This window comes from Solihabitans fulvus (assembly GCF_008386585.1).
Lineage (GTDB): Bacteria > Actinomycetota > Actinomycetes > Mycobacteriales > Pseudonocardiaceae > Solihabitans > Solihabitans fulvus.
Genome location: NZ_VUOB01000065.1, coordinates 57672 through 112679, shown reverse-complemented (window position 1 = coordinate 112679; position 55008 = coordinate 57672). Strand labels below are relative to the sequence as shown.

Genomic DNA, 55008 nt, shown 5'->3' with positions numbered 1-55008 from the left:
GCGAGCATCGTGACGAACTGCGGGCCGGTGGTCGGCAGCGTGCCGGCCGACTCGGGCACCCGCTTCTGCGAGGCCAGCGAGCCGGCGAGGCAGAGCACGGCGATGATCGGGATGAACCGACCGAGCAGCATGCAGACACCGAGGGTGGACTGGAAGAAGTTGCTGGTGACGGTGATGCCGCCGAACGCGCTGCCGTTGTTGTTCGAGGTCGACGCGAAGGCGTAGAGGACCTCGGACAGCCCGTGCGCCCCGGAGTTGCCAAGGGCGCCTGCGGTGTCCTTCATCATCAGCGCGACGCCGCTGCCGATCAGCACGAGCGTCGGCATGGCCAGGATGGCGATGGACGCGGTGGTGATCTCCCTGCGGCCCAGCTTCTTGCCGAGGTACTCGGGCGTGCGGCCGACCATGAGGCCGGCGAGGAACACCGCGATGATGGCGAACACCAGAATGCTGTAGAGCCCGGTGCCGACACCGCCCGGCGTTATCTCGCTGAACAGCATGTTGAGCAAGGCGCCGCCGCCGCCGAGGCCGCTGAGGCTGTCGTGCGCGCCGTTGACCGCGCCGGTGGACGTGCCCGTCGTGGAGTTGGCGAACAGGGCCGTGCTCGGGATGCCGAACCGGGTCTCCTTGCCCTCCATGCCGGCGCCGGCCAGCAGGGCCGCCGGGCCGTTCGGGTGCGCCTCGGCCCACCAGATGAGGGTGAGCATGCCGGCCCACAGGATGCCCATGACGGCCAGCAGGGCGGTGCCCTGGCGCTTGTTGCCGACCATGGTGCCGAAGGTGCGGGTCAGCGAGACCGGGATGACCAGGATCAGGAAGATCTCGATCAGGTTGGTCCAGGAGTTGGGGTTCTCGAAGGGGTGCGCCGAGTTGGCGTTCAGGATGCCGCCACCGTTTGTGCCGAGCTCCTTGATGGACTCCTGGCTGGCGACCGGGGCGAGCGCGATGGTGTGCTGCACGCCGTCCGGGCCGGTGACGTCGACGCCCTTGGTCAGGCTCATCACGGTGCCGAACGCGATCAGCACGATGGCGAACAGGAACGCGATCGGCAGCAGGATGCGCACCGCGCCGCGGACGATGTCGACCCACACGTTGCCGAGCCGGTCGGTCTTGGCCCGGACGAACCCGCGCACCAGCGCGACGGCGACGGCGAGGCCGACGGCCGCGGAGACGAAGTTCTGCACGGTGAGGCCGGCCATCTGGACCGTGTGGCCCATGACCGTCTCGGGCACGTAGGACTGCCAGTTCGTGTTGGTCACGAAGCTGACGGCCGTGTTGAACGAGGTGGCGGGGTCCAGCGTGCCTCGGCCGAAGTTGAACGGCAGCACGGACTGGAGGCGCTGCAACAGGTACAGCACCACGACCGACACGAAGGAGAACCCGAGCACGCCGGCGGCGTAGGTCGTCCACCGCTGTTCGGAGTCCGGGTTCACCCGGACGACGCGGTAGAGGACCCGCTCGACCTTCAGGTGCTTCTTGCTGGTGAACACCCTGGCCATGTAGTCGCCGAGCGGTCGGTAGACGACCGCGAGTGCCACCAGGAGGATGCCGAGCTGGACGAAGCCAGCACCGGTGTCGCTCATCTTTGCGCCTCCAGGACAGAAGAGGCGCGTACGTCGACGCGCATCAGAACTTCTCCGGTCGGATCAGTGCGTAGAACAAGTAGATGATCAGCAGGAGTGCGATCACTCCGCCGACAACGTTCGCGAGGACGCCAGCGCCGTTCACAGCCGCTCCATTCCGCGCAACACGAGCGCGAGCAGCAGGAACACGCCGATCAGCAGCACGGCGTAGGCCAGGTCGGCCATCTGCGGTGCTCCCTTCACCTAAGAGGATCGGACACAGCCCGGATGGGCCCTGGCCACCCCACTGGCGGCCGTGCGACGCGAGCGTGCCCCTACCTCTGGGCCATCCGGTATCACCTGATGGCTCCTTTACGCGGCTAACCTCGGCATTTACGGGATCCTGACAACGTCGGTGACGGCGGTCTCCCGTGTCACCCATCCGCGCTATGTGACCCGGAGCACATGGTCTACGCAGAGCGACTTTTCGCAGATCAGGACACCCGGGCGTCAACTACGCGAAGTAGTCATCCGATCGCGGGTAGACAGCATGCGCTACCGATAGTTTCATAGCCTATGAATGTTTTACCTGGCTGAAACCTGGAGGACGCGATGTGCGGCATCACCGGCTGGGTCTCCTTCGATCGTGACCTCGCCACCGAGCGACCCATGCTCGACGCGATGACGGAGACCATGAGCTGCCGAGGCCCGGACGCCGAGGGCGTCTGGATCGAGCGGCACGCGGCGCTGGGCCACCGCCGGCTCGCGGTCATCGACATCGAGGGCGGCAAGCAGCCGATGACGGTGACGACACCGGACGGCAACCTCGCCATGACCTACAGCGGCGAGGCGTACAACTTCACCGAACTGCGCGACGAGCTGCGCCGCAGGGGCCACCAGTTCCGCACCGACAGCGACACCGAGGTCGTGCTGCACGGCTACCTCGAATGGGGCGCGGCCGTCGCCGAGCACCTCAACGGCATGTACGCCTTCGCGGTCTGGGACGGCCGCGTCGAGAAGCTGGTCATGATCCGCGACCGGATGGGCGTCAAGCCGTTCTACTACTACCCCACCGCCGACGGCGTGCTGTTCGGGTCGGAGCCCAAGGCCATCCTGGCCAACCCGCTCGCCGAGCGCGTCGTCGACCTCACCGGGCTGCGCGAGCTGATCGCCTTCACCAAGGCGCCGGGCAACGCGGTCTGGTCCGGGATGCGCGAGGTCGTGCCGGGCACCGTGGTGACCGTGGACCGCAACGGCGTGCGCGAGCACACCTACTGGCGGCTGGAGACCACCAGGCACACCGACGACACGGACACCACCGTCGGGCACGTCCGCGAGCTGCTCGACGACATCGTGCGCCGGCAGCTCATCGCCGACGTGCCGCGCTGCGTGCTGCTGTCCGGCGGCCTTGACTCCAGCGCCATCACCGGCCTCGCCTCGGGGCAGCTCGCCGCGCAGGGCGAGAAGGTGCGCAGCTTCGCGGTCGACTTCACCGGCCAGACCGAGAACTTCGTGCCGGACGACCTGCGGCCCACCCCGGACGGCCCGTACGTGCACGACGTCGCCGCGCACGCGAGCACCGAGCACACCGACATCGTGCTCGACCACACCACGCTGTCCGACCCCGACATCCGGCGCAAGGTGATCGCGGCGCGGGACCTGCCGGCCGGGCTCGGCGACATGGACGCCTCGCTGTACCTGCTGTTCAAGGCGATCAGGGAGCGTTCGACGGTCGCCCTGTCCGGCGAGTCCGCCGACGAGATCTTCGGCGGCTACAAGTGGTTCCACGAGCCGCACGTGCAGCAGGCCGACATGTTCCCGTGGATCGCGGCCTTCGCCGCGGCGAGGGCGCCCGGCCAGCAGCCTGGCGAGATGTTCACCACCGACCTGATGGCCGGGCTGGACCTCGGCGACTACCTCAACGACGGCTACCGAACCGCGGTCGCCGAGGTCGAGCCGCTGGACGGGGACACCGAGCACGAGCGGCGGATGCGGGTGATCAGCTACCTGCACCTGACCCGGTTCGTCCGCGTGCTGCTCGACCGCAAGGACCGGATGAGCATGGCGGTCGGCCTCGAGGTCAGGGTGCCGTTCTGCGACCACCGGCTGGTCGAGTACGTCTACAACACGCCGTGGTCGATGAAGACCTTCGACGGCAGGGAGAAGAGCCTGCTGCGGGCGGCGACCAGGAACGTGCTGCCGCAGTCGGTGGCCGAGCGGGTGAAGAGCCCGTACCCGTCGACGCAGGAGCCGCAGTACGCCGCCGACCTCCAGCTCCAGGCCAAGGAACTGCTCACGGACCGTGACCACGCGGTCTTCGGCCTGGTGGACCGAACCTGGTTGACCGAAATGGTCCAGCGGGATCCGGGCACTCTCGACGTAGGGATCCGCAACGGCCTCGAACGCACCCTCGACCTGGGTGTCTGGCTGGACATGTACCGCCCCGAAGTGCGAATGTCCTGATCAGGCGGCGGGGAACGGCCCCGTCAGCTGGTCGTTGACCGGACGGCCACAACGGGCACACGGCCTGCGACCCGGGAGGCCACGATGACGGCGAGCGTGACCAGTCAGGAAGCGTTGCAGTTGGTGGTGTCGCTGCACCGGCTGATCCGCAGCCTCCGTTACGCCGTGTCGGCACCGAGCCTCCAGCCGACCCAGCTGATCGTGCTGTCCCAGCTGCTCGAACAGGGGCCGCTGCGGATCGGCACGATCGCCAACCGGGTGCGCTGCTCGCAGCCGACCGCGACGACCGTGGTCACCGGGCTGGAGGAGGGTGGGCTGGTGCGCCGCGAGCCCGACCCCGCCGACGGCAGGGCGACCAGGGTCGTGCTCACCGAGCTCGGCAAGGAGACGATCATCTCGATGGCCAACGTCGAGGCCGAGCTGCTCTCGGCGCGGATGGCCAAGCTGCCGGCGGCCGAGCGCGAGCAACTGCTCGCGCTCGGCCCGGTGCTGCGCCAGCTCGCCGAGACGACCGACGACTGACGACCGACGACTGGCCCGAGGTCGAACGGCCGGTCAGCCGGTCGGCGGCGCGCTGCTCGGCGCGGCACCGGTCGGCGCGGGGCTGGACGGCACACCGCTGCTCGGCACACCGCTGGACGGCGCGGTGCCGGACGGCGCCGTGCTGGAGGGCACGGCGCTCGGCGGCGGCGTGGGGCTGCCCGACCCGAAGGGGGTGGCCGACTCGGTCGGCAACCCGGACTTCGGGATCGCCACGGTGAAGGGCACCCCGTTGGTCGACTGACACATGCCGCCGCGATCTCGGCTGATCTTCGGCCTCGGGAACAGGTTGTCCTCGTTGTCGCCCCTGGGATACACGCAGTACTCCCTCGGCGCGTTGATCGGCTGGCCGTGGTCGTCGTAGACGTAGACGTTCTCCAGCGGCTTTCCGTTGGCGTCGAAGAAGTACATGTTCTCCAGCGGCTGGCCGTTGTTGCGCAGCCCGGTCTGCACCGAGTAGTCCAGCTGCGTCGGACCGCTGTGGTAGTAGCCGAGGAAGTAGCCGTTGGACAGGAACATCAGGCCGACCCCGAGCAGGAAGGCGTTCAGCGGCAGCACAAGGCCGAGCAGCCGCCGGTCGGCCGCACTGCGCCTGCCAAGCCAGATCGAGGCGAGCACCAGGGGCACGACCAGCACGAGCAGCAACGGCGAGCGGCCGAGCCGGTAGCCGAAGACCAGCACCAGCGGGGCGGCCAGCAGCAGGCCGCGCACCAGCCACCAGCCCGTGCGCAGGCTCCGCACGTACGCGAGCACCTGGCCGGTCCTGCTCGACGGGGTCGGGTTCAGCGCGCCGAACAGCCGCCGCAGCTCGGGCTGGCGCATCATGTCGGCCCAGCCGGTGCCGCCGTTCCAGAGCTGCCGCAGCGGCAGGATCGCCAGCACGGCGAGCACCATGGCACTGCCGACGAAGCCGGCCGCGCCCGTCTGCCGGAAGGCGAGCCCGAGCAGGAACGAGCCGCCCGTCACGATGGCGAGCGACCAGATCGCGAGGCGCGCGATCATCGACGAGCGATCCGGCGCGGCCGTGGCCAGGGTCGCCGTCGGGTAGCCGGCCGCCGTGCGCAGCTCGGCGGCGTAGGTCTCCGGCGTACCGAGCCGGTCGGCGAGGGACTGCGCTGAGGAGTCCTCGCCGAGTTCGGCGCTCACCTCGGCGACGTGCGCGCCGACGTCCTCAAGGATGTCGGCGACCTCCGTGGAAGGCAGGTCCGCCAGTGCCTGCCGCATCCTGGCCAGGTAGTCGACCACCTCGACGCGGGTCTCGGTCGACCCGCCAATGCTCTCGCTCATGCGACCTCTCCCAACAGGTCGTTCATCGTGTCCGCGAACGACCGCCACGTCTTGCTCGACTCCGTCAGCTTGTCCCTGCCGGGCTCGTTGAGGCTGTAGTACTTGCGGTGCGGGCCTTCCTCGCTCGGCACGACGTACGAGGTGAGCAGCCCGGCGTTGTACAGGCGGCGGAGCGTGCCGTAGACGGACGCGTCCCCGACGTCCTCGAGGCCGCCCTGCCGGAGGCGACGCAGCACGTCGTAGCCGTAGCCGTCCTCCCGGCGAAGTACCGCGAGCACGGCCAGGTCGAGGACGCCCTTCAACAGTTGGCTTGTGTCCACATGGTCCTCCCCGGTGATGTGCGAGCGAGACTACTACGGAATGCGCGGTAGCTTCCATAGCGGGGTTCCGGCGAGTCGGTAACGACCGGGACACGCGTCGGGGCCCCGACCCGAACGCGGCCACCCCCTGAGGGTCGCGTTCGGGCCGGGGCCCCGAGCTGGCGCAGGCCGTCAGCTCCTGGTGAGGTCGCGGTTGTAGAGCTTCTTGGACCAGAAGTAGCCGATCACGAGGAGGACCACGCACCAGGACACGGCCAGGATCCCGTTGTGGCCGATCGGACCGCCGGTCAGCAGGCCCCGCAGCGTCTCGATGAGCGGGGTGAACGGCTGGTACTCGGCGAACCACCGGATGCCGGCCGGCATCGAGTCCGTCGGCACGATCGCGCTGCCGAGGAACGGCAGGAACTGCACCAGCAGCGGCTTGTTGCTCGCGGCCTCCGGGGTCTTGCTGACCAGGCCGAGCGCCACGCCGAACCAGGTGAGGGCCAGGGTGAGCAGCACCATCAGCCCGGCGGCGGCCAGCCACTCGACCGGGCCAGCGGTCGGCCGGAAACCCATCAGCATCGCCACGGCGATCACCAGGGCGGTGCTGATCAGCGTCTGGATCATGTTCCCGACGACGTGCCCGGTCAGCACCGAGGCCCGGGAGATCGCCATGGTCTTGAAGCGGGCGACGATGCCCTCGGTCATGTCGGTGCAGACGGCCACCGCGATGCCGACGCACCCCGACCCCACGCCCATCAGGATGATGCCGGGCGCGATGTAGTTGATGTAGGAGCCGCCGTGCGCCGCGCCGCCGAGGCCGGCGCCGAGCGTGTCGCCGAAGAGGCCGGCGAACAGCAGCATGATCAGGACGGGCATCGCCAGCGACGAGATGGTCATGCCGGGGTAGCGCAGCGCGTGCCGGAGGCTGCGCCGCAGCATCGTCGCGGAGTCGCGCACGGCGTAGGTCGAGGTGCTCATCGGGTCGCAACCTTGTCGTTGTCGGGGTGGCCGGTGAGGGAGAGGAAGACGTCGTCGAGGTCGGGGGTGTGCACCGAGAGGTGGCTCGGCACGATCGACTCCCGCTCGAGGCGGGCCAGCAGCGCGCGCAGCGACGCGACATCGTCGCCGCCGGGCACCTGGAGGGTGAGCGCCTCCTCGTCGCGGCTGGCCACGCCGAGGGCGACGGCGGCGTGCGCGAGCTGCCTGCTGTCGTCGAACTGGAGGCTGATGTGCCCGCCGGGAACCAGCCGCTTGAGCTCGCCCGCGGTGCCCTGCGCGACCAGTTTTCCCTTGTCCAGCAAGGCGATCCGGTCGGCCAGCTGGTCGGCCTCCTCCAGGTACTGGGTGGTCAGGAAGATGGTGGCGCCGTTCGCGACGAGGTCGCGGATGATCTGCCACAGGTCGCGCCTGCTGCGCGGGTCGAGGCCGGTGGTCGGCTCGTCGAGGAACAGGATGCCCGGGGAGCCGACCAGGCCCATGGCGAGATCGAGCCTGCGCCGCATGCCGCCGGAGAAGGTCGCTGTCGTCTTCTTGGCCACGTCCGAAAGCTCGAACTGGGCGAGCAGGTCCTTCGCGCGCCGCCTGCCCTCGCGGCGGCCGAGGTGGTGCAGGTCCGCCATCAGGATCAGGTTCTCCTCGGCGGTGAGCAGCTTGTCCACCGCGGAGAACTGGCCGGTCACGCCGATCGCGGCGCGGACCGCGTCCGGCTCGCTGGCGACGTCGTGCCCGGCGACCCGCGCCGTGCCGCCGTCGGCGGTGATCAGTGTCGAGAGGATCTGCACCATGGTGGTCTTGCCGGCGCCGTTGGGGCCGAGCAGCGAGAAGACCGTGCCCTTGGGGACGGTCAGGTCGATGCCGTCGAGCACGACCTTGTCGCCGTAGGACCGGCGAAGTCCGGTCACCGAGATCGCTGACGGGGGCGTGGTCATGCCCCCTCCTTTCCTCGTGTGGTGGTTTTCGGGGCGTGCGAAGGACATGCGTGTTCGCGATAGCGAATCCGGCGGTTGGCGTCGGACGCTGCCGCCGTGCGGGGCCGCGTCGGCCCGAGGGAGTTACTGCTGCGGGATCAGGCGGCCCGGGGACGGGCCGAGCGGGCCCGTCGGCCGAACTGGCCGATCAGGAGCGGCGGATCAGCTCAGGAGCGGCGGATCACGATGTCGCCGAAGGAGGTGCGGGCGCGGACCTCGACGGTCTCGTCGGAGGACGACGGCCCGTCCGACGGCGTCAGGGCGTTGTGCACCCGGCCGGCCGCGGTGCTGACGTCGAGCTTGGCCGCGGTGCCCGCCCTGATGCCGATCTCCAGGGTGCCGAGCGCGGTCCGCAGCTCGGTCGAGCCCCGGATCACCTCGCCCACTCGGACGGAACCGTTGGCGGACTTGAGGTCGACGTCCGCCTGCGCGCTGCCGACGGCGATGTCGCCGTTGGCCGCGTTCACCGTGACGTTGCCGGTGACCAGGCCGATCTCGGTGGTCCCGTTGGAGTTCTTGATCACCGCGGAGCCGTCGATCTCGGTGACCCGGATGCCGCCGGTGCTCGTGGTGATCTGGGTGGTGCCGACCGCGCGGTGCATGGTGATGTCGCCGCCCGCCGTCTTCAGGTGCGGTTCGGTGGCACTGTCGATGAGGATGTGGCCCATCGCGGTGGTGATCCTGGTGTCGCCGAGGTCGCCGGTGCTCCGGAACTCCCCCACGGCGATCCTGCCCTGGATCCCGGAGCCCGCCGGCAGTTCGATCGTCACGTCGACCGAGCCGTGCTTGGTGAACAGGCCGATCGGGTTCGGCGTCTTCACCAGCAGCGCGCCGTTCGAGTACTCGATGCGGGTCTGCTTGGCGAACTTCACATCGCGGTCATTGGTCTCGTCGGTCGGGCGCACCTCGACAACGGTGTCGGCGCGGTCGCCTGCGGTGACGGTGGTGTGGCCGACGGAGAGCTCGAGGGTGGCAAAGATCGGCTTTGGCGTGTCGAAAACTGGCATGGCTGTCCCCAATGAGTGAGTCAGATGGGCGTCTCCGCAGGTGGGAGGCGTGGTGAGTGGTCCGGTGAGGCGGGGTCAGCTGACCCAGCCGGTGAGGCGCTGCCGGCTGGCGCCGGTGGCGGTGGCGGTGCGTCGTTCGCGTGGGGAGCGGGCGCCGGGATCAAGCGAGGCAGCGGCCGCGCGGACGAACCACGCGTTGATCGAGAGCCCGTCCCGGCCTGCGGCCTCCTCGACGCGGGCCTTGAGGGCCTCGGAGAGGCGGACGTTGATCCGCGCCATGGCACCGTCGTCGGTGTCCGCCTGCACGGCGGGCGTCGACCCGGCCCCCTGGTCCGCGTCGGCCGCATCGGCCGCGTCGTCGAAGGAGTGGTCGGGCGCGGGCGGCGTCACCACGAAGCTGGGGTCGAGGCCGCGCAGTCGCAGATCGACCGAGCCGGGCGCGAGGTCGCGGGTGATCTCGTCGGCGGCGGACGACAGGGCGTCGAGGAGGGTGAGCCGGATGGCCGATTCGAGCGGAGCGGTGAGGCGCTCCGCGAGTTCGCGGGCGTCCTCGCCGCCGGCGTCGGCGGCGACCGCGAGCTCCCGTCGCAGATTGTCCACGTAGGGCTTCAGGTCCATGGCACAAATATGGCACCTCAGTGGTGCCATCGCAAGTGCCAAACCGATCCCGGTGATGCCAGAAGCGTCACCAAGTGATGCCAAGCCACTCAAAGAAGGATGCTGACCTGGGCAAACAGACGAACGGGTGAACCTAGGGTCGCGCGTCTCGCGGGCGGGGTTGGCAGCGCGGGCAGGAGTACGCCGACCTGTTCATGAACGGGTCGCGGCGGATCGCGGTGCCGCAGCGCTGGCACGGCTCGCCCTCCTGGCCGTAGGCCGCGAGGGAACGGTCGAAGTAGCCGGACTGGCCGTTGACGTTGACGTAGAGGGCGTCGAAGGAGGTGCCGCCCGCGAGCAGCGCCTCCCGCATCACCTCGGTCGCCGCGGCGACCACCGCGAGCCCCTGCGCCCGCGACAGCCGGTCCGTCGGCCTGGCCCAGTGCAGCCTGCTGCGCCACAGCGCCTCGTCCGCGTAGATGTTGCCGACGCCGGAGATCAGGTTCTGGTCCAGCAGCGCCCGCTTGATCCCGGTGTGCCGGAGGCGGAGCGCGCGGACGACCGCCTCGGCGTCGAACCTGGGGTCCATCGGGTCCCGCGCGATGTGCGCGATCGACAGCGGCAGCAGCGTGCCGTCCACCTCGGCCAGGTCGCTCAGCGCGAGCCCGCCGAACGTCCGCTGGTCCACGAACCGCAGCTCGGGACCGCCGTCGGCGAACCGGACGCGCACGCGCAGGTGTTTCTCGTCAACGGCCGTCGAAGGCTGGACGAGCAGCTGGCCGCTCATGCCGAGGTGCGCAAGCAGGGCCTCGCCGCCGCCGTCCGCGCCGGCCAGCTCGACCCAGAGGTACTTGCCGCGTCGACGCGCGGCGATCATGGTGCGCCCGGCAAGCCGGGCGGCGAAGTCGAGCGGACCTGGGATGTGCCGGCGGATGGCCCTCGGGTGCAGCACCTCGACGGCCTCGATCACCCGGCCCGCGACGTGGTTCTCCAGCCCAAGCCGGACGACCTCGACCTCGGGAAGCTCGGGCACGCCGAACCGCTAGGCCTGCTGCTCGCCGACGGCCTCAGCGGCCGCCGCCTTGTCCTTCTCCAGCTGGACCTGCTGCTCGTAGAGCACGCGGTAGGCGGCCTCGGCCGCCTTCTGCTCGGCTTCCTTCTTGGTCCGACCGTCGCCCGAGCCGTAACCGCGACCGGCGACGAGCACCGTCGCGGTGAACTCCTTGCGGTGGTCCGGCCCCTGGTCCTCGACGCGGTACTCGGGCACGCCGAGCCCCGCGGTGGCGGTCAGCTCCTGGAGGCTGGTCTTCCAGTCCAGGCCAGCGCCGCGCAACGGCGCCTCGGCCAGCAGCGGGTCGAACAGCCGGTGGATCACCTGACGCGCCGTGTCTATCCCGTGCGCCAGGTACACCGCGCCGAGCATGGCCTCGAGGCCGTCGGCGAGGATGCTGTCCTTGTCCCGGCCGCCAGTCAGCTCCTCGCCGCGCCCGAGCAACAGGTGCGCGCCGAGACCGCCGGCACCGAGCACCCTGGCCACGCCGGCGAGCGCGTGCATGTTGACCACGCTGGCTCGCAGCTTGGCGAGCTGGCCCTCCGGCAGGTCGGGATGGGTGGTGTACAGATGGTCGGTCACCACGAGCCCGAGCACGGCGTCGCCGAGGAACTCCAGCCGCTCGTTCGGCGGCAGGCCGCCGTTCTCGTACGCGTAGGACCGGTGGGTCAGAGCGAGCACGAGCAGCTCGGCGTCCATCTGGACGCCGAGCGCTTCGAGCAGCGAGTCACGATTGGCCGACGGGCCCCGTGGTGACTTACCTCCCACTGTGCGTGACTACCTTCGCTCCGTTATCTGGCTCTGTCAGGCGGGCTGAACGACCTGGCGACCGTCGTACTGGCCGCAGGAGGGGCAGGCCACGTGCTGCGGCTTGGGCTTGCGGCACGCCTTGTTCGAGCATTCCTGCAAGTTCACCGCAGAGGTCTTCCACTGGGCGCGGCGCGCGCGGGTGTTCGAGCGCGACATCTTCCGCTTGGGAACGGCCACGACTAGTTCTCCTCGGAGTTATCAGTGTTGTCCTGATCCTCGCCGAACCGCTCTTGCAACGCGGCCCAGCGAGGGTCAATCGTCTCATGCCCGTGGTCTGGCCCGAGCTCGGCCCGCTTGCCGCCGCACCCGGGGCACAGCCCCTGGCAGTCCTCCGAACACAGCGGCACCTGCGGCAGCGCGAGCACGATGGCGTCACGCACCACAGGTTCGAGGTCGATCAGGTCGTCAACGACCCGGCTGACCTCGTCCTCGTCCGTGGTGGAGTCGGTGGTGCTGTGCGGATAGGCGTACAGCTCCGTGATCTCCACCTCAACCTGCTCGGACAGCGCCTCGAGGCAGCGGGAACACTCCCCCTCGGTCGCCGCCGTCGCCGTCCCGGAGACAAGAACGCCCTCCATGACCGCTTCGAGCAGCAGGTCCAGCTCGACGTCGCCGCCCTCCGGCACCGAGATCACGTCGACGAGCCCGAAACCGGCCGGGGCCGGAACCGTCTTGCGGAAACCGCGGCTGGATCCCGGCCTACGCCCGAGGTCCCTGGTGTCGATAACCCAGGGCCCGGTCGTGTGGGGACGCGCGGTGGCGTGACGATGCTCAGACATAATTTTGGTGGTGCCGACGGGTGATCTACCACGTCCAGCCCGCCAAGGGTACGGGACGAGGGGGCTTTGACGGAAATCGGCAGGTCAGTCGCGGTAGTCGTAGGGCACGCTTGCGGCGCTGACCGCCGGGCCGCGCAGGTGCGAGCGGCCCTTGCCGACGCTGCGCAGCGTGTGCGTGAGCAGCTCCTCGAAGTCGGCGAGCTTGCCGTCGACGTAGGCGTCGCACTCGCCGCGCAGGCGCTGCGCCTCGATCTGCGCGTCCTCCACGATCCGCACGGACTCGTTGCGCGCGGCCATGACGATCTCGGTCTCGGCGACCAGCCGGGACTGCTCGGACTGGCCCTCCTCGATGGCGCGCTCGTAGTTGGCCCTGCCGGCCTGCACCATCCGCTCGGACTCGGCGTGCGCCCTGCCGACCAGCTCCTCGTACTCCTGCCGGCCAGCGTTGATGGTGCGCTCCGCCTGGTCCTGCGCCTCTGCGACCAGCTGCTCGGCGTGTGCCCTCGCCTCGGCGCGCACCCGGTCGGACTCGGCCCGCGCCTCGGTCAGCGCGCGCTCGGCCTCCGACCGCGCCTTGCTGACGCCGAGCTCGGCCTCGTGTTGGGCCTTGCCGACGACCTCGTCGCGGTGGTCGAGGACGTCCTGCGCGTCGTCCAGCTCGGTGGGAATGGCGTCCCGGACGTCATCGAGTAGTTCCAGCACGTCGCCCCGAGGGACCACGCAGCCCGAGGTCATCGGCACCCCGCGCGCTTCCTCGACGATCGTGACGAGCTCGTCGAGGGCCTCGAACACCCGGTACACGTCGCACTCCTCGCCCCTGAAGTTCAGTACCTGCCGGTCAAGTCTGCCCTGCCGTGGCCGCCCGGCACGGGAGGACGCCGGATTTCGCACCCGGCGTGTCCGCGGCCGGACGGCACTGAATGGGCAGCTGTCGGCAGTGTCAGCTGGCGATGTCGACCAGCACGAAGCTCGCGTAGTGGTCGTCGGTGTAGAAGTACTCGCCGGCGTCGCCGGTGATGATGCGGCGCGCGCCCCTGGTGGAGCTGCCCGGCGTGATCACCGTGTACTCATGGTAGTAGCCGCGAGCGCAGGCGGGCAGGACGCCCTCGCGGTTCTGGAACACGACGCCGTCGTTGCGCGGGTACGGGAACGGGCCGCCCTGCTGGATCAGGTTGACCGTGTCGGTGGCCTCCGGCGGCAGGCTGGACAGCGCCGAGGTGCTGAAGCCGGAGGTGTCGCCGCAGGACGCCTGGAAGGCGCTGAGGGCGGATGCTGTCGCCGTGGTCGCTGTGGTCGCGGGAGCCGCCGTTGCAGGGGCGCTGGCCAGCCCGAAGGTCCCGACGATGGCGAGCAGGGCGCCGAGGACCACCTTAGCTGCGCGTGATGTGAGGTAGCTCATAACGGTGAACGGTAACGCTTTCGCATGATCTCCAGGAGACCTTGACATTAACTAACAGTGACGGGATGACCGCGTGCAGTTCACCAACGACACCACCATCCGGCGGGCCGACCGCGCCGACGTCGACGCGATCGTGGGGCTGCTCGCCGCCGACCCGATCGGCGAACAGCGCGAACGGCCCGGCGACCCGGCCTACCTCGCGGCCTTCGACGAGCTGGACGCCGATCCCCGGCAGCTGCTCGTCGTGGCCGACCGGAACGGCGAGGTGGTCGGCACCATGCAGCTGACCTTCACCCCCGGGCTGTCCCGGCTCGGCATGACCAGGACGACCGTCGAGGCCGTCCGGGTGCGGTCCGACCAGCGCGGCAACGGGCTCGGGCAGCGGCTGCTGGAATGGGCGATCGAGGAGTCGCGGGCGCGCGGCTGCGGTCTGGTGCAGCTCACCACGGACGGGCGGCGGGCGGACGCCCACCGGTTCTACGAGCGGCTCGGCTTCACGCCCAGCCACGTCGGCATGAAGCTCGCCCTGTAGTCGCCGGGGACGCGAAGGGTCCTGCGCCGCTGGTCGGCCCCCCGGAGGGCGCGCGGGGCGGTCGGCTCAGGCGCGCTCGGCCAGGCGCTGCACGACGCGGCGCTCGACCAGCGGCGGCAGCAGGCTGGACACGTCGCCGCCGTAGGTCGCGACCTCCTTGACCAGCGAGCTGGCCAGGAAGCTGTAGAGCGGGTTGGCCGCCATGAACAGCGTCTCGACGCCGGACAGCTGCTGGTTCATCTGCGCCATCTGGAGCTCGTAGTCGAAGTCGCTGACCGCACGCAGGCCCTTCACGATCGACGCGATGTCGTTGGCCTTGCAGTAGTCCACCAGCAGGCCGTGCCAGGAGTCGATGCGCACGTTGGGCCACTGCTCGGTGACCTCGCGCAGCATGTCCATGCGCTCCTCGACGGTGAACAGCGTCTGCTTGTTCTTGTTGACCATCACCGCGACGATCACCTCGTCGAACAGCTTCGAGGCCCGCGCGACAACGTCCAGATGGCCGTTGGTGACCGGGTCGTAGGAGCCGGGATACACGGCACGCCTCATGAGTCGGGACCGTAGCACCCGGACCGCGAGGTGCCCTGGCTCGCGTGGCCTGCATCACCCATCGGTGCCGAACTCCTCGTCGCGGTGCCTGGCCCAGTGCAGCGCGGTGTCGCCGTATCGCTTGGTGCGCAAGGGTTCCAGCGGGTCGGGCCAGGCCGGTTCCGCGCTGCGCGAATCGCGTTCGACGATCACCACGCAGCCCGGCGCGGTCCACGAGTTCGCCACCAGCGCGTCCAGCACCCTGCCGAGGTCGGCGTCGGTGACGGCGTAGGGCGGGTCGAGCAGCACCACGTCGCAGGGTTGCTCAGGGGCGGTGGCCAGCGCGGACTCCGCGGCGCGGGCCAGCACGCGGACGCCGGGCAGGGCGAGGTCGGCCGCGTTGCGGCGGAGCACGTCGGCGGCGCGGCGGTCGGACTCGACGAACGTCGCCGACGCCGCGCCGCGCGACAGCGCCTCGAAGCCGAGCGCGCCGGAGCCCGCGTAGACGTCGAGCACGACGGCGCCGTCCAGGTCCAGCAGGTTCTCCAGGGCGTTGAACAGCGCCTCCCGCACGCGCTCCGACGTCGGCCTGGTGCCGCGCGGAGGCACCTGGAGCCGACGTCCGCCGGCCACCCCGGCCACGATCCTCGTCACCCCGACATCCTCCCCTGGCGTGTCGTGCCGGCGCCCTTCGGGACGCTCGGTGTCCCGATGGACGCCCGCGCGACCTACCTGGCCAGGTGGGCGCCGCCGTTGACCGGGAGCACCTGGCCGGTGATGTGGCCCGCTGCTGGCGAGGCGAGGAAGCCGACCAGGGCGGCGACGTCCTCGGGGCGGCCGGCCCGGCCGGTGGCGGTCTGGGCGATCAGCCTGCGTCGGCGTTCTTCGGCGAGCGCGCCGCCGAAGAACTCGGTGTCCACGATCAGGCCGGGCGACACCACGTTCGCCGTGATGCCCCTCGGGCCGAGAGCGAAGGCGAGATCGGCGGTCCACGCCTCCACGCTCGCCTTGGCCGCCCCATAGGAGCCGCCGTCCCGGTGTCCCGCGATCGAGCCGATCGTGATCACCCGGCCGTCGTCGGCGAGCCGGGGCTCCAGCGCCGTGGTGACCAGCACCGCGCTCACCACGTTGGACTCGAAGTCGGCCAGCCATTGTTCGCGCAGCGCGGCCAGATCGTCCGACCGGCCCTTCGCGAGGCCGCCGGCGTTGTTCACCAGCACGTCGACCCTGTCGGGCAGGTCGGCGAGGGCGGCGGACACCTGGGCAGGGTCGGTCGCGTCGAAGGCGACCGCGCTGACCCGCTCGCCGAGGGCGCGTGCGGTGTCGGCGAGCACCTCGCGGCGGCGGCCGGTGATCACCACGTCGAGGCCCTGGTCGGCCAGCGTCCGCGCGATGGCGCGACCGATCCCGGTGCCGCCGCCGGTCAGCACAGCAGTGCGTGTCATGACTTTTCCCCATGTTTAGACCTAAACTTTGTGCGGCGAGACGTTAGCATGCTGTTTAGACCTAAAGAAGAGGCTGTGATGGTCGTTATGGCGGAGGAGCACTCGGTCGCCTGGATCCAGGAGGGCTGGCGGCGGGAGCTACCGGACGTGCCGGTCGAGTCGATCGCGGTCATCACCCAGGTGTGGCGGATCGCGAAGGTGCTCGCCGACGACCGCAGGCGCACCCTCGCCGCCCTCGACATGGACGGCGCGACGCTGGACCTGCTGTCCACGCTCCGCCGGTCAGGCCCTCCCTACGAACTGTCGCCGGGCGAACTCGCCCGTCGGTGCCTGCTCAGCGCAGGCGCGATCACCCAGCGCGTGGCGCGCGCCGAGGCCGAGGGCCTGGTCAGCACCGACCGGGGCCGCTCCGGTCGGCGGACGGTCGTCGTGCGGCTCAGCGAGCTCGGCAGGACACGCAATGAGGAGGTCGTGCGGCAGCTGCTGGCGCACGAGCAGGAGCTGGTCGAACTGCTGCCGGCGGGCCAGCGCGGTCAGCTCGCGGAGCTGCTTGGCGGGCTACAGGTCGCGCTTGTGGCGCGGCTCGGGGATGGGTGAGTTCGGCGCGGGCGGCACCGGAGGTCAGACGACGCCGAGAGCGCTGCCCACCGCTTCGATGATCGGCACCAGCGTGCGCAGCTCGTCGGGGTCGTCCGTGGCGCATTCGGTGATGCCGACGCCGACCACGAGCAGCGCGTCGGCCACGGCGCGGATCCCGGCGACCACCTCGGCCACCAGGAGGCCGTCGGGTTCGGGGTAGCAGGCGCCGGCGAACTCCTTGGGGTCCAACACATCCAGGTCGATGTGCAGGTAGACGCTGCCGGCCCCGGTGGCCAGCACGGCGTCGGCGACGGCAGCGCCGTCTCGCGCCGTGGCCACCGGTAGGTGGGTGGCGAGGCCGGCCCGCACCTCGGCGAGTTCGCCGTCGTCCAGCGAGCGGGCGCCGGCCAGGACGGCTCGGCCGCGTTCGAGGGCGGGAGCGGCGGCGAACTGGGGGTCGCCCTCGCCGAAGGCCGCCCGCAGCACCATCCCGTGGAACGCGCCGGACGGCGAGGACTGCGGGGTGTTCAGGTCGGCGTGCGCGTCGTACCAGAGCGCGCAGAGCCCCTCGCGGTGCCGCCAGCGCGCCACCCCGAGCGGAACCAGCTCGGTCGCGCAGTCGCCGCCGACGGTGAGCAGCGGGCCGGAGTGCACCTCGATGGCGGCCAGCTGCGCCTTTCGGTTGGCCAGCAGCGCATCCCGGTTCGCGATGCCGTCGACGGCCGGCGAACCCTCCTCGGGCAGCGGCACGGAACGGACGGGCGCGCCGAGCACCTCGCCGGCCAGCCTGGCCAGCGCGCCGCAGCCGGCGGGTAACAGGGCGGATCGGGCGACTACCGCGCCCTGGGACTGAGGAACGGCAAGAATCTCCACCCGCCCAGCTTGCTCGGTAAGGCAAGCCCATTCACCTGCCGTTGGGGCGGACTTATCGCCCCAACGGCACGGTGGCAGACATACAGACCTAGTCCAGCACGAGCAAGAGATCGCCGCCCTCGACCTGCTGGACGCCGCGGACCGCGAGCCGCTGCACGACGCCCGCCTTCGGCGCGGTGATCGCGGCCTCCATCTTCATCGCCTCGATGGTGGCCACCGTCTGGCCGGCGTCCACGCTCGCGCCCTCCTCCACCGTCGGCGTCACCACACCGGCGAACGGCGCGGCGACGTGGTTCGGGTTGGCGCGGTCGGCCTTCTCCGCTGCCGGCAGGTCCGCGGCGACCGAACGGTCCCGCACCTGGATCGGGCGGAGCTGGCCGTTGAGAGTGGCCAGCACCGTGCGCATGCCGCGCTCGTCGGCCTCGCCGATCGCCTCAAGCCCGATGAGCAGCCGGACGCCGGGTTCGAGGTCGACGGAGTACTCCTCCCCCGGCCGCAGGCCGTAGAAGAAGTCCTTGCTGCGCAACACACTCGTGTCGCCGTAGGCCTCGCGGTGGGTGAGGAACTCCTTGGTCGGCGCGGGGAACAGCAGCCGGTTCAGCGTCGCCCTCCGGTCCTTGGCGAGGCCGTCCCGGTCCTCGTCGGTCAGGTCGGCGACGCCCTTGGGCGCGCTGCGACCCTGCAACGCCTTGGTGCGGAACGGTTCCGGCCAGCCGCCGGGCGGGTCGCCAAGCTCGCCGCCGAGGAACCCGATCACCGAGGCAGGGATGTCGAACCTGCCGGGGTCGGCCTCGAACTCGGCAGGCGCGACACCCGCGCCGACCAGGTGCAGCGCGAGGTCGCCGACGACCTTGGAGGACGGCGTGACCTTGACCAGCCTGCCGAGCATCCGGTCGGCCGCCGCGTACATCGCCTCGATGTCCTCGAACTTCTGGCCGAGGCCGAGCGCGATGGCCTGCTGGCGCAGGTTGGACAGCTGGCCGCCGGGGATCTCGTGGTGGTAGACGCGCCCGGTCGGCGACGGCAGGCCCGACTCGAACGGCGCGTACACCCGCCGCACGGCCTCCCAGTACGGCTCGAGGTCGGACACCGTCTGAAGGCTCAGGCCGGTGGCGTACTCGGTGTGGTCGGTCGCCGCGACGATCGCGGACAGCGGCGGCTGCGAGGTGGTGCCGGCCATCGACGCGGCCGCGCCGTCCACCGCGTCCACCCCGGACTGGATGGCCGCGAGATAGGTGGCCAGCTGCCCGCCCGCGGTGTCGTGGGTGTGCAGGTGCACGGGCAGGCCGAACTCGCTGCGCAGCGCGCTGACCAGCCGGGCCGCGGCCGGCGGCCGGAGCAGCCCGGCCATGTCCTTGATCGCCAACACGTGCGCGCCGGCGCCGACGATCTGCTCGGCCAGCTTGAGGTAGTAGTCCAGGGTGTAGAGCTGCTCGGCCGGGTCGGACAGGTCGGCGGTGTAGCAGAGCGCCACCTCGGCGACGGCCGTGCCGGTCTCGCGGACCGCCTCGATGGCCGGCCGCATCTGCTCGACGTCGTTGAGCGCGTCGAAGATCCGGAAGATGTCGATGCCGGTCGCGGTCGCCTCCTCGACGAACGCCTTGGTCACCGCCTCCGGGTAGGGCGTGTAGCCGACGGTGTTGCGCCCGCGCAGCAACATCTGGAGGCAGATGTTGGGCACGGCCTCGCGCAGCGCGGCCAGCCGCTCCCACGGGTCCTCGGCGAGGAAGCGCAGCGCGACGTCGTAGGTCGCGCCGCCCCAGCACTCCAGCGACAGCAGCTCCGGGGTGAGCCTGGCGACCTGCGGCGCGACCGCGAGCAGGTCCGTGGTGCGCACCCTGGTGGCCAGCAGCGACTGGTGCGCGTCGCGGAAGGTGGTGTCGGTGACGCCGACGGCCCGGCTGTCCCGCAGCCACCTGGCGAAGCCCTCTGGACCGAGTTCAAGCAGCCGCTGCCGCGAGCCAGGCGGCGGGGGCACACTCAGGTCGACGGCCGGCAGCTTGTCCTTGGGGTCGACCGTGGCGGGCCGCGCGCCGTTGGGGCGGTTGACGGTCACGTCGGCGAGGTAGGTCAGCATCCTGGTGCCGCGGTCGGCGGAGTGCCGCGCGGTGAGCAGGTGCGGGCGCTTCTCGATGAACGAGGTGGTGACGCGGCCCTCGTAGAAGTCGACGTCGTCGAGCACGGCCTGGAGGAACGGGATGTTCGTCGAGACGCCACGGATGCGGAACTCGGCGATGGCGCGGCGGGCCCTGGCCACGGCGGCGGCGAACGTGCGGCCCCGGCAGGTGAGCTTCACCAGCATGGAGTCGAAGTGCGCGCCGATCACGGTGCCGGCGAAGGTGGTGCCGCCGTCCAGCCGGATGCCGGAGCCGCCGGGCGAACGGTAGGCGCTGATCATGCCGACGTCGGGGCGGAAGCCGTTGGCCGGGTCCTCGGTGGTGATCCGGCACTGGAGCGCGGCGCCGCGCAGCTGCACGGTGTCCTGGGTGAGGCCGAGGTCGGCCAGCGTCTCGCCGCCCGCGATGCGCAGCTGGGACTGGACGAGGTCGACGTCGGTGACCTCCTCGGTCACCGTGTGCTCGACCTGGATCCTCGGGTTCATCTCGATGAAGACGTAGTTGCCCCGGGGGTCGAGCAGGAACTCGACGGTGCCGGCGTTGCGGTAGCCGATGTGCCTGGCGAACGCGACGGCGTGCGCGCACATCCGGTCCCGCAGCTCGGGGTCGAGGTTCGGGGCGGGCGCGATCTCGATGACCTTCTGGTGCCGGCGCTGCACCGAGCAGTCCCGCTCGTAGAGGTGGATCACGTTGCCCTCGCCGTCGGCGAGGATCTGCACCTCGATGTGCCGGGGCTCGATCACGGCCTGCTCGAGGAACACGGTGGCGTCGCCGAAGGCCGACTCGGCCTCGCGCATCGCGGCTTCGAGGGACTCGCGCAGCGCGGCCGGGTCCTCCACCCTGCGCATGCCTCGGCCGCCGCCGCCAGCGACGGCCTTGACGAAGACCGGGAAGTTGACCTGCTCCGCAGCCGCGAGCAGCTCGTCGATGTCGGCGGAGGGCGCGGAGGACTCCAGCACGGGCAGGCCGGCCTCGCGGGCCGCGGCGATCGCGCGGGCCTTGTTGCCGGTGAGCTGGAGGACGTCGGCGGGAGGCCCGACGAAGGTGATGCCCGCGTCGGCGCACGCCTTGGCCAGCTCGGGGTTCTCGGAGAGGAAGCCGTAGCCGGGGTAGACGGCGTCCGCGCCGGCCTTGCGCGCGGCCTTGATGATCTCCTGGACGGAGAGGTAGGCGCGGACGGGGTGGCCGGGCTCGCCGATCTCGTAGGACTCGTCCGCCTTCAGGCGGTGCAGAGAGTTGCGGTCCTCGTGCGGGAACACGGCGACCGTGCCGGCGCCCAGTTCGTAGGCCGCCCGGAACGCCCGGATCGCGATCTCGCCGCGGTTGGCGACAAGCACCTTGCGGAACATGCCGGCTCCTCCCGTGTTCACCACAGACGTCGGTCACGGCACGTTACCGTGACTGTCCCGCCAGCCGGGAGAACTGTCCCAGGTGACGGAAGTCATCCTGATCGATCCCTCGTCGCGCTGCGCGGCGAGTGTCACGACGGCGTCCTTCATGACGTTGGGTGTCCGAACGGTGTCCTTTTGATACGAGACCTCATCGTTGCGCGGATGGCGGTGATGGCGATCACGCGTTGAGTACCCTCCGCGAACTGTGGACGAAACAACGACGCCGGAGCCTGGGCAGCCCGGTGTGCATGACCGACCGACGGACAGTGACGTCACCGCGCGGCCGGCGGCAGGACACCTCCCGGACACCGGCCGTACCCCGGCAGGAAGCCCATCGCACGCAGACTCCGGCCCCGTGAGCACACTCGCTGTGACCAGCGCAAAGCCCCCGGACAAGGCACCGGTGACGCCGCCGTCGGCCACGCGGGGCGGCGGCCGGGTGCGGGAGAACCTGCTCGGGCTGCTGTTCGTGCTGCCCGGCCTCGTCGGCCTCGGCGTCTTCGTGATCTTCCCGCTCGTGCAGGCGGTCTACCTGTCCATGATGGGCAGCGACATCCTTGGCAACCCGACGCGGTTCGTCGGGTTCCAGCACTTCGCCGAGCTGTTCACGCCCGAGTTCGGGAACATCCTGCTGCACACGCTGATCTTCACGCTGATCGTGGTGGTCGGCGGGGTGGTGCTGCCGATGTCGCTCGCCGTGCCGCTGTCCCAGAAGCTGCCGGGGATGCGGGTGTTCCGCACGCTGTTCACGCTGCCGTTCGCGTACTCGGCCTCGGCGGCCGGCGTGGTGTGGCTGCTGATGCTCGACCCGTCGATGTCGCCGGTGAACTGGCTGCTGCGGCTGCTCGGCGTCGTCGCGCCGCACTGGACCACCGACTCGGGCTGGGCGCTGGTGACGGTGTCCGGCGTGACGATGTGGATGGTCTCGGGCTTCAACCTGCTGGTGTTGGCCGCCGGCCTGGCCGGGATCGACGAGGAGGTGCTTGAGGCGGCGCGGATCGACGGCGCGACCGGCATCAGGCAGTTCGTCAGCGTGGTGCTGCCGATGATCTCGCCGAGCCTGTTCTTCGTCATCGTGACGACGACCCTGACCGCGTTGCAGAGCCTCGGCCAGCCGCAGGTGATGACCGACGGCGGCCCGAACGGCGACACCTCGACGCTCGTCTACTCCATCTACAACCAGGCGTTCCACAACAACAACAGCAACTACGGGCTGGCCAGCGCGCAGGGCCTGGTGCTGTTGCTCGTCGGCGTGCTGCTCGCCGTGGTCCAGTTCGGCGTCATCGAGAGGCGGGTGCACTACAGGTGAGCGAGCGTAGCGAGCGAACAGTTCAACACAGTGCCCCTCGTGCCTCATCGGCGCCCGCAGCGAAGCGAGGACGTCGATGAGCCGTGTTACCCGTCCTGGCAAGGTCACGACTACGGCCACCTATGTGTGGCTGACCGTCGCCGCCCTCGTCCTGCTGTTCCCGGTGCTGCTGACCATTCTCGGCGGCTTCCTGCCGGCGCCCGCGCTGGTGAAGCAGCCGCCCGGCCTGCTCGACGGCCACTACACGCTGGAGAACTACCTGGCCGCCTGGCAGCAGAAGGTGGTGCCGCTGCTGCCCGCGTTCGGCAACTCGCTGTTCGTCGGCCTGGCGATCATGCTCGGGCACGTGGTGACCTCGGCGCTGGCCGCCTACGCGCTGGTGTTCGTGCGCTCGCCGCTGCGCACGCCGGTGTTCTGGCTGTTCATGGCCACGATCATGGTCCCGTACGAGTCGATCGTGGTGCCCAACGCGCTGTTCGTCCGCAGCCTCGGCATCGGCGACAACCGGCTGGCGCTGGTGTTGCCGTTCCTGGCCAACGGGTTCGGCGTGTTCCTGATGCGGCAGGCGTTCCGGCAGTTCCCCGCTGAGCTGCGGCAGGCCGCGCAGATCGACGGCTGCGGGCACCTGCGGTTCCTGTTCACCATCCTGTTGCCCGGCTGCCGGCCGGCGATCACCGCGCTGGCGGTGTGGTCGTTCCTCCAGGGCTGGAACATGTACTTCTGGCCGTTGATCATCTCTTCCAGCAACAACTCGCTGAACACGTTGCAGACGGCGGTGTTCGCGCTGCGCAGCAACGAGAGTTCGCAGCCGGGCCTGTTGCTGGCCGGCATCACCATCACGCTGATACCAACGCTGCTGCTGGTCGTGTTCGGCCAGCGCTGGCTGGTGCGGGGCTTCACGGCAGGAGCCGTGAAGTGACCACGAAAAGCAAGGAAGGGGCAAGGGTGCGCACATCACTGCGTCGGGGGGCCAGCTGGCTGGCCCTCACGCTCGTGGCGGCGACCGCCGTCACGGCATGCAGCTCCGCCGCGACCTCCGGCGGATCCGGCCAGCAGGGCGCCGACAGCGCGTCCGCTCCTGGGCCAGAGGCGCTGAACGGCAAGGGCGAGGTCCCGATCACCTTCTGGCACGCGATGACCGGCGCCAACGGCGACGCGCTACAGAAGCTGACGGACAAGTTCAACCAGGCGAACCAGGGCAAGGTCAAGGTCACCCTGGCGTTCAAGAACAACTACGACGACACGCTGTCGGCGTACAAGAACGCCATCAAGGGCGGGCAGATGCCCGACGTCGTGCAGGTCTATGACATCGGCACCCGCTTCATGATCGACTCCAAGTCGACCCTGCCGGTGCAGGCGTTCATCGACAAGGACAAGTACGACACCTCGGACATCCAGCCGAACATCGCCGGGTACTACAGCATCAACGGCAAGCTGAACTCGATGCCGTTCAACACGTCGATGCCGTTGCTGTACATCAACAAGACGGCGTTCACCAAGGCCGGGCTCGACCCGAGCAAGCCGCCGACGACGCTGGACGAGATCGCCGAGGCGGCCAAGAAGCTGACCGTCAAGGACGCGTCGGGCAACGTGACGCAGTACGGCTTCGGCGCCACCGCGTACGGCTGGTTCGTCGAGCAGTGGGCCGCGGTCGCCAACCAGGAGTCCTGCGACCAGGGCAACGGCAGGGACAACCGGGCCACCAAGATCAACCTGGCCGACGACAAGCACATCAAGCTGTTCCAGTGGTGGCAGGACCTGGTCAAGCAGGGCGTCGCCATGCCGCTGGACAGTGACACCAAGAACGGCGACACCGCGTTCAGCTCGGGCAAGGTCGCGATCAGCCTGGAGTCCACCGGTTCCCTCGGCGGCTTCCTCAAGGCCAGCGCGGGCGCGTTCGAGATCGGCACCGGCTACTACCCGAAGATCGACAGCTCGGACACCGGCGGCCCGATCATCGGCGGCGCCTCGCTGTGGGTCGTCGGCAAGGACAAGGACGACGCGCACAAGCGCGCCTCGTGGGAGTTCCTGAAGTTCCTGTCCGACAAGGACTCCCAGGCCACCTGGCACACCTCGACCGGCTACTTCCCGATCAGCAAGAGCGCGCTGGAGACCGACGTCGACAAGCAGTGGGTCGCGCAGAAGCCGCAGTTCGCCACGGCGATCAAGCAGCTCGGCGACACCAAGCTGACCAAGGCGACGCAGGGCTGCCTGCTCGGCGTCATGCCGCAGGCGCGCAAGGCGGTGGACACCGCGTTGCAGGCGACCGTGTTGCAGGGCAAGGACGTCAAGGAAACCCTTCAGGGCGCGGAGAAGAACGTCGAGGCCCTGATCAAGGAATACAACCAGTCCGTCGGCGGCTGACCGATTCCGCTCGACCTATAACACGAACGGGGTGGACGGGGCGACCGTCCACCCCGTTCGTTCGTGGTGTATCACTGGTTCGGGTAACACCAACACAGCGAGCGACAGTAGGGTTGAACGATGGCCGGTGCCGACGGGAACGACCAGGTCGCCCGTAGTCCACACTTCGATGTTGTCCTCCGTGGCTACAACCAGCGACAGGTGAACGAGCGCGTCACCCGGCTGGAGTTCGAGCTGAGAAACGCGGTCAGGACCAGGGACGGCGCCGTCGCGCAGGCGACAGAGCTGACCAGACTGCTCAACATCACCCGGCACGAGCTGGAGCAGGCCAAGCAGCAACTCGGCAGGCTCGCCAACGGCCCGGTCAACGCCACCAACGTGACCGAGCGGGTGCGGGTGATGATGCAGCTGGCCGACGAGGAGATCGGCGAGCTGAAGCAGAACGCCAAGAACCACGCGGCGAGCACGATGGCCGCCGCCGACCAGCAGGCCGCCGACCTGGTGAGCAGGCACCAGCGCCAGCTCGCCGAGCTGGAGGAGCGCCGCACCCAGCTCGACGCGAAGTACAAGAAGTACCAGGACGATCTGGACAAGGAGTACGACGGGCTCCGCAGCACGCTGACCCAGGAGCACCGGCAGCTCATGGCGGAGACCACCGCCGAGGCCGAGCGCGGCAGGGCGGACGTGGCGACGCGGACCGCCGAGCTGGCCGCCACCAGGGAGCGGGTGCTCGCCGAGCACGAGGAGCGCAAGGCCCAGCTCGAGGCGCAGTACGAGCAGCGCAAGGCCGAGCTGGAGAAGAAGTACGAGGACCTCCTCGCCCAGCACGCCAGCGAGCACGAGACGCTGATGACCGGCGCGAAGAGCGAGGCCGAGCGGATCACTCGCGAGGCACGGGAGCACGTCGCCACCCTCGACCTCGAGGCGGCCGCGACCCGCAAGACCGCACAGGAGACGCTCGAGAAGTCGTTGGCGGACAAGCGAAGCGAGGCCGAGAAGGCACTGGCCGAGCTGACCGACAAGGCCGCCAGGGAGGCCGAGGAGGCCGTCAGCACCGCCAAGGCCACGGCGGAGGAGACGCTCAGCACGGCCAACACCACCGCGGCGGAGACGCTCAGCGCCGCCAAGGCGACCGCCGAGCAGACCGTCACGACGGCCAACACCGCCGCGCAGGAGACGCTCAGCACGGCCAAGGCGACCGCCGAGGAGACCGTCAGCACCGCCAACGCGGCCGCCGAGCAGACCGTGACCTCCGCGAAGGCGACGGCTGAGGAGACCGTGACCTCGGCGAAGGCGACGGCCGAGCGGACTCTTGCCGAGGCCACCGAGGAGGCCGAGCGGAAGTTGGCCGAGGCCACCGAGCGGCTCGCGAAGTCCCGGACGCTGCACCAGACCGTGAGCGCCCAGTTCGCCGCCACCCAGGCCGCCATGCTGGACGCCGCCAAGCACCTCGCGGCGCTGCCCGAGCCGGCCGACCTGGCAGACCCGGCAGACCCGGCCGCGCAGGAGCAGCCGGCGGCCACCGGCTGACCGACCGCCGACACCCGGACCGACACCCACGCCGGCCGGCCCGTGACCACCGTGTCGCGGGCCGGCCGGCTGCGTTGCGCCCATCGTTCGTCCGATATTGATTGGTTGTTCGGCGGCGCGTTTCGGCGGAGTTGCCCGGTCGTGCCAACCAATCATTCAGGTGCACGATCATCCAACTGACGTCGCCCGAAGAATGATCACCGCGTACCACCGAACGGCCGACAACATCGCGTCACCTAATGACACGTTGACGGCGCACAGGGTCATTGCTAGCCTCGGGATCCGTACTGGGCTGGGGGACCAACTGGGGTGATGTGCCGAGATGGTGCGCCAATGACCAGCGAGGCAACGCGGCCGCGACGGTCGCGCTGACCACGCTTTTGTCTATTTTCCCACCATAAACCGGGTCATCATCGCCGATTCCCCGGCGTTCTTCCGTGCTTGAACGGATTTACGCCAACCGTAACACCGCGGCAACGTGGCCGTCCGGTCGCCATTCCCGTCAACCCATTATATGGAGCACAGGATGACGTTGCAGGTCGCGTCCCGCGAGTTGACGATGGCCAGGATCTACGACGACGAGTATGTGGCAGACCCGTATCCGCTCTACCGCCAGATCCGCGAGATCTCCCCCGTGTACTGGGACCAGCACATGGGCGAGGACGGCGCGTGGATGGTGACCGGGTACGACGCCGCGCTGGTCGCGCTGCGCGACCCGAGGCTGTCCGCGAAGCGACCGCAGTGGGACGCCGCCAACGCGCCAGAGGACCAGCGGCCCGCCGCGGACGCGCCGCTGAACGCCCTGGCGACCCAGGTGTTCGTCAGCGATCCGCCGGAGCACTCGCGGCTGCGCAAGCTGATGGCCAAGCCGTTCCTGCCGCGCGCGGTCGAGGCGATGCGGGAGCAGATCGTCCAGGTCGGCAACGAGCTGCTGGACCGGGTGCTCGACCGGGGCGAGATGGACTTCATGGGCGAGTTCGCCATGGCCCTGCCGTCCGCGATGGTCTGCCAGGTCATCGGCATCCCGCCGGAGGACAGGCCCAAGGTGTGGAAGCGGATCCTGAGCTGGGGAGTGCTGGTCGACGGCGGCCCGCTCGCGCACGACAACCCCCAGTTCCACCTGGCCAGCCTCGCGAAGTACATGGACTACTTCCGCGAGCAGATCCAGGCGCGCAGGGACAACCCGAGCGACGACCTGCTCGGCCAGCTCACGGTCAGCTTCGACGAGGGCGGGTTCGACAGCGAGGAGGAGCTGCTCGGCAACCTGATCTTCCTGCTCACCGCGGGCCAGACCACCACGGCGCACCAGATCGGCAACACCGCCCTGTCGCTGCTGGCCAACCCCGAGGTGTTCGAGCGGATCGCCGCCGAGCCGTCCCTGGTGCCGTACGCCACCCCGGAGTTCATGCGCTACGACAGCTCGGTGCAGCTGACCAAGCGCCGCGCGTCCGAGCCGGTCGCGCTGGCCGGCCAGCAGATCGAGACGGGACAGGAGATCTTCGTGTGGATGGGCGCGGCCCACCGCGACCCGGACCGCTTCCCCGACCCCGACCGGCTCGACCCCGACCGCGAGCGGATCCAGAACCTCTCGCTCGGCCACGGCATCCACTACTGCCTCGGCGGCCAGCTCGGCCAGCTGGTCAACGAGGTCGCGATAACCCTGTTCGCGCAACGCGTGCCGAACCCGCGCGCCGACCTCGCCGGCGTGCACCGCACGGCCACGCCGACGTTCCGCGGCCCGCACGTCCTCCCCCTGACCTTCGGCTGAGCCGCGCGCCGGCACCGCTTTCCGGCGCAGCTTTCCGGCGCAGCCCAACCAGACCCGCAAAGAACAGGAGTCCCGATGAGCACCGTCGAGTCGCACGCGGACGCCGGCTCCGGGCAGGTCCCCCGCCCCGAGCCGCTGCCCGACTTCCCCGGCTTCACCACGCTGGACAGCGAGGTCACCGTCGACCGGCTCCCGGTCACCGGCCAGCTCCCCGAGTGGCTGTCCGGGACGCTGATCCGCAACGGCCCGGCGAAGTTCGAGGTCGGCGACTACCGGCTGACCCACTGGTTCAACGGTCTCGCGATGCTGCATGCGTTCTCGTTCAACAACGGTCAGGTGGCGTACGCGAACAAGTACCTTGGGTCGACGGCCTACGACCTGGCCGTCAACAAGGGGCAGCTGTACGGCAAGCAGTTCGGCATGGACCCGTGCCGAGCACTGTTCGGCCGGCACTTCTCGGAGTTCTCGCCGAACGACACCGACAACGTCAACGTCAACATCGCCCGCGTCGCCGGCCAGTACCTGGCGCTCGCCGAGCAGACGGTGCAGGTGGAGTTCGACCCGCACACGCTGGCCGCGAAGGGCACATTCGCCTGGGACACCGCAATCCCTGGCGAGGCGTCCTCCCCGCACCCGCACTTCGACTTCGGCAGCCGGTCGCTGATCAGCTACGTGACCACCATGGGCGAGCAGAACGCGTACCAGGTCTTCCACGTTCCCGACGGCACCAGGGACCAGCGGCTGCTGGCCACCGTGCCGACCGACGAACCCTCCTACATCCACAGCTTCGCCAACACCGAGAACTACGTGGTGCTGGTCGAGTTCCCGGTGGTGTTCGACACGGAACTGTTCGCGGACAAGGAGAACTCGTTCCTGGACTGCGCCAGGTGGGCACCGGAGCGGGGTGCGCGGTTCCGCGTGGTCGACAAGCGTGCGGGCCGTCTGGTGCGCACCTTCGAGAGCGAGGCGTTCTTCGCGTTCCACCACATCAACGCGGCGGAGATCGGCAACGACATCCTGGTCGATATCGCGGCGACGCACACCCCCTACGAAAGCGTGCTCGGCCTGCCGCCGACCGAGGACCAGTTCGACCTGGAACGGTACGGCTACGCACTGCGCCGCTACCGGCTGCCGATCTCGGGCGGCTCGGACACGGTTGGCTTCGAGTCCCTCGCGGACACCGGCATCGAGATGCCCAGGATCAACTACCGGGGCTACAGCACGAGGGACTACCGCTACGCCTACGGACTCGGCCACTCGCCGACCGGCATGCGCGCGATGAACCAGCTCGCCAAGGTCGACATCAAGTCCGGCACCCACAAGGCCTGGTACGAGAAGGGATCGTTCCCCGGCGAGCCGGTGTTCGTGCCGGCGCCGGGAGCAACCCGCGAGGACCAGGGCGTGGTGCTGTCCGGTGTGCTGAACACCAGGACCGGGCGCTCGTTCATGCTCGTGCTGGACGGGGAGTCCTTCGGCGAGTTGGGCAGGGCCGAAGTGCCACACCACATCCCCAACGACTTCCACGGCCAGTTCTTCCACGACCTGCACCGCTGAACCGGCGCATCCGGTCGGGACGGATTCCGTCATGTGGACAGAATCCGTCCCGACCGCAATCGGCCAACCACGCCTAGCCGGCCCAGATGCCCTGGGCCTGGTGCAGGTAGCGGATCGTGCCGTCGCCGAGGCCGCCGTCCACGTACAGGATCTGCCCGGTCATGTACCGGGCATCGGGAGAGACCAGGAAGGAGATCGCGCCGGTGATGTCGTCCGGCACGCCCAGCCGGCCGAGCGGGAGGTAGCTGCCGCGACGCTCCCGTTCCTCGGCGCTGGGCCCGTACAGACTGTCCGCGCCTTCGGTGTGAATCATGCCGGGCCCGACCGCATTCACCCGAATACCCAGCGGCGCATATTCCAGCGCAGCCTGCCTGGTCAGTGCCACGATCGCGGCCTTGGCCGCCGGATAGATGCCGGACCGGACCCTGGGGACCTTTGCCAGAATGGAGGAGATATTAACGACGGAGCCGCCGCCGGACTCAGCGATCAGAGGCACCAACGCCTGGGTGCACAACAGGTTTCCCAACACGTTGACATTCATCACCCGGTGAAAGTCCGCCGGCGTCGTGTCGTCGAGCGCGGCGAAGTGCCAGACGCCGGCGTTGTTCACCAGCACGTCCACCCGATCGAGCTGCCCGGCCAGCGCCCTGACCGACTCCACGTCGCTGACGTCGCACTTCACCGCCCGTCCACCGATCTCGTCGGCGACCCGCCCTGCCTCATCGTCGATGTCCGCGATGACCACGGAATAACCGTCCTTGGTCAGCCGAACGGCCGCCGCCCGACCGAGACCACTGGCCGCTCCGGTGATCACCGCAACGCGCTTCGAATCCATTCGTCTACCTTCCCCAGAGTTTCTGCGACACTGCCGGCCGCATGATGTCGACGACACTAGATGAAGTGATGACGGTCGCGGAAGTACCTATTCCAAAATCCCACTCAGCGACCCACTGTTAACCAGAAGCAACCGACAGATCAATCGAAGGGTGCGCAATCATGACCGCGGTTGACGAATCGAGGACCCTGGAAACGACGGCGACCCCGGGGTTCGACCCCGCGCCGAGAAAGATGCTGATCGGCGGCGAGTGGGTCGACGCGGTGGACGGTGACTCGTTCGACACCGTCGACCCGGCCACCGAGCGGGTGCTGACCACAGTGCCGCGCGGCCGGGCGGCCGACGTGGACCGGGCGGTGCGGGCCGCGCGCGCGGCGTTCGCGCCGGACTCGCCGTGGCGCCGGATGTCACCGGCCGAGCGCGGCCGGATCATCCACCGCATCGGCGACCTGATCCTGGAGCACGCCGACGAGCTAGCCCTGATCGAGTCGCTGGACAACGGCAAGCCGATGTTCTACGCGCGGCACGCGGACCTGCCGCTGACCGCCGACCTGTTCCACTACATGTCGGGATGGGCGACCAAGATCGAGGGCAACACGATCCCGTTCTCCTCGGCCGCGCCCGGCCAGTTCCTGTCCTTCACGACCAAGGAGCCGGTCGGCGTTGTCGGCCAGATCATCCCGTGGAACTACCCGGTGATGATGGCGTCCTGGAAGCTCGCGCCGGTGCTGGCCGCCGGCTGCACGGTGGTGCTCAAGCCGGCCGAGCAGACCCCGCTGTCGGTGCTGCGCCTCGCCGAGCTGATCCAGGAGGCCGGGGTCCCCGACGGCGTGGTGAACATCGTGACCGGCGACGGTGAGGCCGGGGCGGCGCTGGCCGCGCACCCCGACGTCGACAAGATCGCCTTCACCGGGTCCACGGAGGTCGGCCGGCTCATCGTGCAGGCCGCGGCGGGGAACATGAAGAAGGTGACGCTGGAGCTGGGCGGCAAGTCGCCGAACATCGTCTACGCGGACGCCGACCTCGACAAGGCCATCGCCACCTCGGCGAACGCGATCTTCTTCAACCAGGGCGAGTCCTGCATCGCCGGCTCCCGGCTCTACGTGCAGCGCAGCGTGTTCGATCAGGTTCTGGAGGGAATTCGGGAGGAGGCCAAGAAGATCCGCGTCGGCCGGGGCATCGACGAGGGCACCCAGATGGGTCCGCTGGTGTCGGCGGAGCAACTGGACCGCGTGCTCGGCTACGTCGGGACCGGCCGCGAGGAGGGCGCCACGGTGTACTCGGGTGGCAGCCGGATCGGCGACCAGGGCTTCTTCATGGAGCCGACCATCCTCACCGACACCGAGCCGCAGATGCGGGTGGTGGCCGAGGAGATCTTCGGCCCGGTGCTCGTGGCGAGCCCGTTCGACGACCTCGACGACATCGCGGTGGCCGCCAACGACACCCCGTACGGGCTGGCCGCCGGCGTGTTCACCAAGGACGTCGCCAAGGCGTTCACCACCGCGTCGGCGATCCGCGCCGGCACGGTGTGGATCAACACCTGGAACGTCATCGACGCGGCGCTGCCCTTCGGCGGCTACAAGCAGTCCGGGTGGGGCAGGGAGATGGGGCGCGAGGTGTTGGAGAACTACCTGGAGACCAAGACGGTGATCGCCGAACTCTCCTGACGCGACGCGAGAACCCCCGCCCGCGCGTGACTCGCGGGCGGGGGTTCTCGGCGTTCGGTCAGCGCGCCGCGGCGGCGGCGACCGGCAGGTTGGTGAGCACGGTGTCGAGCAGGCCGGGGAACCGGTCGGCGAGGTCGTCGCGACGGAGCCGGACGTGGTGGTTGCGGCCGTCCAGCTGGGTCACGGTGACGCCGGCCTCGCGCAGCACGCGGAAGTGGTGGGACAGCGTGGATCTGCGCACGCCGACGTCGAACGCCTCCGGCCGGCACGGGTGGTACTCGCCGTCGGAGAGCACGGCGACCAGCCGCAGCCGCACCGGATCCGCGAGGGCCCGCAGCACCTCGCTCAGCTCGAGGTCCTCCACCGGAGGCTGGACCAGGTATCGAGACATACCCACCTCTCCCCGTGCGTCCCGTCAGGTGAACTGTTCGATGAACGCCAACCTGTTGTATTGACTCCAATTCCTACACGACCATAGTATGACGTCAGCCAAACTTACGTAACCCAGCTGGGGAGGAAACGCATGTATCGCCGCTTGCTCGCACTTGCACTCGGCACATTTGCGATCGGCACTGACAGCTTCGTGGTCGCGGGTATCCTTCCCCAGGTCTCCAGCTCCATGAGCGTCAGCGTCGAGTCGGCTGGACAGCTGGTCACGGTCTACGCGCTGTCCTACGCCCTGCTCTCGCCGGTGATGGCCGCCGCCACCGCGCACTGGGCCCGCAAGCAACTCCTGCTCACCGGCCTCGCCGTGTTCGTCGTCGGCAACGTCGCGACCGCGCTGCTGCCCGTCTTCGGGCTCGTCCTGGCCAGCCGCGTGATCGCCGGCCTCGGCGCGGCCATCTACACGCCGACCGCGTCCGGCGTCGCCGCGATGCTCGCCCCGCCGGAGAAGCGCGGCAAGGCGCTGGCCATCGTGATGGCCGGGCTCAGCGGCGCGACCGCGCTCGGCGCGCCCATCGGCACCGTGATCGGCAGCCTGTCCGACTGGCGGGGCACCATGTGGTTCGTCGCCGCGCTCGGCCTGGCCGCGTTGATCGGCGTCGCGATCCTGCTGCCCGCCGTGCCGTCGCTTCCCCCGATCGGCCTGCGCAAGCGGCTCGCGCCCATCGGTGACGCCAGGGTCGCCTTCACCTTGCTCACCACCGTGTTCGTGCTCGGCGGCCTCTACACCGTCTACACCTACATCAGCCTGTCCTACGACCGGGCGACCGGCGGGGCCGGCACGAAGCTCGCCGTCCTGCTGTTCGCGTTCGGCGTGGCGGCGACGGCGGGCAACCTCAGCGCCGGCAGCCTGGTCGACAAGCTCGGCGCGCGGCGCGTCATCAACGTCGCCGTGATCATCGCGCTGATCGACTTCGCCCTGATGCCCATCACCAGCGCGTACTTCCCGACCGCGATCCTCGCGGTGATCGTCTGGGGCCTCTGCGGCTGGGGCGTGCTGGTGCCGCAGCAGCACCGGCTCATCTCGATCTCGCCGGCCAGCGCGCCGCTCGTGATCGCCCTGAACGCGGCCGGCATCTACATCGCGGTGTCCGCGTCCGGCCTGCTCGGCGCGGCCGGCATCAACCTGGTCGGCGCGCACAACCTCGGCTTCATCAGCGCGGTGCTGATCCTGCTCGGCCTCGTCTCGGCCGAGATCGCCAACTCCATCATCCAGCGTCGCAAGGCCGCCGCGGCCGCCGCGACCCCGGCCGACGCCCCAGCGCCGGCCGCCAACCCCGCGAGCAACTGACACGCGGGGACCCGATGGACCCCGTGGGACAGGCCTCCCCCCTCCTGTCCCACGGGGTCCATTCACGTCTGTGTCGCACAGATGTGTGCCACGCAGGTCTGTGTGGCACACATCTGTGCGACACAGACCTGCGCAGCACACCTCTGTGTCACACACATGTGCACAGCACATATCTGCACAGCACATATCTGCGTCGCACCGCCTCGGCCACACTCTCGACCGCGACCAGCACACCAATGACCCGTGAGGAGATCCCTCGGTGAAGTTCGCCATCGTGACCTTCCCCGTCTACGACGCAATCCCGCCCGCCGACCTCGGCAGGGCGGTCGAGGACCACGGCTTCGAGTCGCTGTTCTTCACCGAGCACAGCCACATCCCGGCGTCCAGGGAGACGCCGACGCCGTGGGGCGGCGAGCTCGCCGACCGGTACTACCGCAGCTACGACCCGTTCGTCGCGCTGAGCGTGATCGCCGCGCGCACCTCGACGCTGCGGCTGGGCACCGGGATCTGCCTTGTGCCGCAACGAGATCCGATCAGCCTGGCCAAGGAGGTCGCCAGCCTCGACCACATCTCCGGCGGGCGGTTCCTGTTCGGCGTCGGCGCTGGCTGGAACCTGGAGGAGATGCGCAACCACGGCACGGACCCGCGCACCAGGTTCGCGTTGCTGGAGGACCGAATCGAGGCGATGCGGGCGATCTGGACCCAGGACGAGGCAACGCACCACGGCCCGTTCACCGACTTCGACCGGATCTGGGCGTGGCCGAAGCCGGCGCAGCGGCCGCACCCGCCGGTGCTGATCGGCGGCAACGGCGGCGGCGTGATCGACCGGGTGGTGGCGCACGGCGACGAGTGGTTCCCGCTGCTCGGCGACTTCGGCAGGCTCCGCGAGCAGGCCGCCGAGCTGCGCGAGAAGGCCGCGGCGGCGGGCCGGGGCGAAATCCCGATCACCGTGTTCGGCGGCCCGTACCACGCGGCGGCCATCGAGCAGTTCGCCGAGCTCGACGTGCACCGGCTGCTGGTCAACACGCCGGCGGCCGACGCGGAGACCGTGCTGCCGCACCTGGCGCGGGTCGCGGCCCAGGTGGCGGACCTGACGGGCTGATCCGGCTAAGGAGTTGACAACTCCAGCTAACTGCATTAGCTTTCTAGCTACCAGAACGAGCTAGGGAGTTCCGATGAGCACTCAGTTCCTGACCATCTCCGGCGGCCGCATCGCCTACGACGTCACCGGGCCCGCCGACGCGCCGCTGGTGGTGTGCACGCCCGGCATGGGCGACGTGCGGGCCGCCTACCGGTTCGTCACCCCGGCGCTGCTGCAAGCCGGCTACCGGGTGGCCACCATGGACCTGCGCGGGCACGGCGAGTCGAGCGTCGGCTGGGACGACGTGTCCTCGGCCGCCATCGGCTCGGACCTGGTTGCGCTGGTCGAGCACCTCGGCGGCCCCGCCGTGCTGGTCGGCAACTCCTACGCCGCCGCGGCGACCGTCTGGGCCGCGGCGCAGGCGCCGGACGCGGTCGTCGGCATCGCGCTGACCGGTCCGTTCGTCCGCGACGGCAAGCAGAACGCGTTCGCTCGGCTGGCCACCAAACTCGTCGGCCGCAGCGCCACCCTGTGGACGGCCTTCCACAAGACGCTCTACAAGGGCGACAAGCCCGCCGACTTCGCCGAGTACACCAAGGCACTCAAGGCGACCATGTCCGAGCCGGGCAGGATGCCCGCGCTGGCCGGCATGTTCGCGTCCTCGCACGCGGCCTGCGAGGCCCGGCTGCCCGAGGTGCGGTGCGCGACGCAGATCGTGATGGGCACCAAGGACCCCGACTTCCCCGACCCCACCGCCGAGGCGGCGTGGATCGAGCAGCAGCTCGCGCCGCGCGTCCCCTCGGTGTCGGTCAGGATGGTCGAGGGCTGCGGGCACTACCCGCACGCCGAGTACCCCGAGATCACGACGGACACGCTGCTGACGTTCCTGAAGGAGGTGCATGGTGTCTAGGGCCGGACTGTCCCAGGAGGCGGTGGTCGACGCGGCGCTGGAGCTGGTCGACCAGGACGGGCTCGACGCGCTCACGCTGGCCGCCGTGGCGAACCGCACCGGCGTGGCGACCCCGTCGCTGTACAAGCACGTGCGCAACCTGGCCGCGCTGCGCCAACTCATCGCGCTGCGGGTGTTGGACGAGCTGACCGAGCGGCTCGGCGCGGCGGCGATGGGCCGCAGCGAGGAGGACGCGATCCGCGCGCTGATGCTCGCCTACCGGCAGTACGCGGCGGAGCGGCCGCACCGGTACGCGGCCCTCCCGCAGAAGCCGCAGCCCGACGCAGCGCTGGCCGCGGCCGGCGGCCGCCTCGTCGAGGTGTTCCTGGCCGTGCTGCGCGGTTACGGGCTGACGGACTCGGCGGCGATCCACGCGACGAGGTGCGTCAGGGCCGCCGTGCACGGGTTCGTCGCGCTGGAGGTCGCCGGCGGCTTCGGGTTGCCCGAGAAGCTGGACGTCACCTACGAGAACCTGATCGACATGGTCTCCGGCGGCCTGCGCACCGGCACGTTCACCTAGCGCGGCGCGCCGTAGACGAACGCGAAAGCCTTGTCCACCAAGGCGTTCAGGTCCTCCCGGCCGGCGCAGCGGACCCACTCGTCGCGGGCCACCTCGAAGGCCGTGAGCGCGACGCCGACGAGCAAGGACGACCGCAGGTCGGTGTCGTCGTCGAGGCCGGTGCGGCGGGCGAGTTCGGCGGCCAGCTCGATCCGCCACTCGTACTGGCGGTCCAGGTAGCGGGCGCGCAGGGCCGGGGTGGTGAGGAGCAGGTTGGCCAGCGCGAGCGACTTCTCCGGATACTCGGTGAAGGTGTCGATGAGGAGCCCGAAGGCTCGCCGCAGCGCGACGGCGGGCGGCTCGCCCTCGGGCCGGCCGGCAAGCTCGGCGGTGATGTGCTGGTTCACGTCGCTGAGGGAATCGATGATCACGTCTTCCTTGGACCGGAAGTAGCGGAAGAACGTGCGCCGCGAGACGCCGGCGGCTGCGGCGATCTGGTCGATGGTGGTCTCGTCGAAGCCCTGGAAGGCAAAGGCGTGCAGGGCCGCGACGGACAGCGCGTCCCGAACGAGCTGCCGTTTCCGCTCGGCCAGCGTCGCTGGTTCCATCCGCTCAACCATCCGGACATTCTACCTTGGGTGCACTCTCCGGCGCGTCATGCAGTGTTTGACACTCAGTGCCATACTGGCCATGATGTGCCGTACACCGAGCCCCGAGGAGTAGTCATGGCCGACTGGACAGCCGACCGCATCCCAGACCAGTCCGGCAGGACGTTCGTCGTCACGGGGGCCAACAGCGGCCTCGGCTACGAGACCGCCCGCCAGCTGGCCGGGCACGGCGGCCGCGTGATCATGACGGCGCGGAACGAGACGAAGGGCCGCGAGGCCGTGGCGAAGCTGCGCGCCGACCAGCCCGACGCGGACGTCGAGCTGCGCACGCTCGACCTGGCCGACCTGGATTCCGTCAGGGCGTTCGCCGCCGACGTCGCCGAGGTGGACGTGCTGGTCAACAACGCCGGTATCATGATGCCGCCGCGATCCCTGACCAAGCAGGGCTTCGAGTCGCAGTTCGGCACCAACCACCTCGGCCACTTCGCCCTCACCGGCCTGCTGCTGCCGCGCGTGCGGGCGCGGGTGGTGACCGTGAGCTCCGGCCTGCACCGGGGCGGTTCGATCCACTTCGACGACCTCACCGGCGAGCGGAAGTACTCGCCGAGGGTGTTCTACTCGCAGTCCAAGTTCGCCAACGTGCTGTTCGCCCTCGAACTGGACCGCAGGCTGCGCGCCGAGGGTTCGGCGGTCCTGAGTGTGTTGGCGCACCCCGGATACTCGGCCACGAACCTCCAGTCGACCGGGCCGACCGGGTTGCTGAGCCTGGCCATGAAGGTGTCCAACCGGCTCATCGCGCAGGACGTGTCGATGGGCGCGCTGAACCAGCTGTACGCGGCCACGGATCCGGCGGCGAAGAGCGGTCAGTTCATCGGACCGGACGGGCGCGGGGAGATGCGCGGATACCCGCACGTCGTGCAGCCCGACCCGGCCGCGACGAGCGCCGAGACCGCGCGGCGGCTGTGGGACGTGTCAGAGAAGCTGACCGGGGTGCGCTACGCGTTTGATGCGTAGCTTATATGTTACACTTCAACCATGGATCGCAGCCTGTTCTGGGACGACCTGGCCAACAACCTGAAGGATCCCGAGTTTCTTCGCGAGTACGTCAAGGAGTCGGTGCGAATCGCCACAATTGACGCCATCATCAATACCCTCGACGAGGCCCGCGAAGCCGCGGGACTCTCGAAGGCAGAACTGGCACGAGCGATCAGTGCCCAGCCCGCCACCGTTCGCCGGCTACTGACGGCCGGAGCGGTGAACCCCACGCTGGCCACGGTCGCGGAAGTGGCTGCCGCGCTTGGCATGCGGGTCACCCTTGAGCCGTTGCCCGCCGAGGAGCGTTCCGAACTCACAGCACCTCTACTGGAAGGCCATAGCGCCAACCCTCTCGCGCTTGCTGAGCACCTTGACACCATGCGAACCCGTCACCGCACCGAGGCAAGTGTCTGAGTGAACTACGCCAACGGGCGTGGGTTGCGCTTCAGGTACTCCCTGCCCAACTCGCGCACGCCTGCGTATTCAGCCGAACTCAGCGTCGTGCGAAACGGCTTGTCCAGACCGCACACGACGACGAGCAACGGCCTCTCCACGCCTTCGGCCGCGTTGTCGAGCAGGCAGAACAGTCGGTAGTGGTGCCTGCCGGGACCATCGACGCGCACCTCGAACCAGCCGGCCATGTCACCCTTCATGGCCTCCCAGTACCCGCCTCCGGCGAACTTGTGCGGCGGTGCGGTCGCGACAGCCACGAGTCTGGCCCAGAACTTCGCCTGCACGGTGATCGGACATCCACTCAGGATGTCGCGGCCTGGGACGCTCGCTGCCGAGTCATCGTCCGGATGGCGGCGGAAATAGACGACCTGATGCGCGTCTTCACGGCTGGGTCGCGCGTGCACGACCGGAGAAGGATTCTTTCCCTTGGCACCTAGACGTTTCCTGTCCGGGCTCACGGCGTACGTCGTAGCAGCTGAGGGTTGAACGAAAACAGTCAAACATGATGAAATCACCCAAACGAGACCGCTAGCTCATGTCGAAATGGCCACCCTTGGTGGCGGTGAGGAAGCCGTCGAGGGCAGTTTGCCCGAAGGCCAGGACGGGACCGGTGGCGTTCTTGGAGTCGCGGATACCGACCACAGTGGACAGCCGCGCCAACTCGACGCACTGACCAGCGTTGGAGCCGCTGCGGCTGCTCTTGCGCCAGTCCGTGTCCGGAACGAACGCCAGCTCGACACACGCCCCACCGTTTGAGCCACTGCGGCTACTCTTGCGCCACCCCACCTCGGGTAAATAGCCCAATTCGACGCATGCTCCGCCGTTGGAGCTACTACGGCTGCTCTTGCGCCACAGCGCACGGGAGAAGTCTGGGGCAGTCATCTCGGCACCCCTTCCGGCAGTCGCCTACTTGTATGCCGACGCCAGCTTATCCATCAACTCCCGAGTGGCATCGGGATCCAGAGTTGACGTACGTAGCCGGGCGAAGACCGAGCCGTACGCGGTGAACTCCTCGGGCTCCTTGAGATAGGTCGCACCGAGCGCATCCTCCAGGTACACCATCGACAGCTTCTGCTGGGACAGCCGAAACAACATGAAGCCAGCCGGCACTGTGACCCGGTCAACTGCATCGAACGGCAACACTCGAAGCGTGATGTTGGGCCGCTTGGACATCTTGATCAGGTGCTGAAGCTGCGCGCGCATGATCTTCGGGCTGCCCTGCACTCGGTGCAACGCCGCTTCGCTCAGCACAACCTCCAACCGCAGCGACGGCCTACCCGTGCGTTTGAGTACTGCTTGGCGGTTCATCCGGGTCGCGACCTGCTTGTCGATCAGCCGCTCGTCTGCCTCCGGTTCCCAGGTCAACATCATCGACCGCGCGTACTCCTCGGTCTGGAGCAGGCCGGTCACGCTCTCCACCTCGTAGATCCGCGCCTCCGACGCATCCCACTCCACGGCAAGGAATCGTCGGAACCAGTCCGGCACGGCATCCCCCGTCGAGGCCCGTCGCCGACGCTTCGGGCGCTGCAAGGTCAGCTCGACCAGGTAGTCGATCTGCTCCGGCGAAGCCTCGTACAGCTCGCCGAGCGCCCGGATCTCGTCGGGCGTGATCCCCTGGTGCCCGTTCTCGATCTTGCTCATCTTGGGCTGCTTGCAACCGACCCGGTCGGCTGCGTCGCCAGAGGTGATACCGGCCTCCTCGCGGAGGCGGCGCAACTCGATGCCGAGCTGCGTGTTGATCAGTGCTGGATCGGGCTGGACCGACATGCGACCAGTCTGCCGAGCCAACCGAGGAACATCACCGGCATTCACGCTATCGAGCGACTTATTAGATGGAATGTTTCGCCCTAGATTCATCGGCATGAGCAGCGAAGAACTCACCACTGCCGAACACCTCAAGCTGCTGGACGCGGTCGCCGTCGACCACGCACCGCGCCTGTTCGCCATCTACGGCGTGTTCCGCAGCGACAACACCCCGACCATCGGCTGGGGCATGGACTTCGGCGAGGGCCTCGGCGCCCTCACCTACTTCCCGGACGAATCCGCGACCTGGCGCAGCAGCTCGGCCGAACGCACCCTCGAATCCAACCAGATCATCGGCGAGATGCGGCTCCGCTGGCTTCCGTCGCCTACCTAGGCGACACACCAACTGCCGGCTCCTCGACGTTCCAGCTGGAGCGTGACCTCCGGTACGGGATCCCCGGGGCTCTGCGTGAAGCCGACCACCGCAGACCCCTTCACCTCGGTCAGCAGCTTCACGTCGCGGACCTCGGCGCGCGGGTGCGTGCGGTCGACCGCCATGGACAGGTACACCCAGCCTGCCGAGTTCCCGGTGCAGTTGAAGCTCTTCACCCGGTCGGCCTTCTCGTTGGCGGCGTCCTCGTTGGCCGCCTGGACGTACTCCTGCACGAACCGCCGAAGGCCGCTGTAGGTCAGCTCCGGGTTCGCGGAGGTCGGTGGAGCGGACGTCGGCGAAGCGGAACTCGACGACGAACCCTGGGTGGGGTTGCTTGACGCACTGCCGGCGACGGCGTCCCGGCCGTTCCACCTGGTGGCCACGAGGAACACGCCGAGCAGTATCACGACTCCCACGCTCGCCACGGCGATCGCCCTGACGCGTCCGCGCTTCCCGCGCTGGCCGGTCGGCGGCAACACGTGCGAGTAGACGTTGGTGTTCGGCCGCTGGTGCACAGTGGCGTCGGCCGCCGGCACGGCCGTCAGCTGGTCGGTCTGCTCGGCGGGCGCGTGGTGGAACCTCGCGGCCTCGGCCTGCTGTGCGTCGATCATCCCGTGCACCGCCGCAGGCCACGCCCGCGCCAGGGCGGGCAGTTCCCCTGCCAGGTCAAGGAGTTCGGCCGGGCTCGGCCGCACGGTGGGTTCCTTGGCCAGGCAGGACATGACGATGCGGATCAGCCCGGTCGGGAGTCCGGTGACGACGGGCTGGCCGTGCACGATGTTGTACAGGGTCCGCGTCGCCGAACCGCCAGCGAAGGGGCTTCGACCCGTCGCCGCGAGGATCAGCACACAGCCCAGGCTGAACATGTCGCTGGACGGGGTCAGCGCGTGTCCCTCGATCTGTTCCGGGGACATGTACTCCGGGGTGCCGATGAGAAAACCGGTCTGCGTCAGGTCGCTGCCGTCCATCCCGTCGGCGGCCCGCGCGATGCCGAAGTCGATCACCCTGGGACCGTCGGCCGCGAGCAACACGTTGGAGGGCTTCAGATCGCGGTGCACCAGGCCGGCCCGGTGGATGTCGAGCAGGGCTGCGGCCAAGCCGGCCGCCAGGCGGCGCACCGACTCCTCCGGCAGCGGACCGGCCGAGGCGACCACGTCGTTCAGCGGAGGGCCTGGCACGAACACCGACGCCAGCCAGGGCGCCGGCGCGTCGGGGTCGGCGTCCATGACGGCCGCCGTGTAGGTGCCGGACACCGCGCGGGATGCGGCCACCTCACGACGAAACCGCTCGCGGAAGTCGTTCTCCGCACCGGGTTGCGCCTGCATCAGCTTGATCGCGACCAGCCTGCCGTCGGCGGTCGAACCCAACAGCACCCGGCCCATGCCGCCCCTGCCGAGTTCGGCATGCACCCGGTAGCGGCCGATGGCGCGCGGGTCGGCAGGCTCCAGCGCCTTCATCGATCTCCCTCAGCCGTGCGCGCGGATGGCGTCACACGACCGGCAGTTTGGGCTCGACGACCTCGGCGATCCTCTTGGCGAGGCCGCACAGCTCGTCGATCGAGTCCTCCGCCGCCTCCAGCGAGACCTTGGCGCTGTCCGCCTCGCCAACGGCGAACACGACCATGCAGCTGGCGATCCCGTTGTCGATCTGGAGCGCACTGTGCTTGCCGACGGTGAGGGGGACGACCTTTCCCTTGGTGCTGGCGTGGTCCTTCATCTCGTCGGCCCTGGTGGAGTCGAGGAACTGGACCGACACCGCCGCCCTGCGCGGCGGGGAGTACACGCAGGACTCACCGTGCGCGCCGGGGTGTATCCGTTCGCCGGTGCCGAGCGGGAAGGGCTGCTGGTCGGGGCCGATCATCTCGCACGAGTTCAGCGCGGCGAACACGTTGGCGCCCGAACCGATGCCGCTCTTCGGCCTGGTGCTCGATCTCGGGGTGCTCGTCGTCGGCCGTTGCTGCGCGCTGGTGGACGGTTCCGGGGTGGTCAGGGTGCCGCTGGCAGCGGGGACCGACAGGCCTGCCAGCTGGCTCCCGCAGCCGGCCGTCGCCAGCACCGCCAACGCGAACAGGGCGAACAGCGCGCTCTTCATAAGCTCCGAGATCTCCTGGTCCATGGTCTCGACGCTGCGACACGGCGCAGCAGATCGAGCCACGCTATTGGCGACCCATGAAATCTCGATGACACGGGTGGCGCGGCGACAACACCGCGATTGGCCCTAGGCGAGCGCCGCGCCGAGCCTGCGCAGGCCCTCGGCGATCTCCTCCGGCGAGTGCGTGGTGAACGACAGCCGGAGCGTCGCGGGGTCGGGCCGGGTCGCGAAGAACGGCGCGCCCGGCACGAAGGCCACGTCCCTGGCCAGCGCGCGCGGCAGCAACTCCGACGCGTCGGCCACGCCGGGCAGGCGGACCCAGACGAACATGCCGCCGTCCGGGTCGCTCCACGTGCTCCCGGCCGGCAGTGCCTCGGGCAACCCGGCCAGCAGCGCCTCCCGGCGCGGCGCGTACGCGGCCCGCAACCGGCGGATGTGCTCGTCCAGGTCGACCGCGCCGAGATAGACGCCGGCCGCGGCCTGGTCGATCGTGGACGTGTGCAGGTCGGCGGCCTGTTTGGCGACCACCAACGAGTTCGCCAGCGCGGCGGGGGCGCGCAGCCAGCCGATGCGCAGGCCGGGAGCCATGATCTTCGAGAAGGTGCCGAGCAGGATCGTGCGGTCGGCCGCGTCGTCAAGGGCCGCGATCGGCGACAGCGCCTCGCCCCGGTACCGCAGTTCGCCGTACGGGTCGTCCTCCACGATCCACAGCCCCCGGCTCGCCGCCACCTCGGCGACGGCCCGCCGACGCTCCGCCGTGAGCGTCCGGCCGGTCGGGTTCTGGAACGTCGGCACCAGGTACAGCAGCGCGGGCCGCTCACGGTCGACCAGCTCGGCCAGCGCGACGGGGTCGAGGCCGTCCTCGTCGCAGGGCACCGGCACGAGCCGCGCGCCGGCCAGCTGGAAGCACTGGAGCGCGGCGAGATAGCTCGGCTCCTCGACCAGCACGACGTCACCTGGCTCCAGCAGCGTCGTGGCAATCAGGGTCAACGCCTGCTGCGAGCCCGTGGTGATCAGCAGGTCGTCGGCGGCGGTCGGCAGGTCGCGGCGAGTGAGTCGGTCTGCGATCGCCTGGCGCAGCACGGGATCGCCCTCGGTGCGGGAGTACTGCAACGCCCGCCTCGGCTGCTTCGCGAGCACCTCGTCGAAGGCCGCGCGCAGCCCGTCGACGTCGAACAGCTCAGGCGCGGGCAGGCCGCCGGCGAACGAGATCACCCCGGGCCTGGCCGTCAGGGCGAGGATCTCCCTGACCGGGGAACTGGCGACGGCCGACAGGCGGGCGGCGGGCGGTGGCGGGGCGACACGCATCGAAACTCCCTACAGGTCAACGACACCGGCGAAGAAGCCCGCGGTTGTGTCGCGAACGACGCCGGGAAAGGTCGGGCCTGCGATCGGCGAGCCGCGCCCAGCCTACGTCGCAACGGGCGCGATCACCCCGGATTATTGGGTAGCGAACCGGTCGCGAAGTAGGCCCGGCAGACGTTGTCCCCGCTGTAGTTGGTGGAGATCTCCAGCACTCGCCGCCCATCCGCGCTCGGCAGCAGCGACGGACTGTAGTTCGGGCAGCGGTCGTCCGCCGCCTCCGGCACCGAGACCGGCGCCGTTGACTCCGTCCAGTCGCCGCGCCCGTTGGCGTCGTTGACGAACAGCGTCGTCCCGTTCCCCTTGGCGACCGCGCCGTCGGCGTCCAGCAGCACCTGGCCGATCAGTACCAGCCGCCCGCCTCGCGTCGTCTCGATGGTCGGCGCGTGGATGAAGTACCGGCCGTTCACGCTGCGCACCAACGCGCCGAGGTCGGCGGGATCGCCCCAGTCCCATCCGTCCTTGGACACCCGGAAGTAGGCGGCGCAGAAGTACTGGCCGTGCTGGGCGCACAGCTCATAGGTCATGTAGTAGTCGCCGTCGGGCAGCCTGCGCACCATCGCCATCCCCGGCCGCAGCTCGGGGTCCCCACTGACGACCGTGTCGGTCTTGCCGCTCCAGTGCACGCCGTCGGTGGACACCGTGCGGGCGAGCGTCTGGCTGTGCGCGGGTCCCTCGCTCTCGTCGGAGAAGTGGCAGACCAGCCGACCGGCCGCGTCCACCGACAGCTCCGGCTCCCACAGCTCGCCCCGGTTCGGCGACTCGGCGCAGGTCGACAGGTAGGACCAGGTACGTCCCACGTCGGCGCTGCGCCAGATCCGCAGCGACATCCGCCCGTCCGGTCCCGGGCTGTGGCCGAAGTTCCCCGTCCACAACAGGGTGCCGGCCGGCAGGTCGCCGACCTGCTGCGGCAGCTCGAACAGGTGCAGGCAGCACAGCCCCGCGCTGCCGCCGGCCGGATCGTCGACCGTGCCGACCTGCTGGAAGGACGCGCCGTCGTCCGTGCTCTCGAAGACCGCGCCGAGGCTGGCCTGACCTCGGTAGGTGGCGACGCTGGCGAGGACGCGTCCGTCGGCCGCGCCGGAATGCGCCAGCCGGATGACCCTCGGATACCGCGCCACGCTCTGGCTCAGCAACGCGGGGCCAGCCGCCGAGGCGACCCCGGCCGGAGCGGCCAGCGCGCCAAGCAGCAGCACCACGAGCAGTCCCGCCCTGACAGTTCCACCACGCATCGCTGTCCTCCGGACCGTCGTTCGTTCTGTTGGATCGCCGGATCGCCGAATCAGGTCGCCGGTAGCCGCGCGGAGGCGAACCAGGCCCGGCAGACGTGATCGGCGCCGTAGTCGGTGGCGACCTCGAGCACGTCGCCGCCGACCGGGAGCAGTGTCGAGCTGTAGTTCGGACACTGGTCGTCCCTGGCTCCCGGCACCGGGACCGGTGCCGGCATCGCCGACCAGTCGCCGATTCCGTTGCTGTCATTGACGAACACCGTCGTCCCGTTGCCCGGCGCGTGGTGCCCGTCGGACGTCCACAGCTCCTGGCCGACCAGCAGGAGCCGGCCGCCGGGAGTCAGCGCGATCGTCGGGGTGTGCATGAAGTACGAGCCGTCCCTGCCGCGCAACAGGGTGCCCTGGTCGGCCGGATCGCCCCAGTCCCACCCGTTCTTGGACAGCCGGTAGTAGGTCGCGCAGGAGTACTGCCCAAGCTGGTTGCACAGCTCGTAGGTCAGGTAGAAGTCGCCGTCGGGCAGTCGGCGCACGTTCGGCATCCCCGGCCGGACCCGCTGCTGCGGGACGGCCACGGTCAGGGTCCGATCCGTCCAGCGCACCCCGTCGGTCGACACCGTCCTGGCCATCACCTGGTTGTGCCCCGGCTCGCCGCCCTCGTCGGAGAAGTGGCACACCAGCCGGCCTGCGGCATCCACGGCCAACTCCGGCTCCCACAGCCGTCTCCCGTCGGCGGCCTCGGCGCAGGCGGACAGGTAGGACCAGGTGCGGCCCCGGTCGGTGCTCTGCCAGATCCGCAGCGACATCACCGGAACAGGCCGCGCGGCCTCGCCGAACGCGCCGACCCACAGCAGGGTGCCCGGCCGCAGCGAGCCGACCTGGCTCGGCAGCTCGAACAGGTCCGCGCAGCACACCCCGTTGTCGCCCAACGGATCGGCGATCCTACCCAGCTGGGCGAAGGACGCGCCGCCGTCCGCGCTCTCGAAGATCTCGCCGCCACCGACCCCGTTCAGGTCACGCACCACGGCGGCGACGATCCGGCCGTTCGCGGCCCCGGAGTGCGCCAACCGGATCACCCGGGGATAGTGCGCCTCGTTGGGGCCCAACACCTTCGCGGCCGATCGGCCCGCCACCGCGACCGGGCCACCGAGGACCGACGCGAGCAGCACGAGCACCAGCACGCAGCACCCGCCGAGCCCACGGCGCATCGCCGACCTCCAGTCCTCGCAAACCCTGTCGATCGACGTCGACGATAGGGCCAGGCGGCGGTCCGCGCAGGTCAGGCCTTTTCGAGGTACTCCGCGCGTTCCTCGTCGACCAGGTCGCCGACCATGCCGGCGAGCCCAGGGTGCGCGGCGAGGTCAGGATCCTCGGCGACGACGCGCTGCGCCTCCACCCTGGCCTCCTCGATCAGCTCGGTGTCGCGCAGCAGCGACAGCATCTTCAGCGCGGACTTCTTGCCGGACTGCGCCGCGCCGAGGATGTCGCCCTCGCGGCGCAGCTCAAGGTCGAGCTGGGCGAGTTCGAAACCGTCCAGAGTGGACGCGACCGCGTCGAGCCGGTCCCTGGTCGGCGTGCCGCCGAACGCCTCGGTGACCAGCAGGCACAGCCCCGGCGCGCTGCCCCGGCCGACCCGACCGCGCAGCTGGTGCAGCTGGCTGACGCCGAAGCGGTCCGCGTCCATGATGACCATGGCGGTCGCGTTCGGCACGTTCACGCCGACCTCGACGACGGTAGTAGCCACCAGGACGTCGATCTCGCCGGCCGCGAAGGCCCGCATCACCGCGTCCTTCTCGTCGGCCGGCAGCCTGCCGTGCAGGATGCCGATCCGCAGGCCCTTCAGCGGTCCCTCGGCCAGCGCGGGCGCGACGTCGGACACGGCGAGCGGCGCCCTGCGGTCCGAGCCGGTCTCGGCAGGCGGCTCGCCGTCGGGTCCGTCCGGGTCGACGTCCTCGCCGACCGAGGCCTGTTCGCCGATCCTCGGGCACACCACGTACGCCTGGTGCCCCGCGGCGACCTCCTCGCGCACCCGCTGCCACGCGCGGTCCAGCCAGGCCGGCTTCTCCGCCACCGGCACCACGGAGGTCTTGATCGGCGACCGGCCCTGCGGCAGCTCGCGCAGCGCCGAGACCTCAAGGTCGCCGTACACGGTCATCGCCACGGTGCGCGGGATCGGCGTCGCCGTCATCACCAGCACGTGCGGGCTGCCGTCCTCGCCGGACCGGCCGCGCAGCGCGTCCCGCTGCTCGACGCCGAAGCGGTGCTGCTCGTCGACGACCACGAGCCCGAGTTCCGCGAAGGACACCTTGTCCTGGATGAGCGCGTGGGTGCCGACCGCGATGCCGGTGGCGCCGGAGGCGACGTCCAGCATGGCCTGCTTGCGCTGCGGCGCGGACAGCGAACCGGTCAGCAGCGTCACCTTCGTCGCCTGGTCCGCCGAGCCGAGCTCGCCGGCCATCGCGAGGTCGCCGAGCATCTCCCGCAGCGAGCGGGCATGTTGCGCGGCAAGGACTTCCGTCGGCGCGAGCATCGCGGCCTGCCGGCCGGCGTCGACGGCCTGGAGCATCGCGCGCAGCGCCACGATCGTCTTGCCGGAGCCGACCTCGCCCTGGAGCAGCCGGTTCATCGGGTGCCGGCCGGACAGCTCGGTCTGAACGACCTCTCCGACCTCGCGCTGGCCCTTGGTCAGCTCGAAGGGCAGCCGCTGGTCGAACGCGTCGAGGATGCCGCCGGGCCGGCGGGGGCAGGCCCGCGCCGGCTTGTCGGCCGCCGCGCGGCGGCGCTGCGCGAGCGCGAGCTGGACGGCCAGCGCCTCGTCCCACTTGAGCCGCTGCCGCGCGCGCTCCACGGCGGGCCAGCCGTCCGGGAGGTGGATCTCGCGCAGGGCGTCGGACAGATCGGCCAGGTGAAAGCGTTTGCGCAGCTCGGCAGGCAGCGGATCCTCTGTTCCGTCCCAGGTGGCCAGGACCTGCTCGACGCAGCGGGCCAGCACCCAGGACGGCATGTCCTTGGCCGCCGGATAGACCGGGATGAGCGCCTTGGCGAACTCCTCGACCTGCTGCTGGTCGTCGTCGTTCTCCAGCAGCTGGAAGTCGGGGTGGGCGAGCTGGAGGGTCTTGTTAAACGCGGTGACCTTGCCGGCGAACAGGCCCTGCCGCTCGGGCAGCAGCTTGTCCATGTCCCTGACGTGCTTGAAGAACACGCAGCTCAGCGACCGTTGGCCGTCGGTGACGATGACCTCGGTGAGCGTGCCCCTGCGCTGCCGCATCGGGCGCTTGGTCACCTTCAGCACCTTGGCGAGGACGGTCGCGTGCTCACCGATCTCCAGCCCGGCGATGTTGGTCAGCTCGCCGCGCTCGGCGTAGCGGCGCGGGTAGTGGCGCAGCAGGTCGCCGACCGTGCCCAGCGTGAGGGCGGTCTCCAGTGCCTTGGCCGTCTTGCCGCCGAGCAGCGGCTCGAGCCTGTCCTCGAACGAAGTCATCGGGGTCGATTCAATCAGTACGCCCCGACAGGCGCGTCGGTCAGTCGCCGTGCCGGGCACTCCCCGCGCACGATCGGGTCACTCCACGCCGAACAGCAGCAGGGCGTCGGGCTGGCCGCCGACGTACGCCGTCAGCTCGACCCCGGGGTGGCTGGCCCGCAGATGCTGCTCGAGCGTCTCGGCCAGCCCGTCGGGCGCGTCGCCGCCGAGCAGCGCGGTGACCAGCTCGCCGCCGCCGCCGAGCATCCGGTCCACCAGCCGGCAGGCCGCGTCGGACACGTCGTCGGCGTCGGCTGGCCCCGCCTCGATCAGCACCACCTCGCCGTCGAGCAGGCCGAGCAGGTCGCCGGGCTGACACCGGCCGACCCAGGTCAACGCCTCCCTGCCGGACACGGTCAGCTCGCCGCGCCGGGTCGCCGCGGCCGCCTCAGCCATCGCCACTGCGTCGTCGTCCGCCCGCCGGCCGGGGTCGTGCACGGCCAGCGCGGCCAGCGACTGGACCGGCGAGGACGTCGGCACGACCAGCACGTCCTGGCCCGCCTCCATCGCCTGCCGCCTGGCCTCCTCGGCCAGGTCCACCAGCTCGGTGTCGCCGGGCAACACGATGACCTGGCTGGCCCGCGTGCCGCTGATCACGGCGAGCAGGTCGGCCTCGGTCACGTCCCCCGCCGCGCACAGGTCGAGCGCGACGGCGCCCTCGCCGCGGAACAGCTCGGCGGCCCCCGCGCCCCGCACCAGCGCCACCACGACCCGCTCCGACACGAACCTGGCGGCCTGCGCGGCGATCTGGTCGGCGAAGCGCGCCACCGTGATCCGGTGCGGCCGGCCCGTCCTGATCCCGGCCTCGATGGCCGCGCCGATGTCGTTGCAATGCACGTGCACGGTCCACAGCTCGGCGCCGTCGCCGACGACCGACACGCAGTCGCCGAGCGCGCCGAGCGCGCCGCGCAGCCCCTCGACACTCTCCTCGACCCCGTCGAGCAGGTACATCACCTCGTAGTCGTACTCGGCCGACCCGCCCTCCCGGCCCGTGGTCAGCGACTCCTGCGTCCGTGGCAGCACCGCGTCGGCGATCCGCTCCGCGCGGGGTTCCTCCCGGCCGGTCACCACGGCGGCGAGCGCGTCGAGCAGCACCACCAGCCCGCGCCCGCCCGCGTCGACCACCCCGGCCCTGGCCAGCGCGGCGAGCTGGCGGGTCGTCTCGGCCAGCGCCGTTGCCGCGGCACCCGCCGCCGAGGTGACCACGTCGTCCAGCTCGTCGGACGCGCTGTCGGCCGCCGCGTCGGCCGCGGCGTGCAGCACCGTCAGCACCGTCCCGACGGCCGGCTCGGCCACGGCAGCGGTGGCCAGCTCGTCGGCCCTGCGCAGCGCGCGGCGCAGCCCGGCCCCCGACGCGGTCGACGTGCCCTGCAACACCTCGGCGAGCCCGCGCAACACCTGCGAGACGATCACCCCGGAGTTGCCGCGCGCGCCGGCCAGCGCGCCCCTGGCCATGGCGGCGACCGCGGGACCGACCGAGGAGGACGCCTCGGCGGGGGCCCGCATCAGCGCGTCCAGGGCCGAGCGCATGGTGTGCAGGAGGTTGGTGCCCGTGTCGCCGTCGGGCACCGGGTAGACGTTGATCCGGTCGATGGCCTCGCGCTGGCTGTCCAGCGAGCGCACGCACGCATCGGCCCACCTGCGCACCGCCGCCGCGTCCAGCGCCTGCACCACGCACCGACCTCCCTGCCGTGGAATACCGCCGGGTCACCGCGAGCGTAACGACTGCCGCGACGACCCGGTTTGGCTGCGCCGCCCGCGACCGGTTACCCTGTCTGGGTTGCCCGGCCCGGCTGAGGCTTGTGCACGCATTCGCGTCCGCCTGGGCGTTGAGTACAGCTTGAACAAACCTGAAGGAGTCTGACGTGGCTGCCGTCTGCGACGTCTGTGGCAAGGGACCGGGCTTCGGTCACAACGTTTCGCGCTCGAACCGACGCACCAACCGTCGGTGGGACCCGAACATTCAGAGCGTGCGCGCGAAGGTTACTGCTACGCAGCGCCAGCGTCTGAACGTGTGCACCTCCTGCCTGAAGGCCGGCAAGGTCGTCCGCGGCTGACGCCGCCCCCTGAACACAGCCCGAAGCGGCCCGGACGGTTCTCCGTCCGGGCCGCTTCGCTGTGGCCAGACCTAGTGGCCGCAGCGACGAAAAGTGTGACGCAGCCCCCAATTCTCATCGCCGCGCGCGGCCCGACGAGGGTGGGTGCCCCGAGCCGCCGACGACGCCCGGTCAGCCGAGCCCGGTCAGCAGGCTCCTCGCCGCGGCCACGGTGTCCGGCAGGGTGTCGTGCACCGGCAGGCCGGGACGGGCGTGTGAGAGCTGGAGCAGCACGTCCTGGCGGCGCGGGTAGGCGGGGTCGACGCCGACCGCGATGGGCCGGTCGCTGTGCGCGAGCCAGCCAAGCTCGTACAGGGCGATCGGCTGCACCGACAGCGCCGGATCCGAGGCGGGGAACCAGAACAGCACCGAGCTGGCGATCGCCAGGTGGCGGTGTTCCCAGTCGATCTGTTCGACCTCGCCGTCCGGGTCGCCCATCGGGAACGCGGCACGCCTCGGGTTGAGCAGCACGACGTCGAGGTCGGCCAGCGCGGCGACGACCTCGTCCTGCCACGGCGGGCAGTGCATGATGCCGCCGGCGAGGAACAGCGTCCGCCCCGGACCGGCGAAGTCGACCGGGGCGGTGAGCACGCTCCCCGTCATCTAAGGAAGCTTCCAGTCCAGCGGCTCGGCGCCCTGCTGCACCAACAGCTCGTTGGCCCGGCTGAACGGCCGCGAGCCGAAGAACCCGCCGCTCGCGGACATCGGGCTTGGGTGCGCGGACTCGATGCAGGGCAACGGATCCAGCAGCGGCCGGAGGTTGCGGGCGTTGCGGCCCCACAGGATCGACACCAACGGCGCGTCCCGCGCGGCCAGGGCGCGGATCGCCTGCTCGGTGATCTCCTCCCAGCCCTTGCCCTGGTGCGAGTTGGAACTGCGCGGCGTCACCGTGAGCGCCCTGTTGAGCAACAGCACGCCGCGCTCGGTCCACGGGGTCAGATCTCCGTTGGACGGCACCGGATAGCCGAGATCCTCGGTGTACTCGCGGTAGATGTTGATCAGGCTCTTGGGGATCGGCCGAACGTCGGGCGCGACCGAGAAGCTGAGGCCGACCGCGTGCCCCGGCGTCGGATACGGGTCCTGGCCGACGATGAGCACCCGCACCTGGTCGAAGGGCTGCTGGAACGCCCGCAGCACATGTTCCCCGGCCGGCAGGTACGTCCGGCCTGCGGCGACCTCGGCGCGGAGGAACTCCCCCATCGCCGCGATGCGGTCCGCCACAGGGGCCAGTGCCTCGGCCCAGCCTGCTTCCACGACTTCGTTCAGAGGACGCGCCACCCGAAAACAGTAGCGCCAAGGGTTTCCGGCCGAGGACCCCGGCCTACTCAGGCCACGGCACGAGCGACGCAGGTCGCGCACATCGGTGCGTGGTCGGCACCGACGGCCAGGCGTCGCCTGCCGGCGCCCAGCTGCCTGAGGTCGGCGAGATCCTTGTTGCGCCCCAGGCGTTCCTTCCAGCGGCGGGTGTCCTCCAGCGACATGACGCAGAGGCCCCCGACGCGGTCCGCGCGGTCGAACAGGTCGTCCTCGACGAGCCAGTCGGGGAACCAGCCGTTGAGGATCTCGATCGAGCCGCCGGCCACCTTGACGGTGCTGCGCCCTTGGTAGGGCGCGGCCTCGACGGATCCCAACCGCTGCGCCATGGTCCACGCCGGGCCCCGCGCCAGCACGTCGAGGTCCGCGATGCGGTGCCGGAACCCGTGCAGCAGCAGGGGTGCGCTGCCCGCGACGAGGAAGTCGCCCTGCGGGAGACCAAGGCCGCGCAGACGCCGGAACAGGAGCTGCCGCGTCATCGTGTCGAGCGGGTCGAACGACGGGTGCGTGTTCCGGCGTCTGCTCATGTGCTGCTTTCCGCGTCCCTTTCAGGATCCCGCTCAGCGCCCGAAGGCACCGATGACGGCGGCCACCGAGCTGACGAACGTCGCCAGGGCGACGACCACCGTTGCCACTCTGGCCGGGGCGGCCTTGGCCACCCTCGCCAGCACGAACCAGGCGAGCCCCACCACGGCTAAGACGACCAGCACGCTGGCCAGCACCACGACGATCTGACGGTCCATGAGCAACCCTCCACCTTTGCCGAGCCTGTTCTCGACCGGAGGCGTGGACCGTCGATGCCCTGGTAGTGGAGCGGATCCACGCTGATCGAGGTGGCGCCAGCGTAATCCCGGGCGGGTGGCGTGCCTAGGCATCCGGCGAAAGAACCTCGAAAAAGAGCCACTTCTACAAGGTGTGTGGGCTACGAGACGGGTATAACCCTCGCTCGCCGCAATTGTGCAGATCTCATACTTTTACAAGGTTCCCTGACGACCGGCCAGGCTAGCCTCCTACTGCTGACGCCTCGCGTCTTTGCCGAGCCTGGTTGCCAGTATCGAGGCAGGCCTGTGGGGGTGGTAGCCCGCAGGCCTACCTCACCCAGACGCGCCGGCCTCTGCCCGAGGCGCGCGCGGTCAGCCCGTCTGCTCCGCCATGGCGTTCAACGCCACCTCGTCGCGCACGACGATCCGCCGGTAGCCGGTGTCGATGGCGCCGCACTCCCGAAGTACGCGCAGCGCCTTGTGAATCGCCGCGTCGGACGCGCCGACCAGGGCGGCCAGGTCGGCCTGCGACAGCGGCACGCCGATACCCAGCAGGCCGTCCCGCTTCTCCCCGTAGGACATGCTCAGCTCCCGCAGCACCTGCGCCAGGCGCGCGACCACCGTGTAGCTGCCGGCCGCCACCCGCGCGCTCGTGGCCGACCGCAGCTTGGCGGAGAGGGCTCGCATCATCTCCAGGCTCGCCACGGGATGCCCGGCGAGGAAGCCGAGGAAGGCCTCGCCCGTGATGATCACCGCCCTGGTCGGCACGGCCGCGACGACGCTGGCGCTCCTCGGTGCGCTGTCGATGGGCGCCAGCTCGCCGATGATGTCACCGGCGACCCGGATGGCGAGCAGGGTCGTGTGACCACCCTCCGTCGTGGCGGTCACCTTCACCATGCCGGTCATCAGGACCAACACGTGAGTCGACGTCTCGCCTTCCCGAACGAGGGTTGTCCCGGCGGGAAACGAGCTGACCCGCCCCTGCATGAGCAACGCGGACCGCACGCTGTCGGAGAGCCGCCCGAGCAGGCTGCCTGCGGGCCAGGCGTCGGCCTCGCCGGACACCGGAGCCGCCGAGGCCTCGACCCCGGTCAGCTCGTCCGGCGAGTCAACATGAGCGCCCACGATGCCCTTCCGCGCAGGTCCGAGACGTCGTCATCGCCTCCAGATTAGTACTGAGACCTAGTCGAGGCGGCGCAGCTTCTCCCGGTACGTGGCGATGTTGCGCACGTACTTGTCCACCGCGAACTGCCACGCGCCCTCGGGCACGACATAGCCCTCGCGGATCTTCGCCGGCACGCCTAGCGCCATCCGCCGCTCGGGCACATGCCCCTCGAAGGACACCACCGCGCCGGCGCCGACGATCGCGCCCGTCTCGACCACGGCGCCGTTGAGCACCACCGAACCCGAGGCGATCAGGCACTTGTCGGCGATGGTCGCGCCCTCGATGTGCACGTTGTGGCCGATCACGCACTCCGCGCCGACCAGCACCGGGTGCACCTCGATGCAGTGGATCACCGTGCCGTCCTGCACGCTGGTCCGCGCCCCGATCTCGATCCGCCCGTAGTCCCCGCGCAGCACGGCCTGCGGCCACACCGAGGCGTGCGCGTGGATCCGCACGTCGCCGATGACCGTGGCGTCGGGGTGCACGTAGGCGTCCGGGTGAATGACGGGCGTGTACTCCCCGAGCGCGTAGATCGCCACGTGTCCTCCTCGGCCGGCCCATCGGGCCACCAGTTGTAGCCCATGGGACGCAACGACACCCGGCCGGACCGGTTACTCCAGGAGTTTCGCGAAGCAGCGGCTCTCCGGGTGGTCCTTGTAGTGCCCGAAGCTCGGAATC

The 55008-nt window shown here is 70.0% G+C and carries 58 protein-coding genes (2 of these 58 running past the window's edge); 19 read left to right on the top strand and 39 right to left on the bottom strand.

Annotated features, from left to right (window positions below; translation table 11 throughout):
• Together kdpA and kdpF are read right to left on the bottom strand one after the other, a co-directional pair.
• Positions 1-1583, bottom strand: partial view of a potassium-transporting ATPase subunit KdpA gene (kdpA, locus tag F0L68_RS32885; RefSeq protein WP_149853765.1) — the 5' portion only. Its footprint begins 79 nt before the window's first position; 1583 of the gene's 1662 nt are visible here — the first part of the coding sequence; its start codon is at positions 1581-1583; the stop codon falls past the left edge of the window.
• Positions 1584-1626: 43 nt separating this feature from the next.
• Positions 1627-1728 carry a K(+)-transporting ATPase subunit F gene (gene kdpF / locus F0L68_RS32880; RefSeq protein ID WP_149853764.1) on the bottom strand — a complete coding sequence of 34 codons (102 nt, stop codon included), beginning with the start codon at positions 1726-1728 and terminating at the stop codon, positions 1627-1629.
• Positions 1729-2174: 446 nt separating this feature from the next.
• Between kdpF and asnB the strand changes: the two genes are divergently transcribed.
• Both asnB and F0L68_RS32870 read left to right on the top strand, forming a co-directional pair.
• A complete protein-coding gene (asnB, locus tag F0L68_RS32875) occupies positions 2175-4025 on the top strand; it encodes an asparagine synthase (glutamine-hydrolyzing) (protein WP_149853763.1) in 1851 nt (616 codons plus the stop codon).
• A gap of 84 nt (positions 4026-4109) precedes the next feature.
• A complete protein-coding gene (locus F0L68_RS32870; protein WP_149853762.1) occupies positions 4110-4547 on the top strand; it encodes a MarR family winged helix-turn-helix transcriptional regulator in 438 nt (145 codons plus the stop codon).
• A 33-nt stretch (positions 4548-4580) separates the two neighbouring features.
• Here F0L68_RS32870 and F0L68_RS32860 read toward each other — a convergent pair whose 3' ends face one another.
• From F0L68_RS32860 to F0L68_RS32805, 12 genes are all read right to left on the bottom strand, one after another.
• Positions 4581-5852 (bottom strand): DUF1700 domain-containing protein, encoded by a 1272-nt coding sequence (locus tag F0L68_RS32860; RefSeq protein ID WP_149853761.1) that lies wholly within the window; start codon positions 5850-5852, stop codon positions 4581-4583.
• Positions 5849-6172, bottom strand: a complete 324-nt coding sequence (locus F0L68_RS32855) for a PadR family transcriptional regulator (protein WP_149853760.1) — start codon at positions 6170-6172, stop codon at positions 5849-5851. Before F0L68_RS32855 ends, F0L68_RS32860 begins: the two co-directional genes overlap by 4 nt.
• 171 nt (positions 6173-6343) lie before the next feature.
• The gene (locus F0L68_RS32850) at positions 6344-7135 is read right to left on the bottom strand and encodes an ABC transporter permease (RefSeq protein ID WP_149853759.1); all 792 of its coding nucleotides are present in this window, start codon (positions 7133-7135) and stop codon (positions 6344-6346) included.
• On the bottom strand, positions 7132-8085 hold the full coding sequence (locus tag F0L68_RS32845; protein WP_149853758.1) for an ATP-binding cassette domain-containing protein: 954 nt from the start codon (positions 8083-8085) through the stop codon (positions 7132-7134). Before F0L68_RS32845 ends, F0L68_RS32850 begins: the two co-directional genes overlap by 4 nt.
• A 206-nt stretch (positions 8086-8291) precedes the next feature.
• Positions 8292-9131, bottom strand: coding sequence for a DUF4097 family beta strand repeat-containing protein (locus F0L68_RS32840; protein WP_149853757.1), 840 nt, complete (start codon positions 9129-9131; stop codon positions 8292-8294).
• 75 nt (positions 9132-9206) lie between these two features.
• On the bottom strand, positions 9207-9749 hold the full coding sequence (locus F0L68_RS32835) for a toxin-antitoxin system HicB family antitoxin (protein ID WP_149853756.1): 543 nt from the start codon (positions 9747-9749) through the stop codon (positions 9207-9209).
• Positions 9750-9882: 133 nt separating this feature from the next.
• Positions 9883-10761 carry a bifunctional DNA-formamidopyrimidine glycosylase/DNA-(apurinic or apyrimidinic site) lyase gene (mutM, locus tag F0L68_RS32830; protein WP_149853755.1) on the bottom strand — a complete coding sequence of 293 codons (879 nt, stop codon included), beginning with the start codon at positions 10759-10761 and terminating at the stop codon, positions 9883-9885.
• A 9-nt stretch (positions 10762-10770) separates the two neighbouring features.
• Complete coding sequence (gene rnc, locus F0L68_RS32825; RefSeq protein ID WP_149853754.1) at positions 10771-11547, bottom strand: ribonuclease III; 777 nt, start codon at positions 11545-11547, stop codon at positions 10771-10773.
• 36 nt (positions 11548-11583) lie between these two features.
• Complete coding sequence (gene rpmF / locus F0L68_RS32820) at positions 11584-11766, bottom strand: 50S ribosomal protein L32 (RefSeq protein WP_149853753.1); 183 nt, start codon at positions 11764-11766, stop codon at positions 11584-11586.
• 2 nt (positions 11767-11768) lie between these two features.
• Positions 11769-12368 carry a YceD family protein gene (locus F0L68_RS32815; protein ID WP_149853752.1) on the bottom strand — a complete coding sequence of 200 codons (600 nt, stop codon included), beginning with the start codon at positions 12366-12368 and terminating at the stop codon, positions 11769-11771.
• 84 nt (positions 12369-12452) lie between these two features.
• The gene (locus F0L68_RS32810; protein ID WP_149853751.1) at positions 12453-13169 is read right to left on the bottom strand and encodes a DivIVA domain-containing protein; all 717 of its coding nucleotides are present in this window, start codon (positions 13167-13169) and stop codon (positions 12453-12455) included.
• Between the two features lie 139 nt (positions 13170-13308).
• Positions 13309-13767, bottom strand: a complete 459-nt coding sequence (locus F0L68_RS32805) for a guanyl-specific ribonuclease (protein ID WP_149853750.1) — start codon at positions 13765-13767, stop codon at positions 13309-13311.
• Between the two features lie 73 nt (positions 13768-13840).
• Between F0L68_RS32805 and F0L68_RS32800 the strand changes: the two genes are divergently transcribed.
• Positions 13841-14299: a GNAT family N-acetyltransferase gene (locus F0L68_RS32800; protein ID WP_223199339.1), complete on the top strand. Its 459-nt coding sequence runs from the start codon at positions 13841-13843 to the stop codon at positions 14297-14299.
• Positions 14300-14365: 66 nt separating this feature from the next.
• Here the strand turns inward: F0L68_RS32800 and coaD are convergent, their stop codons facing one another.
• The 3 genes from coaD to F0L68_RS32785 all read right to left on the bottom strand — a co-directional run bounded on the left by coaD (position 14366) and on the right by F0L68_RS32785 (position 16272).
• Positions 14366-14848 carry a pantetheine-phosphate adenylyltransferase gene (gene coaD, locus F0L68_RS32795; protein WP_149853749.1) on the bottom strand — a complete coding sequence of 161 codons (483 nt, stop codon included), beginning with the start codon at positions 14846-14848 and terminating at the stop codon, positions 14366-14368.
• 54 nt (positions 14849-14902) lie between these two features.
• Positions 14903-15481, bottom strand: a complete 579-nt coding sequence (rsmD, locus tag F0L68_RS32790; protein ID WP_149853748.1) for a 16S rRNA (guanine(966)-N(2))-methyltransferase RsmD — start codon at positions 15479-15481, stop codon at positions 14903-14905.
• Positions 15482-15555: 74 nt separating this feature from the next.
• Positions 15556-16272 carry an SDR family NAD(P)-dependent oxidoreductase gene (locus tag F0L68_RS32785; protein ID WP_149853747.1) on the bottom strand — a complete coding sequence of 239 codons (717 nt, stop codon included), beginning with the start codon at positions 16270-16272 and terminating at the stop codon, positions 15556-15558.
• A gap of 87 nt (positions 16273-16359) precedes the next feature.
• On the opposite strand from F0L68_RS32785, the gene F0L68_RS32780 reads away from it, so the two are divergent.
• The gene (locus F0L68_RS32780) at positions 16360-16869 is read left to right on the top strand and encodes a MarR family winged helix-turn-helix transcriptional regulator (RefSeq protein ID WP_223199338.1); all 510 of its coding nucleotides are present in this window, start codon (positions 16360-16362) and stop codon (positions 16867-16869) included.
• A gap of 24 nt (positions 16870-16893) precedes the next feature.
• On the opposite strand, the gene F0L68_RS32775 is transcribed toward F0L68_RS32780, so the two are convergent.
• Both F0L68_RS32775 and F0L68_RS32770 read right to left on the bottom strand, forming a co-directional pair.
• Positions 16894-17724: an arginase family protein gene (locus F0L68_RS32775; protein WP_149853746.1), complete on the bottom strand. Its 831-nt coding sequence runs from the start codon at positions 17722-17724 to the stop codon at positions 16894-16896.
• 88 nt (positions 17725-17812) lie between these two features.
• On the bottom strand, positions 17813-21190 hold the full coding sequence (locus F0L68_RS32770) for a pyruvate carboxylase (RefSeq protein ID WP_149853745.1): 3378 nt from the start codon (positions 21188-21190) through the stop codon (positions 17813-17815).
• A gap of 397 nt (positions 21191-21587) precedes the next feature.
• On the opposite strand from F0L68_RS32770, the gene F0L68_RS32765 reads away from it, so the two are divergent.
• The 6 genes from F0L68_RS32765 (at position 21588) to F0L68_RS32740 (ending at position 29757) form a co-directional block, all read left to right on the top strand.
• Positions 21588-22541, top strand: coding sequence for a carbohydrate ABC transporter permease (locus F0L68_RS32765; protein WP_223199337.1), 954 nt, complete (start codon positions 21588-21590; stop codon positions 22539-22541).
• Positions 22542-22617: 76 nt separating this feature from the next.
• A complete protein-coding gene (locus F0L68_RS32760; RefSeq protein ID WP_149853744.1) occupies positions 22618-23460 on the top strand; it encodes a carbohydrate ABC transporter permease in 843 nt (280 codons plus the stop codon).
• Positions 23461-23486: 26 nt separating this feature from the next.
• Positions 23487-24905 (top strand): ABC transporter substrate-binding protein, encoded by a 1419-nt coding sequence (locus F0L68_RS32755; protein WP_149853743.1) that lies wholly within the window; start codon positions 23487-23489, stop codon positions 24903-24905.
• 120 nt (positions 24906-25025) lie between these two features.
• A complete protein-coding gene (locus tag F0L68_RS32750) occupies positions 25026-26435 on the top strand; it encodes a coiled-coil domain-containing protein (RefSeq protein WP_149853742.1) in 1410 nt (469 codons plus the stop codon).
• Between the two features lie 526 nt (positions 26436-26961).
• A complete protein-coding gene (locus F0L68_RS32745) occupies positions 26962-28203 on the top strand; it encodes a cytochrome P450 (protein ID WP_188316951.1) in 1242 nt (413 codons plus the stop codon).
• Between the two features lie 75 nt (positions 28204-28278).
• On the top strand, positions 28279-29757 hold the full coding sequence (locus F0L68_RS32740) for a carotenoid oxygenase family protein (RefSeq protein ID WP_149853740.1): 1479 nt from the start codon (positions 28279-28281) through the stop codon (positions 29755-29757).
• Between the two features lie 73 nt (positions 29758-29830).
• Here F0L68_RS32740 and F0L68_RS32735 read toward each other — a convergent pair whose 3' ends face one another.
• The gene (locus F0L68_RS32735; protein ID WP_149853739.1) at positions 29831-30592 is read right to left on the bottom strand and encodes an SDR family NAD(P)-dependent oxidoreductase; all 762 of its coding nucleotides are present in this window, start codon (positions 30590-30592) and stop codon (positions 29831-29833) included.
• A gap of 161 nt (positions 30593-30753) precedes the next feature.
• Here F0L68_RS32735 and F0L68_RS32730 point away from each other — a divergent pair, with 161 nt between their 5' ends.
• Positions 30754-32259: an aldehyde dehydrogenase family protein gene (locus F0L68_RS32730; RefSeq protein WP_149853738.1), complete on the top strand. Its 1506-nt coding sequence runs from the start codon at positions 30754-30756 to the stop codon at positions 32257-32259.
• A 58-nt stretch (positions 32260-32317) separates the two neighbouring features.
• Here the strand turns inward: F0L68_RS32730 and F0L68_RS32725 are convergent, their stop codons facing one another.
• Positions 32318-32650 carry an ArsR/SmtB family transcription factor gene (locus F0L68_RS32725; protein ID WP_149853737.1) on the bottom strand — a complete coding sequence of 111 codons (333 nt, stop codon included), beginning with the start codon at positions 32648-32650 and terminating at the stop codon, positions 32318-32320.
• A 132-nt stretch (positions 32651-32782) separates the two neighbouring features.
• Here F0L68_RS32725 and F0L68_RS32720 point away from each other — a divergent pair, with 132 nt between their 5' ends.
• The 4 genes from F0L68_RS32720 to F0L68_RS32705 all read left to right on the top strand — a co-directional run bounded on the left by F0L68_RS32720 (position 32783) and on the right by F0L68_RS32705 (position 36544).
• Positions 32783-33994 carry an MFS transporter gene (locus F0L68_RS32720; RefSeq protein ID WP_149853736.1) on the top strand — a complete coding sequence of 404 codons (1212 nt, stop codon included), beginning with the start codon at positions 32783-32785 and terminating at the stop codon, positions 33992-33994.
• Between the two features lie 259 nt (positions 33995-34253).
• Complete coding sequence (locus F0L68_RS32715; protein ID WP_149853735.1) at positions 34254-35096, top strand: LLM class F420-dependent oxidoreductase; 843 nt, start codon at positions 34254-34256, stop codon at positions 35094-35096.
• Positions 35097-35169: 73 nt separating this feature from the next.
• Positions 35170-35985 carry an alpha/beta fold hydrolase gene (locus F0L68_RS32710; protein WP_149853734.1) on the top strand — a complete coding sequence of 272 codons (816 nt, stop codon included), beginning with the start codon at positions 35170-35172 and terminating at the stop codon, positions 35983-35985.
• Positions 35975-36544, top strand: coding sequence for a TetR/AcrR family transcriptional regulator (locus F0L68_RS32705; RefSeq protein ID WP_149853733.1), 570 nt, complete (start codon positions 35975-35977; stop codon positions 36542-36544). The genes F0L68_RS32710 and F0L68_RS32705 overlap by 11 nt, the downstream gene beginning before the upstream one ends.
• Here F0L68_RS32705 and F0L68_RS32700 read toward each other — a convergent pair.
• Complete coding sequence (locus tag F0L68_RS32700; RefSeq protein WP_223199336.1) at positions 36541-37143, bottom strand: TetR family transcriptional regulator; 603 nt, start codon at positions 37141-37143, stop codon at positions 36541-36543. The genes F0L68_RS32705 and F0L68_RS32700 overlap by 4 nt on opposite strands.
• Positions 37144-37248: 105 nt before the next feature.
• Between F0L68_RS32700 and F0L68_RS32695 the strand changes: the two genes are divergently transcribed.
• Positions 37249-38145 carry an oxidoreductase gene (locus F0L68_RS32695; RefSeq protein WP_149853732.1) on the top strand — a complete coding sequence of 299 codons (897 nt, stop codon included), beginning with the start codon at positions 37249-37251 and terminating at the stop codon, positions 38143-38145.
• A 21-nt stretch (positions 38146-38166) separates the two neighbouring features.
• The gene (locus tag F0L68_RS32690) at positions 38167-38580 is read left to right on the top strand and encodes a helix-turn-helix domain-containing protein (RefSeq protein WP_149853731.1); all 414 of its coding nucleotides are present in this window, start codon (positions 38167-38169) and stop codon (positions 38578-38580) included.
• Positions 38581-38585: 5 nt separating this feature from the next.
• Here F0L68_RS32690 and F0L68_RS32685 read toward each other — a convergent pair whose 3' ends face one another.
• From F0L68_RS32685 to F0L68_RS32675, 3 genes are all read right to left on the bottom strand, one after another.
• Entirely contained in the window at positions 38586-39077 is a 492-nt protein-coding gene (locus F0L68_RS32685) for a hypothetical protein (RefSeq protein ID WP_223199335.1), read from the bottom strand.
• 70 nt (positions 39078-39147) lie between these two features.
• Positions 39148-39501, bottom strand: coding sequence for a DUF397 domain-containing protein (locus F0L68_RS32680; RefSeq protein ID WP_149853730.1), 354 nt, complete (start codon positions 39499-39501; stop codon positions 39148-39150).
• A gap of 24 nt (positions 39502-39525) precedes the next feature.
• The gene (locus tag F0L68_RS32675; protein ID WP_149853729.1) at positions 39526-40386 is read right to left on the bottom strand and encodes a helix-turn-helix domain-containing protein; all 861 of its coding nucleotides are present in this window, start codon (positions 40384-40386) and stop codon (positions 39526-39528) included.
• Positions 40387-40480: 94 nt separating this feature from the next.
• Here F0L68_RS32675 and F0L68_RS32670 point away from each other — a divergent pair, with 94 nt between their 5' ends.
• Positions 40481-40756, top strand: coding sequence for a hypothetical protein (locus F0L68_RS32670; RefSeq protein ID WP_149853728.1), 276 nt, complete (start codon positions 40481-40483; stop codon positions 40754-40756).
• Here the strand turns inward: F0L68_RS32670 and F0L68_RS32665 are convergent.
• The 7 genes from F0L68_RS32665 to F0L68_RS32635 form a co-directional block, all read right to left on the bottom strand.
• Positions 40753-42252: a serine/threonine-protein kinase gene (locus F0L68_RS32665; RefSeq protein ID WP_149853727.1), complete on the bottom strand. Its 1500-nt coding sequence runs from the start codon at positions 42250-42252 to the stop codon at positions 40753-40755. The genes F0L68_RS32670 and F0L68_RS32665 overlap by 4 nt on opposite strands.
• A 31-nt stretch (positions 42253-42283) precedes the next feature.
• Positions 42284-42910: a DUF3558 family protein gene (locus F0L68_RS32660; protein ID WP_149853726.1), complete on the bottom strand. Its 627-nt coding sequence runs from the start codon at positions 42908-42910 to the stop codon at positions 42284-42286.
• A 102-nt stretch (positions 42911-43012) separates the two neighbouring features.
• Entirely contained in the window at positions 43013-44194 is a 1182-nt protein-coding gene (locus F0L68_RS32655) for an aminotransferase-like domain-containing protein (RefSeq protein WP_149853725.1), read from the bottom strand.
• Between the two features lie 122 nt (positions 44195-44316).
• Positions 44317-45480, bottom strand: a complete 1164-nt coding sequence (locus F0L68_RS32650; RefSeq protein WP_149853724.1) for a sialidase family protein — start codon at positions 45478-45480, stop codon at positions 44317-44319.
• A 50-nt stretch (positions 45481-45530) separates the two neighbouring features.
• Positions 45531-46682 carry a sialidase family protein gene (locus tag F0L68_RS32645; RefSeq protein ID WP_149853723.1) on the bottom strand — a complete coding sequence of 384 codons (1152 nt, stop codon included), beginning with the start codon at positions 46680-46682 and terminating at the stop codon, positions 45531-45533.
• A 71-nt stretch (positions 46683-46753) separates the two neighbouring features.
• Positions 46754-48955, bottom strand: a complete 2202-nt coding sequence (gene recG / locus F0L68_RS32640; protein WP_149853722.1) for an ATP-dependent DNA helicase RecG — start codon at positions 48953-48955, stop codon at positions 46754-46756.
• Positions 48956-49033: 78 nt separating this feature from the next.
• Complete coding sequence (locus F0L68_RS32635) at positions 49034-50668, bottom strand: DAK2 domain-containing protein (RefSeq protein ID WP_149853721.1); 1635 nt, start codon at positions 50666-50668, stop codon at positions 49034-49036.
• Positions 50669-50859: 191 nt separating this feature from the next.
• On the opposite strand from F0L68_RS32635, the gene rpmB reads away from it, so the two are divergent.
• Entirely contained in the window at positions 50860-51051 is a 192-nt protein-coding gene (gene rpmB / locus F0L68_RS32630) for a 50S ribosomal protein L28 (RefSeq protein ID WP_149853720.1), read from the top strand.
• Between the two features lie 171 nt (positions 51052-51222).
• Here the strand turns inward: rpmB and F0L68_RS32625 are convergent, their stop codons facing one another.
• From F0L68_RS32625 to F0L68_RS32595, 7 genes are all read right to left on the bottom strand, one after another.
• On the bottom strand, positions 51223-51693 hold the full coding sequence (locus tag F0L68_RS32625) for a nucleoside 2-deoxyribosyltransferase domain-containing protein (RefSeq protein WP_149853719.1): 471 nt from the start codon (positions 51691-51693) through the stop codon (positions 51223-51225).
• Positions 51694-52368: a uracil-DNA glycosylase gene (locus F0L68_RS32620; RefSeq protein WP_223199334.1), complete on the bottom strand. Its 675-nt coding sequence runs from the start codon at positions 52366-52368 to the stop codon at positions 51694-51696.
• Between the two features lie 47 nt (positions 52369-52415).
• Positions 52416-52931 (bottom strand): hypothetical protein, encoded by a 516-nt coding sequence (locus F0L68_RS32615; RefSeq protein ID WP_188316950.1) that lies wholly within the window; start codon positions 52929-52931, stop codon positions 52416-52418.
• Positions 52932-52964: 33 nt separating this feature from the next.
• Positions 52965-53147: a hypothetical protein gene (locus F0L68_RS32610; protein ID WP_149853718.1), complete on the bottom strand. Its 183-nt coding sequence runs from the start codon at positions 53145-53147 to the stop codon at positions 52965-52967.
• A gap of 390 nt (positions 53148-53537) precedes the next feature.
• Positions 53538-54290: a Crp/Fnr family transcriptional regulator gene (locus tag F0L68_RS32605; RefSeq protein ID WP_149853717.1), complete on the bottom strand. Its 753-nt coding sequence runs from the start codon at positions 54288-54290 to the stop codon at positions 53538-53540.
• Between the two features lie 57 nt (positions 54291-54347).
• Entirely contained in the window at positions 54348-54869 is a 522-nt protein-coding gene (locus F0L68_RS32600) for a gamma carbonic anhydrase family protein (RefSeq protein ID WP_149853716.1), read from the bottom strand.
• A gap of 72 nt (positions 54870-54941) precedes the next feature.
• On the bottom strand, positions 54942-55008 hold the final stretch of the coding sequence (locus F0L68_RS32595) for a GNAT family N-acetyltransferase (protein ID WP_223199333.1). Its footprint extends 407 nt past the window's final position; the window shows 67 of its 474 coding nt (coding positions 408-474); its start codon lies beyond the right edge, outside the window — the gene reads right to left on this strand; it ends in the stop codon at positions 54942-54944.

Excerpts from the sequence above, each read along its gene's own strand:
- asnB (WP_149853763.1), top strand. The coding sequence starts at position 2,175 with ATGTGCGGCATCACCGGCTGGGTCTCCTTCGATCGTGACCTCGCCACC.
- F0L68_RS32870 (WP_149853762.1), top strand. The coding sequence starts at position 4,110 with ATGACGGCGAGCGTGACCAGTCAGGAAGCGTTGCAGTTGGTGGTGTCG.
- F0L68_RS32860 (WP_149853761.1), bottom strand. The coding sequence starts at position 5,852 with ATGAGCGAGAGCATTGGCGGGTCGACCGAGACCCGCGTCGAGGTGGTC.
- F0L68_RS32850 (WP_149853759.1), bottom strand. The coding sequence starts at position 7,135 with ATGAGCACCTCGACCTACGCCGTGCGCGACTCCGCGACGATGCTGCGG.
- F0L68_RS32845 (WP_149853758.1), bottom strand. The coding sequence starts at position 8,085 with ATGACCACGCCCCCGTCAGCGATCTCGGTGACCGGACTTCGCCGGTCC.
- F0L68_RS32840 (WP_149853757.1), bottom strand. The coding sequence starts at position 9,131 with ATGCCAGTTTTCGACACGCCAAAGCCGATCTTTGCCACCCTCGAGCTC.
- F0L68_RS32835 (WP_149853756.1), bottom strand. The coding sequence starts at position 9,749 with ATGGACCTGAAGCCCTACGTGGACAATCTGCGACGGGAGCTCGCGGTC.
- F0L68_RS32815 (WP_149853752.1), bottom strand. The coding sequence starts at position 12,368 with ATGTCTGAGCATCGTCACGCCACCGCGCGTCCCCACACGACCGGGCCC.
- F0L68_RS32805 (WP_149853750.1), bottom strand. The coding sequence starts at position 13,767 with ATGAGCTACCTCACATCACGCGCAGCTAAGGTGGTCCTCGGCGCCCTG.
- coaD (WP_149853749.1), bottom strand. The coding sequence starts at position 14,848 with ATGAGGCGTGCCGTGTATCCCGGCTCCTACGACCCGGTCACCAACGGC.
- F0L68_RS32785 (WP_149853747.1), bottom strand. The coding sequence starts at position 16,272 with ATGACACGCACTGCTGTGCTGACCGGCGGCGGCACCGGGATCGGTCGC.
- F0L68_RS32780 (WP_223199338.1), top strand. The coding sequence starts at position 16,360 with ATGGCGGAGGAGCACTCGGTCGCCTGGATCCAGGAGGGCTGGCGGCGG.
- F0L68_RS32770 (WP_149853745.1), bottom strand. The coding sequence starts at position 21,190 with ATGTTCCGCAAGGTGCTTGTCGCCAACCGCGGCGAGATCGCGATCCGG.
- F0L68_RS32760 (WP_149853744.1), top strand. The coding sequence starts at position 22,618 with ATGAGCCGTGTTACCCGTCCTGGCAAGGTCACGACTACGGCCACCTAT.
- F0L68_RS32750 (WP_149853742.1), top strand. The coding sequence starts at position 25,026 with ATGGCCGGTGCCGACGGGAACGACCAGGTCGCCCGTAGTCCACACTTC.
- F0L68_RS32745 (WP_188316951.1), top strand. The coding sequence starts at position 26,962 with ATGACGTTGCAGGTCGCGTCCCGCGAGTTGACGATGGCCAGGATCTAC.
- F0L68_RS32740 (WP_149853740.1), top strand. The coding sequence starts at position 28,279 with ATGAGCACCGTCGAGTCGCACGCGGACGCCGGCTCCGGGCAGGTCCCC.
- F0L68_RS32735 (WP_149853739.1), bottom strand. The coding sequence starts at position 30,592 with ATGGATTCGAAGCGCGTTGCGGTGATCACCGGAGCGGCCAGTGGTCTC.
- F0L68_RS32730 (WP_149853738.1), top strand. The coding sequence starts at position 30,754 with ATGACCGCGGTTGACGAATCGAGGACCCTGGAAACGACGGCGACCCCG.
- F0L68_RS32725 (WP_149853737.1), bottom strand. The coding sequence starts at position 32,650 with ATGTCTCGATACCTGGTCCAGCCTCCGGTGGAGGACCTCGAGCTGAGC.
- F0L68_RS32720 (WP_149853736.1), top strand. The coding sequence starts at position 32,783 with ATGTATCGCCGCTTGCTCGCACTTGCACTCGGCACATTTGCGATCGGC.
- F0L68_RS32710 (WP_149853734.1), top strand. The coding sequence starts at position 35,170 with ATGAGCACTCAGTTCCTGACCATCTCCGGCGGCCGCATCGCCTACGAC.
- F0L68_RS32705 (WP_149853733.1), top strand. The coding sequence starts at position 35,975 with ATGGTGTCTAGGGCCGGACTGTCCCAGGAGGCGGTGGTCGACGCGGCG.
- F0L68_RS32700 (WP_223199336.1), bottom strand. The coding sequence starts at position 37,143 with ATGGTTGAGCGGATGGAACCAGCGACGCTGGCCGAGCGGAAACGGCAG.
- F0L68_RS32695 (WP_149853732.1), top strand. The coding sequence starts at position 37,249 with ATGGCCGACTGGACAGCCGACCGCATCCCAGACCAGTCCGGCAGGACG.
- F0L68_RS32690 (WP_149853731.1), top strand. The coding sequence starts at position 38,167 with ATGGATCGCAGCCTGTTCTGGGACGACCTGGCCAACAACCTGAAGGAT.
- F0L68_RS32680 (WP_149853730.1), bottom strand. The coding sequence starts at position 39,501 with ATGACTGCCCCAGACTTCTCCCGTGCGCTGTGGCGCAAGAGCAGCCGT.
- F0L68_RS32675 (WP_149853729.1), bottom strand. The coding sequence starts at position 40,386 with ATGTCGGTCCAGCCCGATCCAGCACTGATCAACACGCAGCTCGGCATC.
- F0L68_RS32670 (WP_149853728.1), top strand. The coding sequence starts at position 40,481 with ATGAGCAGCGAAGAACTCACCACTGCCGAACACCTCAAGCTGCTGGAC.
- F0L68_RS32665 (WP_149853727.1), bottom strand. The coding sequence starts at position 42,252 with ATGAAGGCGCTGGAGCCTGCCGACCCGCGCGCCATCGGCCGCTACCGG.
- F0L68_RS32660 (WP_149853726.1), bottom strand. The coding sequence starts at position 42,910 with ATGGACCAGGAGATCTCGGAGCTTATGAAGAGCGCGCTGTTCGCCCTG.
- F0L68_RS32655 (WP_149853725.1), bottom strand. The coding sequence starts at position 44,194 with ATGCGTGTCGCCCCGCCACCGCCCGCCGCCCGCCTGTCGGCCGTCGCC.
- F0L68_RS32650 (WP_149853724.1), bottom strand. The coding sequence starts at position 45,480 with ATGCGTGGTGGAACTGTCAGGGCGGGACTGCTCGTGGTGCTGCTGCTT.
- F0L68_RS32645 (WP_149853723.1), bottom strand. The coding sequence starts at position 46,682 with ATGCGCCGTGGGCTCGGCGGGTGCTGCGTGCTGGTGCTCGTGCTGCTC.
- recG (WP_149853722.1), bottom strand. The coding sequence starts at position 48,955 with ATGACTTCGTTCGAGGACAGGCTCGAGCCGCTGCTCGGCGGCAAGACG.
- F0L68_RS32625 (WP_149853719.1), bottom strand. The coding sequence starts at position 51,693 with ATGACGGGGAGCGTGCTCACCGCCCCGGTCGACTTCGCCGGTCCGGGG.
- F0L68_RS32615 (WP_188316950.1), bottom strand. The coding sequence starts at position 52,931 with ATGAGCAGACGCCGGAACACGCACCCGTCGTTCGACCCGCTCGACACG.
- F0L68_RS32610 (WP_149853718.1), bottom strand. The coding sequence starts at position 53,147 with ATGGACCGTCAGATCGTCGTGGTGCTGGCCAGCGTGCTGGTCGTCTTA.